The 57671-nt window shown below is 47.0% G+C and carries 55 protein-coding genes (2 of these 55 cut by a window edge); 26 read left to right on the forward strand and 29 right to left on the reverse strand.

From position 1 onward, the window contains the following. Positions 1–877 carry the 3' portion of a glycoside hydrolase family 88 protein gene (locus MHH25_RS01935; RefSeq protein WP_017691075.1) on the forward strand. 260 nt of this gene lie to the left of the window's left edge, so only the last 877 of its 1137 coding nucleotides appear in the window; its start codon lies off the left edge, out of view; its stop codon occupies positions 875–877. Positions 878–1259: 382 nt separating this feature from the next. Here the strand turns inward: MHH25_RS01935 and MHH25_RS01940 are convergent, their stop codons facing one another. Beyond that, a complete protein-coding gene (locus MHH25_RS01940) occupies positions 1260–1865 on the reverse strand; it encodes a class I SAM-dependent methyltransferase (protein ID WP_036616541.1) in 606 nt (201 codons plus the stop codon). Positions 1866–2073: 208 nt separating this feature from the next. On the opposite strand from MHH25_RS01940, the gene MHH25_RS01945 reads away from it, so the two are divergent. Further along, positions 2074–4449: an Ig-like domain-containing protein gene (locus tag MHH25_RS01945; RefSeq protein WP_339285148.1), complete on the forward strand. Its 2376-nt coding sequence runs from the start codon at positions 2074–2076 to the stop codon at positions 4447–4449. 409 nt (positions 4450–4858) lie between these two features. Here the strand turns inward: MHH25_RS01945 and MHH25_RS01950 are convergent, their stop codons facing one another. The 8 genes from MHH25_RS01950 to MHH25_RS01985 all read right to left on the reverse strand — a co-directional run bounded on the left by MHH25_RS01950 (position 4859) and on the right by MHH25_RS01985 (position 12026). Further along, complete coding sequence (locus MHH25_RS01950; RefSeq protein ID WP_076329890.1) at positions 4859–5404, reverse strand: chromate transporter; 546 nt, start codon at positions 5402–5404, stop codon at positions 4859–4861. 2 nt (positions 5405–5406) lie between these two features. Further along, positions 5407–5994: a chromate transporter gene (locus MHH25_RS01955; protein ID WP_017691071.1), complete on the reverse strand. Its 588-nt coding sequence runs from the start codon at positions 5992–5994 to the stop codon at positions 5407–5409. A gap of 12 nt (positions 5995–6006) precedes the next feature. Continuing rightward, complete coding sequence (locus MHH25_RS01960) at positions 6007–6501, reverse strand: Lrp/AsnC family transcriptional regulator (RefSeq protein WP_036616550.1); 495 nt, start codon at positions 6499–6501, stop codon at positions 6007–6009. Between the two features lie 271 nt (positions 6502–6772). Further along, the gene (locus MHH25_RS01965) at positions 6773–7888 is read right to left on the reverse strand and encodes a PAS domain-containing protein (RefSeq protein WP_076319585.1); all 1116 of its coding nucleotides are present in this window, start codon (positions 7886–7888) and stop codon (positions 6773–6775) included. After that, the gene (locus MHH25_RS01970; RefSeq protein ID WP_017691068.1) at positions 7881–8531 is read right to left on the reverse strand and encodes a response regulator transcription factor; all 651 of its coding nucleotides are present in this window, start codon (positions 8529–8531) and stop codon (positions 7881–7883) included. The genes MHH25_RS01965 and MHH25_RS01970 overlap by 8 nt, the downstream gene beginning before the upstream one ends. A gap of 121 nt (positions 8532–8652) precedes the next feature. Further along, complete coding sequence (locus MHH25_RS01975) at positions 8653–9651, reverse strand: ABC transporter substrate-binding protein (RefSeq protein WP_076319584.1); 999 nt, start codon at positions 9649–9651, stop codon at positions 8653–8655. 117 nt (positions 9652–9768) lie between these two features. Further along, positions 9769–11379, reverse strand: coding sequence for an AraC family transcriptional regulator (locus MHH25_RS01980; protein ID WP_076319583.1), 1611 nt, complete (start codon positions 11377–11379; stop codon positions 9769–9771). Between the two features lie 215 nt (positions 11380–11594). Beyond that, the gene (locus MHH25_RS01985) at positions 11595–12026 is read right to left on the reverse strand and encodes a GAF domain-containing protein (RefSeq protein WP_076319582.1); all 432 of its coding nucleotides are present in this window, start codon (positions 12024–12026) and stop codon (positions 11595–11597) included. 376 nt (positions 12027–12402) lie between these two features. Here MHH25_RS01985 and MHH25_RS01990 point away from each other — a divergent pair, with 376 nt between their 5' ends. Next, positions 12403–13179 carry a Crp/Fnr family transcriptional regulator gene (locus MHH25_RS01990; protein ID WP_235193905.1) on the forward strand — a complete coding sequence of 259 codons (777 nt, stop codon included), beginning with the start codon at positions 12403–12405 and terminating at the stop codon, positions 13177–13179. A gap of 84 nt (positions 13180–13263) precedes the next feature. Here MHH25_RS01990 and MHH25_RS01995 read toward each other — a convergent pair whose 3' ends face one another. From MHH25_RS01995 to MHH25_RS02005, 3 genes are all read right to left on the reverse strand, one after another. Continuing rightward, entirely contained in the window at positions 13264–13821 is a 558-nt protein-coding gene (locus MHH25_RS01995; protein ID WP_076319581.1) for a GNAT family protein, read from the reverse strand. 124 nt (positions 13822–13945) lie between these two features. Beyond that, complete coding sequence (locus MHH25_RS02000) at positions 13946–14101, reverse strand: hypothetical protein (protein WP_017691064.1); 156 nt, start codon at positions 14099–14101, stop codon at positions 13946–13948. A gap of 153 nt (positions 14102–14254) precedes the next feature. Next, positions 14255–14548: a hypothetical protein gene (locus tag MHH25_RS02005; protein ID WP_036616564.1), complete on the reverse strand. Its 294-nt coding sequence runs from the start codon at positions 14546–14548 to the stop codon at positions 14255–14257. Positions 14549–14772: 224 nt separating this feature from the next. Between MHH25_RS02005 and MHH25_RS02010 the strand changes: the two genes are divergently transcribed. The 4 genes from MHH25_RS02010 (at position 14773) to MHH25_RS02025 (ending at position 20815) form a co-directional block, all read left to right on the forward strand. Continuing rightward, positions 14773–16287 carry a DUF6359 domain-containing protein gene (locus tag MHH25_RS02010; protein WP_256721330.1) on the forward strand — a complete coding sequence of 505 codons (1515 nt, stop codon included), beginning with the start codon at positions 14773–14775 and terminating at the stop codon, positions 16285–16287. Positions 16288–16493: 206 nt separating this feature from the next. After that, positions 16494–17123, forward strand: coding sequence for a sporulation-specific diadenylate cyclase CdaS (gene cdaS / locus MHH25_RS02015; RefSeq protein ID WP_076319579.1), 630 nt, complete (start codon positions 16494–16496; stop codon positions 17121–17123). A 286-nt stretch (positions 17124–17409) separates the two neighbouring features. Then, positions 17410–18516 carry a Glu/Leu/Phe/Val dehydrogenase gene (locus MHH25_RS02020; RefSeq protein ID WP_340018981.1) on the forward strand — a complete coding sequence of 369 codons (1107 nt, stop codon included), beginning with the start codon at positions 17410–17412 and terminating at the stop codon, positions 18514–18516. A 232-nt stretch (positions 18517–18748) separates the two neighbouring features. Further along, entirely contained in the window at positions 18749–20815 is a 2067-nt protein-coding gene (locus MHH25_RS02025) for a methyl-accepting chemotaxis protein (RefSeq protein ID WP_036616815.1), read from the forward strand. 153 nt (positions 20816–20968) lie between these two features. Here MHH25_RS02025 and MHH25_RS02030 read toward each other — a convergent pair whose 3' ends face one another. Further along, positions 20969–21832 (reverse strand): LysR family transcriptional regulator, encoded by an 864-nt coding sequence (locus MHH25_RS02030; RefSeq protein ID WP_036673084.1) that lies wholly within the window; start codon positions 21830–21832, stop codon positions 20969–20971. 156 nt (positions 21833–21988) lie between these two features. On the opposite strand from MHH25_RS02030, the gene MHH25_RS02035 reads away from it, so the two are divergent. Continuing rightward, positions 21989–23050 (forward strand): alkene reductase, encoded by a 1062-nt coding sequence (locus MHH25_RS02035; RefSeq protein WP_340018984.1) that lies wholly within the window; start codon positions 21989–21991, stop codon positions 23048–23050. 45 nt (positions 23051–23095) lie between these two features. Here MHH25_RS02035 and MHH25_RS02040 read toward each other — a convergent pair whose 3' ends face one another. Continuing rightward, complete coding sequence (locus tag MHH25_RS02040; RefSeq protein WP_340018986.1) at positions 23096–24370, reverse strand: MFS transporter; 1275 nt, start codon at positions 24368–24370, stop codon at positions 23096–23098. 66 nt (positions 24371–24436) lie between these two features. Next, complete coding sequence (locus MHH25_RS02045; RefSeq protein WP_340018988.1) at positions 24437–25684, reverse strand: ATP-grasp domain-containing protein; 1248 nt, start codon at positions 25682–25684, stop codon at positions 24437–24439. A gap of 217 nt (positions 25685–25901) precedes the next feature. On the opposite strand from MHH25_RS02045, the gene MHH25_RS02050 reads away from it, so the two are divergent. Both MHH25_RS02050 and MHH25_RS02055 read left to right on the forward strand, forming a co-directional pair. Continuing rightward, the gene (locus tag MHH25_RS02050) at positions 25902–26465 is read left to right on the forward strand and encodes a hypothetical protein (RefSeq protein ID WP_340018989.1); all 564 of its coding nucleotides are present in this window, start codon (positions 25902–25904) and stop codon (positions 26463–26465) included. Next, positions 26462–26872 (forward strand): DUF2000 family protein, encoded by a 411-nt coding sequence (locus MHH25_RS02055; RefSeq protein WP_076253917.1) that lies wholly within the window; start codon positions 26462–26464, stop codon positions 26870–26872. The genes MHH25_RS02050 and MHH25_RS02055 overlap by 4 nt, the downstream gene beginning before the upstream one ends. A gap of 122 nt (positions 26873–26994) precedes the next feature. On the opposite strand, the gene MHH25_RS02060 is transcribed toward MHH25_RS02055, so the two are convergent. Then, entirely contained in the window at positions 26995–28209 is a 1215-nt protein-coding gene (locus tag MHH25_RS02060) for an MFS transporter (RefSeq protein WP_036616595.1), read from the reverse strand. Between the two features lie 281 nt (positions 28210–28490). Here MHH25_RS02060 and MHH25_RS02065 point away from each other — a divergent pair, with 281 nt between their 5' ends. Then, complete coding sequence (locus tag MHH25_RS02065) at positions 28491–29075, forward strand: TetR/AcrR family transcriptional regulator (protein WP_340018991.1); 585 nt, start codon at positions 28491–28493, stop codon at positions 29073–29075. Between the two features lie 94 nt (positions 29076–29169). On the opposite strand, the gene MHH25_RS02070 is transcribed toward MHH25_RS02065, so the two are convergent. After that, entirely contained in the window at positions 29170–30294 is a 1125-nt protein-coding gene (locus MHH25_RS02070; RefSeq protein WP_340018992.1) for an LLM class flavin-dependent oxidoreductase, read from the reverse strand. Positions 30295–30699: 405 nt separating this feature from the next. Between MHH25_RS02070 and MHH25_RS02075 the strand changes: the two genes are divergently transcribed. From MHH25_RS02075 to MHH25_RS02120, 10 genes are all read left to right on the forward strand, one after another. Continuing rightward, entirely contained in the window at positions 30700–31944 is a 1245-nt protein-coding gene (locus tag MHH25_RS02075) for a transcriptional regulator (RefSeq protein ID WP_340018993.1), read from the forward strand. 215 nt (positions 31945–32159) lie between these two features. After that, positions 32160–32684, forward strand: a complete 525-nt coding sequence (locus MHH25_RS02080; protein WP_340018994.1) for a pyruvate kinase — start codon at positions 32160–32162, stop codon at positions 32682–32684. Between the two features lie 310 nt (positions 32685–32994). After that, positions 32995–33183, forward strand: a complete 189-nt coding sequence (locus MHH25_RS02085; protein ID WP_036616818.1) for an aspartyl-phosphate phosphatase Spo0E family protein — start codon at positions 32995–32997, stop codon at positions 33181–33183. Between the two features lie 242 nt (positions 33184–33425). Beyond that, a complete protein-coding gene (locus MHH25_RS02090; RefSeq protein ID WP_340018995.1) occupies positions 33426–35249 on the forward strand; it encodes a sensor histidine kinase in 1824 nt (607 codons plus the stop codon). Between the two features lie 5 nt (positions 35250–35254). Further along, entirely contained in the window at positions 35255–36022 is a 768-nt protein-coding gene (locus tag MHH25_RS02095) for a response regulator (RefSeq protein ID WP_340018996.1), read from the forward strand. A gap of 103 nt (positions 36023–36125) precedes the next feature. Continuing rightward, entirely contained in the window at positions 36126–37421 is a 1296-nt protein-coding gene (locus MHH25_RS02100; RefSeq protein WP_340018997.1) for a sugar ABC transporter substrate-binding protein, read from the forward strand. A 30-nt stretch (positions 37422–37451) separates the two neighbouring features. After that, positions 37452–38153, forward strand: coding sequence for a hypothetical protein (locus MHH25_RS02105; protein ID WP_340018998.1), 702 nt, complete (start codon positions 37452–37454; stop codon positions 38151–38153). Between the two features lie 354 nt (positions 38154–38507). Further along, positions 38508–39422, forward strand: a complete 915-nt coding sequence (locus MHH25_RS02110) for a sugar ABC transporter permease (RefSeq protein WP_340018999.1) — start codon at positions 38508–38510, stop codon at positions 39420–39422. Further along, positions 39406–40260: a carbohydrate ABC transporter permease gene (locus MHH25_RS02115; protein WP_076329721.1), complete on the forward strand. Its 855-nt coding sequence runs from the start codon at positions 39406–39408 to the stop codon at positions 40258–40260. Before MHH25_RS02110 ends, MHH25_RS02115 begins: the two co-directional genes overlap by 17 nt. A 58-nt stretch (positions 40261–40318) precedes the next feature. Beyond that, the gene (locus MHH25_RS02120) at positions 40319–41656 is read left to right on the forward strand and encodes an FAD-dependent oxidoreductase (RefSeq protein WP_340020435.1); all 1338 of its coding nucleotides are present in this window, start codon (positions 40319–40321) and stop codon (positions 41654–41656) included. 505 nt (positions 41657–42161) lie between these two features. Here the strand turns inward: MHH25_RS02120 and MHH25_RS02125 are convergent. From MHH25_RS02125 to MHH25_RS02140, 4 genes are all read right to left on the reverse strand, one after another. Continuing rightward, positions 42162–42812, reverse strand: a complete 651-nt coding sequence (locus MHH25_RS02125) for an amino acid ABC transporter permease (RefSeq protein WP_340019000.1) — start codon at positions 42810–42812, stop codon at positions 42162–42164. Positions 42813–42923: 111 nt separating this feature from the next. Then, positions 42924–43646, reverse strand: coding sequence for an amino acid ABC transporter permease (locus MHH25_RS02130; RefSeq protein WP_036616642.1), 723 nt, complete (start codon positions 43644–43646; stop codon positions 42924–42926). 101 nt (positions 43647–43747) lie between these two features. Next, positions 43748–44578, reverse strand: coding sequence for a transporter substrate-binding domain-containing protein (locus tag MHH25_RS02135; RefSeq protein ID WP_036616644.1), 831 nt, complete (start codon positions 44576–44578; stop codon positions 43748–43750). Positions 44579–44617: 39 nt separating this feature from the next. Next, positions 44618–45346 (reverse strand): amino acid ABC transporter ATP-binding protein, encoded by a 729-nt coding sequence (locus tag MHH25_RS02140; RefSeq protein WP_051447440.1) that lies wholly within the window; start codon positions 45344–45346, stop codon positions 44618–44620. Positions 45347–45826: 480 nt separating this feature from the next. Between MHH25_RS02140 and MHH25_RS02145 the strand changes: the two genes are divergently transcribed. After that, on the forward strand, positions 45827–47440 hold the full coding sequence (locus tag MHH25_RS02145) for a glycoside hydrolase family 28 protein (RefSeq protein WP_340019001.1): 1614 nt from the start codon (positions 45827–45829) through the stop codon (positions 47438–47440). Between the two features lie 152 nt (positions 47441–47592). Here MHH25_RS02145 and MHH25_RS02150 read toward each other — a convergent pair whose 3' ends face one another. Beyond that, a complete protein-coding gene (locus MHH25_RS02150) occupies positions 47593–48444 on the reverse strand; it encodes an AraC family transcriptional regulator (protein WP_340019002.1) in 852 nt (283 codons plus the stop codon). Between the two features lie 256 nt (positions 48445–48700). Here MHH25_RS02150 and MHH25_RS02155 point away from each other — a divergent pair, with 256 nt between their 5' ends. Further along, positions 48701–49162 (forward strand): cupin domain-containing protein, encoded by a 462-nt coding sequence (locus tag MHH25_RS02155; protein WP_017691032.1) that lies wholly within the window; start codon positions 48701–48703, stop codon positions 49160–49162. Between the two features lie 151 nt (positions 49163–49313). Here the strand turns inward: MHH25_RS02155 and MHH25_RS02160 are convergent, their stop codons facing one another. The 3 genes from MHH25_RS02160 to MHH25_RS02170 form a co-directional block, all read right to left on the reverse strand. Then, on the reverse strand, positions 49314–50165 hold the full coding sequence (locus MHH25_RS02160) for a hypothetical protein (RefSeq protein ID WP_340019003.1): 852 nt from the start codon (positions 50163–50165) through the stop codon (positions 49314–49316). Then, positions 50162–50680 carry a sigma-70 family RNA polymerase sigma factor gene (locus MHH25_RS02165; protein WP_340019004.1) on the reverse strand — a complete coding sequence of 173 codons (519 nt, stop codon included), beginning with the start codon at positions 50678–50680 and terminating at the stop codon, positions 50162–50164. Before MHH25_RS02165 ends, MHH25_RS02160 begins: the two co-directional genes overlap by 4 nt. A gap of 274 nt (positions 50681–50954) precedes the next feature. After that, the gene (locus MHH25_RS02170; protein WP_340019005.1) at positions 50955–51782 is read right to left on the reverse strand and encodes an aldo/keto reductase; all 828 of its coding nucleotides are present in this window, start codon (positions 51780–51782) and stop codon (positions 50955–50957) included. 332 nt (positions 51783–52114) lie between these two features. Here MHH25_RS02170 and MHH25_RS02175 point away from each other — a divergent pair, with 332 nt between their 5' ends. Then, a complete protein-coding gene (locus MHH25_RS02175) occupies positions 52115–53371 on the forward strand; it encodes a DUF445 domain-containing protein (RefSeq protein ID WP_340019006.1) in 1257 nt (418 codons plus the stop codon). Positions 53372–53456: 85 nt separating this feature from the next. Here the strand turns inward: MHH25_RS02175 and MHH25_RS02180 are convergent, their stop codons facing one another. From MHH25_RS02180 to MHH25_RS02195, 4 genes are read right to left on the reverse strand one after another with little or no spacing between them, the layout of a single operon-like run. Continuing rightward, positions 53457–53810: a YxeA family protein gene (locus MHH25_RS02180; RefSeq protein ID WP_036616662.1), complete on the reverse strand. Its 354-nt coding sequence runs from the start codon at positions 53808–53810 to the stop codon at positions 53457–53459. Between the two features lie 29 nt (positions 53811–53839). Next, positions 53840–54571: an ABC transporter permease gene (locus MHH25_RS02185; protein WP_036673135.1), complete on the reverse strand. Its 732-nt coding sequence runs from the start codon at positions 54569–54571 to the stop codon at positions 53840–53842. Positions 54572–54583: 12 nt separating this feature from the next. Continuing rightward, positions 54584–55333, reverse strand: a complete 750-nt coding sequence (locus MHH25_RS02190; RefSeq protein ID WP_340019007.1) for an ABC transporter permease — start codon at positions 55331–55333, stop codon at positions 54584–54586. Then, positions 55333–56250: an ABC transporter ATP-binding protein gene (locus tag MHH25_RS02195; protein WP_036616824.1), complete on the reverse strand. Its 918-nt coding sequence runs from the start codon at positions 56248–56250 to the stop codon at positions 55333–55335. The genes MHH25_RS02190 and MHH25_RS02195 overlap by 1 nt, the downstream gene beginning before the upstream one ends. A gap of 156 nt (positions 56251–56406) precedes the next feature. On the opposite strand from MHH25_RS02195, the gene MHH25_RS02200 reads away from it, so the two are divergent. Together MHH25_RS02200 and MHH25_RS02205 are read left to right on the forward strand one after the other, a co-directional pair. After that, positions 56407–57120 carry a response regulator transcription factor gene (locus MHH25_RS02200; RefSeq protein ID WP_036616668.1) on the forward strand — a complete coding sequence of 238 codons (714 nt, stop codon included), beginning with the start codon at positions 56407–56409 and terminating at the stop codon, positions 57118–57120. After that, a protein-coding gene (locus tag MHH25_RS02205) for a HAMP domain-containing sensor histidine kinase (protein ID WP_340019009.1) crosses the window boundary here: on the forward strand, positions 57120–57671 show its 5' end (the start). Its footprint extends 831 nt past the window's final position; 552 of the gene's 1383 nt are visible here — the first part of the coding sequence; it begins with the start codon at positions 57120–57122; its stop codon lies beyond the right edge, outside the window. The genes MHH25_RS02200 and MHH25_RS02205 overlap by 1 nt, the downstream gene beginning before the upstream one ends.

Genomic DNA, 57671 nt, shown 5'->3' on the forward strand with positions numbered 1-57671 from the left:
TTGTCTGCGTGATCCCGAATCGGTGGATCACGATCTGGGGTTCATCTGGCTGCTTAGTGGCGTAGCCAACTACCGCCAGACGGGTAGCATGGATGGACGGCGGCGCGGAATGCTTGCCGCCAACCTGCTCGCTGCCCGGTTCCACGTGCGCGGTGAGTTCATCCGCGCCTGGAACTTCAGCTCGTCAGCAATGGATACGCGCGGCGTAGCCATCATTGACAGCATGATGAACCTGCCGCTGCTCTACTGGGCATCCGAGCAGAGCGGCGATCCTCGCTTCCGCTGGCTGGCGGAAGCACATGCGGACACCGTGGCGCGCGAATTCATCCGCGCTGATGGGTCCATCTGCCACGTGGTGGAGTTCGATCCACACACGGGGCAGAAGCTGCGAGAGCATGGCGGACAGGGCCATGCTCCAGGTTCCGCCTGGGCGCGGGGGACCGCCTGGGCGTTGCACGGGTTTGCGCTGTCTTTCCGGTATACGGGCGAAGCCCGATATCTGGAGACAGCGGAGCGTGCGGCCGATTTCTTCCTCGCCATGCTTGGCGAAGAGATCGTGCCGGTGTGGGATTTCCGCGCACCTGCGGAGCATCAGGTGGCGTGGGACTCGTCCGCTGCGGCGATTGCCGCGAGCGGGTTGCTTGAGCTGGCGAAGCTGTCGCCGCGCGGGGAAACCTATGCTGCCGCGGGAGAGCGCATCGTCCGCGGGTTGCATGAGCACTATAGCTCAGGCGACTCGGCAGCGGAAGAAGGTCTGATCATGCAGGGAACGGTGCATTACCCGGAAGGGCGAGGGCTGAATGTGCCGATTATATACGGCGATTATTTCTATATGGAAGCGCTGGCGAAGCTGCGTGGACATGCGGGGTTATTTTAAAAGAAGAATTGAGAACTACGGGCAGGAAGAACCGAAAGTGAGAACGGATTAGTAAGGTCGTCGTGTTATGAGCCTTCGAGTTGTTTCATTAGATTCAACTAGTTAATCAGTTATATATTCAGTATTTATTGTCAGTAGCGTCATTAGCAAACCATCATCACCTGTCCGCGTGAGACTGTCTCCAGTATCAGGAACGATATTCCTTCTATTGGAGACAGAGTATACCTAAGCTTCTTTGAATAGACAAATCAAGGTGAGCGGACAGGCAGATGGTGTACATAATCGAAGGAAGACAAAAGAAGTATCTGGCCTATGAATATCTCATTCTTACGGGTCCAGTTGGGGTGCAGAATTAGCTATGCTTTACTGAAAGAATCGATTTTCACTTCGAAGGTGTACGTCTCAGGATGACAAAGTCGGCTGATGATTGATCTGGATAGCGCTGCGGAATAATCTCATGAACTTTGAAATCAGGGTAGTCGAAGAGATATTCGAACAGATTACGGTCCTGGATTGTATCAATCCCCGGGTTGCCGTTTTCTTTCAAACGGGTGTAAAGCACCACCCATGCTGTTGAGGAGTGCAGAATATCATAGAGGGTATTGCGAAAATCTGTTTCATCCGTGATGTGATATAACACATCCAGACAGACCGTCAGATCGGCTTGCAGGAAACCTCGGTTAATCCATAGGCCTGGTGTATACAGCATGAAACTCTTGGACGAATCCTTGGCAAATTGGGAAGCACAACGCTTTACTGAAGAAGCCGCTACATCCACGCCCAGGTAGTCCTCATAATTCATGTATTGCAACTGGTTGCCATCCCCACATCCAAACTCAATGACACGATGAATCCCTTCACGTTGAATCAGTCCGTTCACGACCTCGGCCTTGAATTCAGCCAAAACCCCGTATGAACCCCTCCCAGAAGTTTCACCCGAACGATATGTTTCCTCCCAATACCCGATGTAATCAAAAGGCTGATGCATTATGTTTCCTCCAATCCTGTTAAAAGAAGTTCAAGACTGCCAATATACATAGGTATGCGCAATATTCGCAGGTATGATCGGTTGAAACAGGAATAGAAGATAAATTAATTCCCATAGAATTCCCTGAAAATTTCCTGAAAGTCTAAACATCTGGAAAGAACTTGCCGACATAAAACATAAGGAAAAAAATGATGATAATCGGGGGGAAATGATGTTAAAGCCAAGATTGACCAAGTACATGGTGATGATGCTGGTGTTGATGCTGAGTATTTCCAACGTAGGCTTGGCCGCTGCGGCAGATAAAGAACTGTCCAAAATTGTGGTTTCCAAGAATGAGATGTCGCTCGAAGTTGGTGATTCTGGGTCTGTTACGGTGACAGGGGTATATTCAGACAATACCTCGGCTAATGTAACGATTAGTACAACCTGGAGTAGCGAAGATACTTCGATAGCAACTGTATATAATGGTGCAATCACGGCCAAAAAAGAAGGTAAAGCGACGATTACGGCAACTTACCAGGGTCAGAGTCAGACTGTTCAAGTGAAAGTAACGAAGAAGGTCAAAGCTCTTTCGAAAAACGTGCAAAGTCTGGATTTGCGCACGGGAGATACAAAAGAAGTTATTTTGACAGCAACGTATAGTGACAATGAAACAAATAATGAAGCAGCAAGTACTGCAGAATGGTCTACCAGTGATGAGAAGGTTGCTACCGTGGTGAATGGTAAAGTAACTGGACAAAGCGCGGGTACAGCTGTGATCACAGCCAAAGTTGGCAGCCAAAGCGTGACGGTGGATGTTAACGTTGAAGTGGTTAAACGTGTAGATGTAGATAAACAGCAAGTTAACTTGCTGTTGAACAAAAGTGAAAGTGTGAAAGTGACGGCTACGTATCCAGATGGTACAACCAAAGATGTAACCGATCTGGCGGAGTGGACATCCAGCAATGAGAAGGTCGCAGACGTTCTCAAAGGCGAAATTACAGGATACTCGGCAGGTTCTGCCAAGATCACAGCCAAATACGGTACGAAATCTGTATCCGTTGACGTGGATGTGGATCTGACCAGCAAGCTGAGTGTGGAGAAACAAAGTATTTTCTTCCGTTTGGATGGGGACAAGAATACAGCCAATATCGTATTAACGGCTTCTTATCCAACCAGCAGCGATGTGAATGTAACGGATCAGGCGACATGGACATCCAGCAACGAGAAAGTTGCAACGGTATTCAAGGGGCAGATTACAGCCATTAGCGCAGGTTCAACAACGATCAAAGCAACCTATAGTGGAAAAACTGTAGAAATTGCTGTAGATGTAGATACGGCAAGATATCTGGATATCAAAGATGTAAATGACAAGCTCGCCATGAGTGTTACCGGTGATAACAAGTCTAAGACATTGGTAGCCAATGCCGAATATATTGATGCCAGTACAGAAAATGTAACTTCCAAAGCAACATGGACTTCAAGCAATCCAGATGTCGTATATGTATCAAACGGCGATCTGATTGCATACAAATCCGGTACGGCTACGATCACTGTAGCTTATGGCGGTAAAACGGTTAAATTCACAGTGAATGTAGACGTAGCAGACAAGTATGAGATGGACAAGAAAAAAGCATCGGTAGCCGTTGGTGGAACGACTTCTGCCAAAGTACTGGCGTTGTATGGTGAAACATCCAAAGATGTATCTGAAGATGCAACTTGGAGCAGCAGCAGCGACAAAATCGCTGAGGTAGATAGCAAAGGGGTTATCACAGGTGTTGCTACAGGTAAAGTAACCATTACCGCGAAGATTGAAGGCAAAACACTGACTCTGCCTGTTGAAGTAGGTATGGCTAGTGGACTGGAAGCAGATGTGAACTTCGTTGTTCTGTCTGCCAAAGAAACTCAGACGATCCTTCTAACAGGTACGGATGAGGACGGCAACACGTTGGATGTTACATCCGAAGCAACCTGGAAATCCAGCAATGCACGTGTAGCAGATGTGAAAAAAGGCGTGATCACAGGTAACAGCAGTGGTAAAGCCAACATCACAGCAGAATACGGCTCCAAAAAAGTGACGATCCAAGTTGAAGTGGATGTCATCACACGTATTGAAGCTTCCGAGCCGGTTCTTTCCCTGAAATCAGGCGATACAGCTGATCTGACGGTAACTGCCTTCTTGAGCGACGGTAGCGAGCGTGATGTTACGGACAAAGCTGAATGGAAAACGAACAGCTACAAAGTAGCTCAAGTGACCAAAGGTAAAGTCAAAGCTACAGGTTCAGGTAAAGCCAAAATCACAGCAAAATACGGCAGCAAGTCTGTAACGATTGCTCTAGATGTGGATACACTGAAATATTTGCAGACGGATAAAGTAACGTTGACCATGAAACCTGGTGAAAAGGTAACTGTGGCGGCTACTGCAACGTATGCTGATGGCAGTGAAGCGAATGTATCCAAACCGGCTCTCTGGAAATCTTCCCGTATTGCAACAGCATCGGTGAAAGATGGAATTATTCAGGCGAACGGCAAAGGCAAAGCAACAATTACAGTAACATTTGCAGGTGTGAAAACCAAAGTGACGGTAGTGGTTGAAGCGAAGTAATTGCTTTTCCAAATGTGAGCGTGAAACGCACAAATAAAACGGTGATGCCAGCCAATAGCTGGTATCACCGTTTTTTGGTCTATAAACTAGGCATGTCTTCAAGCGCTAACGAATCTGAAACGTCTTATTCAGGGGTCTGGAGCATTTGCAGAAATCTAAGGAATCTGAGACACGTTATATCGGAAAGTACAGTCTGTTATAGCACTTTTGTCAGGTATTTTTGGTGAATAACGTGTCTGAGATTCCTTACAATTTATAAAGAGGACCTAAAGACCAAAAAAGACGTCCTGAGTTCCTTAGAAAATGAAAATAATCTAGCCATTCGCCAACGTCCAGAACCCTCGCATACACCATCCTATTACAGATGTATAACCAAGTGATTCTGTGACGTTCCCCGTATGTTCTACTACTACATCGTGTGAGACAGTACCAGCGCACCATAGGCAAAAGCGATCACAATCAGAATGGCCGGATGCAGCTTGGTTTTGGTCATGACCCAGAGCGAGATGCCTGCAATGATCAACGTCTGCCAGATGCCGATGGAATTAGTGGACAGCTGTCCAAATTCCCATGTGAGCAGAATCATGAGTACGGCGATAACAGGCTGCACAAGCAGTGTCATGCCTTTGACTTTTGGTGACGTGCGATGTTTGTTCAACAGACGAAGTAATATAATTAGTGCGGTTGCGGAAGGCACGATTGTGGCAAAACTTGCGATAAATGCCCCAAACCAGCCTGCTACGTGGTACCCGACAAATGCAGCAATTTTGGTTGCAATCGGGCCGGGAAGGGCGTTACCAATCGCCAGTACATCACCGAATTGCTCGGTGGTCATCCATTGGTAGTGGTTCACAATCTCTTCCTGCATAAGCGGAATGGAAGCCGGACCGCCCCCATATCCCAAGATGTTTGCTACGAAAAATCCCCAAAATAATTCCCACCAGGTTTGGAGCATCCTTAGGACACCCCCTTATCGGACTCGCCTTTGGACTTGAAGCGCTGAACCAGATCCAGATGGAAGACACCATATCCCAGGAAAACCGCGATCACAATCCCCGGATGGATATCCAACAGCTGCAATAGTACAAAGGCAATTACGCCGAATAGGGCGGCAAAAACTTTACCAAGTCCCTTCCAGGCTTTCATGGCAAATTCATAAGCCATCATGCCCAGCATGACAAAAATGACCGGCCTTACGGCGGCTACCATGCCTGCTACCACTTTCGACTCGCGTAGCGCGTACATGGAACCGAGCAGAGCAATAATGGCAATACTTGTCGGCAAAATATGAGCGAGTACAGACACGATCGCGCCCAGCACACCTTTGGTTTTATAACCGAGATATGCGGCCATTTTGGTCGCGATGGGACCCGGCAAGGCGTTGGCGATAGCCAAAATCTCGCCGAACTCCTCATCACTGACCCATTTGTAACGCGTAACGGCTTCGTAACGGATTAATGGGATCACCGAAGGGCCGCCGCCATATCCGAGAATTCCGGTTCGTACCATTCCGATGACGAGACCGTTGTAATCTTTCCAACCCATGCTGATTTCCTCCTAGAGTCTCATGCCCATCCGGCTTTTATAACGTTTCAACAATAGCTGTGATTCCACTTTGACGATACCCGGCATCTTATAGAGCTTCTCCAGCAAAAACTGCTCCATCTCTTCCATATCCGCAAAAATGCCGTGCATGTGCAGTGTACTCGGGCCTGTCATATGATAAAGGCTGGTGACGGCTGGCTCTTCATCCAGTTTCTCAGCGACTTCATCCAGGAAGGGCGGTTCAACATCGACATTAAAAAAGGCCGAGACCTGAAGCCCAACTTTGCCAGGGTTGATTACAACGGTGAAGCGTTCGATGATTCCTTTTTCGGATAACGCATTAATGCGGGCCTGAACAGCTACACGTGACAACCCGATCTGTGTACCCAGATCCGTATAGGATATTCGGCTGTTGTGGTGAAGCGCGGCGATGATTTTGCGATCCATCTCGTCCAGATTGTACATTTGTGGAATTTCTCCTCCTTTGGAGGAGCGTTTCTCTGACATGTTGACCATCCTTTTCTCTCGCTATATGAAATGAACAATGAAATTTTACTAATCATACAATGTGTATGTGGCATTCATAGTTTAATGACGAATCGTAACTGGAGTCAATCTATTTATCATGATTATTGAATTTAACCGATTTTGAGCCTTCATTTTGTCATTTCGACCAATCGGAAAATAAAAAGACCACTCGCACAGTCCAATAGCGAGCAGCCGTTAAATAATAGATAAGCTGGAGTAAAGCGCAAAGTGTGATACGAAGCATGTCTGGTTATCCCTGTACTGTCTTGGGCAGTAAAAGGGTAACGGTGGTCCCTTCGCCAGGCTCGGAAGACACTCTTAACGTTCCTCCTGCACCACGGGCACGCTCTTCCATACTGAACAATCCAACGCCATTGCCTGCGGTTGCTTCGCTGAATCCAGCACCTTGGTCTTCAATAATAACCATCGTCATGTTCTCAGCGTCTTCTATAGTAACACGTGCCTCGGCAACATCGGCATACTTCGCGACATTGGTTAAGGCTTCCTGAATAATCCGGTAGATAGCTATCTCCCGGTTCATCTCCAGTCGTTTGCGCAAATTACATTCCAGATCAACTTCGATCCCGTAGTGACGGGTGTAATTCTCGATATACGTACGAATCGCCGGAACAACACCCAGGTCATCCAGAACGGATGGTCTCAGCTCCCATGCCATACCGCGTACATCTTCCATGATACCCGTGACCTGTTTACGAAGTGCTTCAACCCCGGGGTGAGGCTGGTCTGCCAGCAGGCGATCCATCTGAATCACCAGAGAGAAGAGACTCTGTCCAATCCCGTCATGCAGTTCACGCGAGATCCGGCGTCGTTCCTCTTCCTGAATGTTCATCACTTGGGACATCATCTTTTGCAATTCTGCTTCGACGGATTTCAGCTTGGTGACCTCGCTGCGTACAGCCAGGTATTGATAGGGCTCCCCGTCGTTATCAAGGAAAGGCACGATGGTGGTGTTGACCCAATAATGACTGCCATCTCTCGCACGATTGAGAATTTCCCCGTTCCATACCTTACCTGAGGATATCGTGTCCCACAGGTTTTTCATAAAGCTTTTGCCATGGTATCCGGAATTAATGATTCGATGATCCTTACCGATCAGTTCCTCGCGCTCATACTGCGAGATTTCACAGAATTTATCATTCACATACTGGATTTTACCCTTGCGGTCTGTCAGGGCTACAATGGAGGATTCATCCAAGGCAAATTTCAGATCACTCAGTTGATGCAGGGAACCCTTCAACCTGCTGCGAAATTCATTATCCGTAATGTGATTATCGATTTCGTTCAGCAGGAGGCGTACGGGCTGGTCTGCGAGTCCACTTAATCTGTTCTTGCGTGCACTACTCAAAGTTCAGCAACCCCTTTTTCATGGCAAACTTCACCAGTTCCGGTCGTGTACGCAGGCCAAGTTTCTCCATCAGATTGCTTTTGTGGGATTCGACCGTTTTGACACTGATGATCAGATGTTCGGCGATTTCCTTGTTGGCGTAACCCTTGGCAATCCAAGACAAAATCTCTTTCTCCCGCTCGGATAACGTGTCATACGGTCCGGCGTTTTCCTGTTTGGCTTTGTCCAGGTATTCACTCATCAGCCGCTTGGTCGCACTTGGGTACAGATAGGCGCTACCCTCTGCTACGGAACGAATTGCAGCAAGTAATTCTTCATGCGGCGCACTTTTGAGGATATACCCGGATGCTCCCGCATGGATGGCGCGGAACAGATATTCTTCATCGTCATGCATGGTTAGTATCAAAATGGAGACATCTGGCATCAATTTCTTTAATTCAGCGGTAGCAGTCAGACCGTCTTTGCCTGGTGGCATGCTGAAATCCATAAGGACCACATCTGGTTTCAACTCTTGAGCCTTGGCAATGGCTTCATCGCCATCTGCGGCATCTCCAACGATATGTATATCATTCTTTCCTTCAAGTAAGGCGATCAGCCCGGAACGCACGACAACATGGTCGTCTACAACTAATAGTTGAATCACATGATTTCCCCCTGTCCGCTTCCTTAGTTCTATCTATATCATAACAAAAAAAGAAGCCATTCAGAGCTTTAATCTCCGAATAGCTTCTCTTACTCAACGTGTGGGATAGAAACATTAAACCTTAATGTTCTGTTTGGCCGAAACGTTCCTGAATCATATTGGCAATTTCCTGGACCTGTGCCTCCACGGCAAGAGGATCATATGGCCAGAACCGTTCCCCATCCAGCTTGAACACTCGATTGTTCTTCACGGCGTCCAACGATGACCAGACGGGTGATGTTTCATCCAGCGAACCACCATTGGATAAATCCAGGAAAATATAATCACCGGCATAATCCGCCAGTTTCTCCTCGGATACAGTTACAGTATCTTTATCCTGATCAATCAGTTCCTTTTGTACAATGTCTGGTGCTTTCAGTCCGAGCTGTTGGTAGATGGCTTGCCCACCGCGGTTGACACCATCTCCGTTGATATACCAATCCTTACCAAAAAGACTGAAGTTGGAGAAAGTCGTACCTTCCTGAACCAACCCTTGAATGGAGTCCTTGGCTGACTTCACTTTTACTTCGAATTGGGACAACCAGTCTGCGGCTTCCTTTTGTTTGTTTAAGATTTCTCCAAAAGCAGTGATTTCCTCATGCACATTGTCGTATGTACCATAAGGGATGATGAGGGTTGGTGCGATTTTGCGATATTGCTCATTCAGCTTCTCATCTCCACCTACAGTGACGATCAGGTCGGGCTCAAGCGAAAGAATTTTTTCGACTGAACCGCCGTCGATACGACCAATGTCTGCTACGCCTTCAACCAGATCAAGCACATAAGGGCTTTCCAGCTCATAATCAGGTGCGCCTACTGGTTTGATACCAAGTGCGAGAAAATCAGCGAGGTAGCCCTGTGTCACAATCCGCTGTGGGTTCGCGGGTATTTCAACGTCTCCATTAACGGTGGGTATGACCTGCGTTTTTGCGGCGCTGTCTGCCGGTTGTTCTTCTGTAGCAACAGGTGAGGAAGGTTTATTTTTTGTGGTTTCTTCCACTTGGCTTGAGCAGCCAATAATTCCAATCACCAGTACCAGGAACATAAGCCCAGTCCACCATTTTGATTTAACCCCTGTCATTCTGCTTCTCCCCAATCAATAATGATTATCTTTCTCAATAAAACCTCCTTAATATCGTAGCTTTTGGATACAAGTATCGTCCATCTCAAAATGTGACCTCTTGAGCATGGACAATGGTTACCTGTTCTTTTCGCCATTCTCCCGAATCAGGATATCTACCATAAGCTGAAGTTGCTTTTCCAGAGCCAGCGCATCATTACACCAGAATTGTTCCAGCTTGAGAGGATATATCCGGCTCTTTCCGTTATTCATAACCTTGTTCCAGTGTGGTCGTTCCATGAGTTTGACTTGTGCATCATGATAGAGACCGCCTTCATGTGAGGAGAGCACGAGAAACATATGGTTTGCTGCATATTCCGTCAATTGATCTTCCTGAATGAACTGATGATTATTAGGTTCCAGAACGTCACGCAGAATACTGGGAGGAGGTGTAAGATTGAGTCCATAATAGACGTTGTATGCCGCTCTGGCGGTTACATTCCAGATACAGATCGTTCCATCTTCCCAGAGTTCATATAACCCAACGGTTTCATCAGGCTGGATTGCAGCCCCAAGTCGTTCAGCTTCACTGCTGACCAGCGCGGTGTAATGCTCTATCCAGTCTTCGGCAGCCTGCTCTCGACCTATGATTCGTCCGATAAGTTGAACGGTCTCCAATCGATTTAACTTGTCCCATGGCAGGACCATAACTGGAGCAATCTGTTCCAGTTGTTCGAGCTTATGGGGCAAATAGTATAGATAATCTGGCGCGATGATCAGATCAGGTGGTTCAGTTCGGAGGATTTCTTCCACACCATATTGATCCAAATCCAGTACATCATGCAACTCGTCTTGGATTAGCGGTGACATAGCCCAGGGTAGGAATGAGGCGGCAATGGGTTGAACGCCTAAGGCTAACAGATCTCCTGTGTACTGTACGGTAGCAATTCGTCTTGCGCGGGGCTGTAGTCGGTATTCACTTGGACTAATCCCAGTAAACTGCTTAAATTTACGACTTAAGTATAAACCGTCGGAGTATCCCACAAGCAGCGCAATTTCATTTAAGGTGGCATGCGTGGACAACAGGTATTGCTTTGTCTTGTCCATACGAACTCGGGTCAAGTGAGCTTGAAAGCTTCGTCCAACCTGTTTTTGAAAGAACCTGGAGAAGTAGCTCGCATTAAACCCGGTTAATCTGGCGAGTTCTTCACGGGTGAGATGACTGTCATAGTGATGATTCATGTAGCGAAGTGCTTCACGAATTATACTGTCTACCATTTCTGTAGAAGGTTTAATCGCCAGCTTGAATAATTCAAGCAATTCACTCAGCAGATAATGCGACCTGGCTTCTTCTGTCTGGACACTTCCTGTCCTTTTTTCGGAAAGATCCTGGATGATTGCCAGCATTCGCAGAACCTGTGGACTTGCTCCGGTCTTCGAACCATGTGAGGGCAAGTTCACTGTTGTTAGCTCATAAACACGTTTGTCAGGACTCTCTTCCGTTAATGCATAATCCTGAAAACCGATATGATACAGGGTGAAGGCAGAAGGTGGGATATGTATCAGCTCCAGGGAGCATTGGGGATGTAGAAAAAGTAACTGTCCTTTATGTAAAACACCGTGCTCATTACCATATCTATAGTCCACCGTCGCTGTGCAGGTAACCAATGAAGGCGTTTTTATGGAAATGGTACTGTTGTGCTGTGTGGATTCCCATGGAATAACACTGGCAGTTGTCAGTACAAACATATCTGTAGCCTCCTCAGCTGTATATACTATCTATGAATATATGAATGTATGGACTCGATTATATCAATCTATGTGAGTGACGTCGATGTATACAGATGAGCGAAGACAGGTGAACAGACTAAGGCTTGCTCCGCTGTAAATAACTATAATAAAAAAAGCCTTGATACTCCCCGAAGGAAATAACAAGACTTCTTCCATATTAAAGACAGATGTTGTTATCCAAACACCTTCGGCTGAAGATGTAGAGCGACTTGCTCCGTCTGCCGGATCATGTCCGATGAGAAGGTGCAAGGCAGTCTGCTGCCAACGAGCAGCACGGCGCCAGGCACGCTTCCTTCCTGGAACACAGGTACCGCTATGGCACATACCAGCCGCTCAGCAAGCATTAACGGGCAACGACCGGGTGTATGCTCCCCGGTGGATTGTGCATCAGATCGAGCTGTGCGTCCAGTCCGAAGGGCTGTGCCCACCAGATCTTGTCCGGGGCGCATTTCCATGCGTTTCACCCGTTCATTACTAGCCCCAGAGGTATACTTCCAGCGTAGCATCGTCCCGTTAAGACAGGCAAGTCCACAGAAGTCGCTGGATGTGTTCAGGCGCAGGCCGTCGATCATCTCCTGAATGCCAGATGGCAGTTCATCATGCATGAGAGGACACTTCCTTTTTCGAAATTATAACGTACGTGACGTGTAATTATTATCATTAACCTTTGAACAGGATCATCTTAAAGTAAGGGTATTACAATGTTAGTTCTATTGTAGACCCTTTCTCTTACGTTGTAATTCAGGGAAAACCCCTATTTCCGTTCTATAATTTACTGAACTTGGGCAGTGGAGGACTCCTGAGTCAGGTGCACCAAGGGATTGAAGAAATGCGAAGGATGAGGCATATCGGTGAAATGTGACTTTTCTCACAGCAAACTCAGGGAGTTTCTCGTTAATGATCAGGTAATCCCCCGATAACCCTCACGCTACTTTCGCGGTATGATGGATACATAAGGAATTACCGAGGGGGACGAAGGTTATGGGTACAGTATTTGTAGAAAGAACAACCCAAAGAGCAGAGCAGAAACAAACGGAGGCGGGCAAAATGACACGAGAAACAGGCGGAATCCTTTCGTTCGTTACATCTGAGCAATGGGGCCTGATTGAAGCAAAAATGCAGCCCAAACGGGTGAAGTCGGGGTATAGTCTCTTTCTCGAAGGCGATGAAGCCGGATATCTGTACTACATTCGTTCGGGACGAGTGAAAATGACCAAGTCGACGGAGGATGGCAAGGAAATTATTTTATCCATTCAGCAAAGCGGCGATCTCATCGGTGAATTCGGCGGCATCGGCGGATTGAATCATAGCTACAGTGCAGAGATGGCGGAAAAAGGGGAACTGGCCATTATCTCGCTTAGCGATCTGGAAAGTATACTCAGCAAACATGGCGACCTTGCCTTGAAATTCTTGCAATGGATGGCACTGTCGCAGCGGATCACCCAGTCGAGATTCCGTGATTTGCTGCTCTATGGCAAGGCGGGTGCGCTCGCTTCGACACTGATCCGTGCCAGCAATTCGTATGGCAGGGTTACACCGGATGGTATTGTGCTGGACATGAAGCTGAACCATACCGATCTTGCCGAGATGATTGGAGCGACCCGGGAGAGCGTAACGCGGATGCTGGGGGCATGGAAGGAACAAGGTACGCTGGATATGATGGACGGCAAACTGATGATTCGTGACCTGGCAGCCCTGCGTTGTATGTGTGGATGTCCTACATTCCCCAGCTGTCCGGTAGAGCTGTGCCGACTGTAAATTAGTTTGTTCAGAGGCTTCACCTCCATTGGCGATTGGGGTCGTTACGGAGTAAAAGAAAAGCTGGCGTCCCATATATGGGAGTCAGCTTTTTGTGTTTCTTTGAAAATGTTCACCTGCATATTCCTTTGCAAGAATCGAATAGATCACAGAGTCATGAAAGGAACCTTTGTAGAACCAGTGCTCCCGCAGCAGACCTTCACGCTGCATGCCAATCTTCTTCATGACATTCTCCGAAGCTGTGTTGTGCGGACGACATTTGGCGTAAATCCGGTGAATTCCGAGTTCGTTGAAACCGAAGCCTAGTAGAGCACTGGCTGCTTCGGCCGCATACCCTTTCCCTTGATAGGTGGGATTAAGGACGTAACCGATCTCTGCATTGGTTTTCTCCATCACGTGAATACCGACTCCGCCAAGGAGAGTTCCATCACTTTTCAAACATATTGCAAGTTCAAAGCCCTCTCTTGGATGTGCCTGCTGTGTGTCCAACACAAACTGCACGTATGCTCGTGTATCTTCTTCCGTATTCGGTCCCCAAGCCGTATGCTGAGTAACTTCTGTCATGGATGTGTAGCTATGTATACTTTTCCAATCGGTCTCCCGAATCTCCCGGATGATCAGTCTGTCAGTCTCCAATTGCATCGTTGTTCACTCCTTCACGTTTGAATAACTTTACTGTACATTGTACAACAAAAATAGCCCATAACAGATTCAACGAATGAATCGGTCATGAGCCATAATGTAGATTTATGATGTATGTGGCATGCTATTGTGGTTGTTTACATTGAACTGCGGGATAAGTATAAGCCAGCTTACGGATAATTTCCTTTTGCCATCTCGTATCACCCAGGTTGGTTGCCAGGTTCAGAAGATCCAAATAATCGTCAAGCTGCAGATCAGCCTTTTGCAGAGTTGTATTCATTCGATGTTCGTTCCCCTTTATCTATAAAATCGTAAAATCATATGCAGTAGAAAGTTACAAAGAGACAAGTTCAAGAATGATAATCATTATCATGTTTATATATTCATTATGCAATGAACGCTGGTAAAATGCAATCCCAAGTCCGCATCGAATTCAACTTTTTTCTGAAAATAGGCTCATCCACATCACATAGGGAATGTATACACCGAGATATGCAGACGGATACAGGAACCAGCCATTCAACAGGAAATGATGAATCTCGGTGGTGAATGTGGTCATGTGAGCATTCGTCGCATACACATCACCAGCGATAACGGTTGCCGCACTATAGAAGCAGAGTAGTGCAAGAATATGAAACAATCGTCTAACCATCCGGGAACGAAGAGCAACATAAGCCATAATCAGCGGAACAATCAACAAGAGTATTAAAAATACCAACTTCATCATCGTTTTACTCCTTCGGTAAATGGAATTCTAATGATAATCAGTATGGGCCAATAGACTCAACTTCTAAACTTTTTCATAAACTTTACAAAAAGAAAGAGGAATTCAGCATATGAACAATTAAATTAAAGGAGGATAACCCATTATCAGGTAATTTGGAGGAGGAGAAAGGGAATATGAAGAAGGCGTTATGGCAGCACTGGATCGGGGCATTCCTGGTCTTTATCATGATGGCAACCGCACTGCTGGGGCCGGGTTCGCAAAGTCCGGTACAAGCTGCAGCACCACTTACGGTATCTCAGGCCATCGCTGCCCAGAGCGGTGGAGGAACAGCAACGGTTGAAGGAATCATTGTTGGACATGCTACCGGGTCGCTTACCGCGAAGTTTACATCTCCGTATGCCAATGATTTTAATGTTCTGATTGCGGATTCAGCGTCAGAGCGGACCAACGCCAGATTATTGGATGTACAGATTCCCTCATCTTTCCGTTCGCAATATGGATTGGCGTCCAACCCCAGTCTTGTAGGCAAAAAGATCATCGTAACCGGAACCTTAGGTGCCTACAACAGCTATGCAGGAGTCAAAAACCCAACGTCCATCACACTTTCCTCCGGAACAACCAATCCTGATCCAGAACCGAACCCAGGCACAACACTGCCGGACGGTACCGGCAAGAAAGTATTGTTCGATAATACCCACGCCCAGACAGCAGGTGCTGCCGACTGGATTATTGACGGGGCATTTTCGGATTTTGCCAATGGTTTGCGAAACGCAGGCTTTGCCGTGGATCAGCTGGAACGCAGCATCCCGTATACATTCGGTGAGCAAGCCATCACCTATAATAAATTGAAAGATTACCACGTCTTTGTCATCGGCGAAGCCAACGTGCCGTTCAAAGCGACTGAGCAGGCTGCGCTGGTGCAGTACGTGCAGAACGGAGGGAGTATTTTCTTCATCTCCGACCACTATAATGCAGACCGCAACAAAAACCGCTGGGATTCTTCCGAAGTATTCAACGGTTATCGCCGCGGTGCCTTCCTGAATCCGGCCAAAGGCATGTCTTCGGCTGAAGCCGAATCACCAGCGATGCAGAGTGTGACGAGTTCAGATTGGCTCGCGACGAACTTTGGTGTTCGTTTCCGCTACAATGCACTCGGCGATGTGAACGCATCGGATATCGTTGCACCTGCACAATCCTTTGGCATTACGGCTGGTGTTAATTCTGTAGCCATGCATGCGGGATCGACCATTGCAATTATAGACCCGAACAAAGCCAAAGGCTTGGTCTATGTACCAAGTGGTGTGTCCAAGTGGGGCAATGCCGTGGATCAGGGCGTATACAATGGTGGTGGACGAGCTGAGGGTGCTTATGCAGCCATTGCAAAGGTTGGTGCAGGCAAAGCCGCATTTATTGGCGACTCTTCACCTGTAGAAGACGCGACTCCTAAATATTTGCGTGAAGAGACCGGTGCTACCAAGAAGACCTATGATGGATTCAAAGAAGTGGACGATGCAACGTTCCTTGTGAATACTGTGAAATGGCTAGCGGTCAAAGAGAGCTACACCAGTCTGGCACAAGTGCCAGGACTGACATTGGATACGGCAACAAGCCTGCTTCCTATCGAAGCTCCGGCCGCATCAACCGAGCCACAACTTGAGCCATGGGCTGCACCTGCGGCAGGGTACAAATGGTATGATCCGACTACATTTAAGACAGGTTCATACGGCAAAGCGCAATAAGTGAAGTAGACATCAACTCAACATGCGAATAGGGTCTGACCGTGGAGTTTGCGGACAGGCTCTTTTTTTTGCTTGTTATATCAGTGACATTCACGAACATGATTAGCTCATACCACCCTGCCATTGCATAAATATCTGCTACGGAGGGGAAGGTATGGGTACTAATGATGCGGCGTGAAGCCCAACCCAACCAGAGGAGGCGGCGAATGATGACTCACCAAGCAGACTGTGACAGTTCCTCGATGAGACAGAGGCTCAAGGCAGATCTGCATCGTGTGGCGGATCGAATGAACATGACGTTATCCCGTTTTGACAATGACAGTGTCTGTCTGTTGGGGCAGTTTGCAGAGATTCGAGCGGAAATCAAGCAGATCGAGGTGCTCGCCTCTTCGTTTTATCTGGATTGTTATCTGTCACCCTTTACCGAGAAGTTTGCCGAATTAACATCGAGCGTACAGCATCTATCTGACCGGAGATATGGGGCGTTGATTGTGATTGAACGGGAGATTCCGTTGGAGTCGATCATTCATTCAGGTGTGGCTGTGGATGCAAGAGTGACGCATGCGTTGCTGGAATCGCTATTTATTCCCGGTGCACCTCTGCATGATGGGGCTGTGTTGATTCGTGGCAATCAAATTGTATCCGCTGGTAATGTGCTGCCGTTGTCGCAAGCGGAAGTGCATGAACGAAAAATAGGCACTCGTCATCGGGCTGCATTGGGTTTAAGTGAATTGACGGATGCGGTTGTGTTGGTTGTCTCCGAGGAGACAGGACAGGCTTCATTCGCTGTGGATGGCGATTTGCATCCAATCAATGTGGTCGAAACGCTCCCTTAAATGTGAATGATCAAGTGGCCTACTTGGGGCGATTAAGTTGATGCAGTTGAGGGAAGTGTACCTTTCTCCTGTAAGGGAGAGAGGTTTTTCTATGGATAGACGATAAAATTATAATCTGAAATTCGACCGCTATGCTCCCGCCATATGAGAAACATCGATCGATGCTTCTCTGACATTGCGATGTGATTTTGCACAAACTGGGTATTCATGGGTACAATAGAGGATGGTCAATGATAGAGAACAATGCGACTGGATCGCAAAAATGGTTGGAGGAGACGGTTAGCACATGAGTTGGTTTGAAGCAATGGAGCATCACGATTATGAGGAACTGGTTCTGTGCCAGGATCGAAATTCAGGGTTAAAAGCAATTATCGCCATACACGACACAACACTCGGCCCTGCGCTGGGAGGCACGCGGATGTGGACTTACGCTTCAGAAGAAGCAGCCATTGAAGATGCCCTGCGCCTTGCCCGTGGTATGACATATAAAAATGCGGTATCTGGCCTGAATCTGGGCGGTGGCAAAACCGTTATCATCGGAGATCCGCGGCGCGACAAAAACGAAGCGATGTTTCGGGCGTTTGGACGATATATTCAAGGGTTGAACGGACGTTATATCACGGCCGAAGATGTGGGAACAACGGAAGAGGACATGAACCTGATCTATCAGGAAACCGATTATGTGACAGGCATCTCCGCGAGTTATGGTTCATCCGGTAACCCATCGCCTGCAACGGCTTGGGGTGTATATCGTGGGATCAAGGCAGCAGCCAAAGAAGCATTTGGTACCGATCTGCTGGAGGGTAAAACGATAGCGGTCCAAGGTGTCGGCAATGTGGCGATGCATCTGTGCAAATATCTGTATGAGGAAGGTGCACATCTGATCGTTACGGATATCCATAAGGACTCGGTGAAACAGGCTGTGGACCGCTTCGGCGCAACAGCAGTTGATCCCGCAGACATCACGAGTGTGGAATGTGATATCTATGCACCATGTGCACTGGGCGGCACGATTAATGACGGTACGCTCAAAACGCTCAAGGCAAAGGTTGTAGCGGGCTGTGCCAATAATCAGCTGTTGGAGACCCGTCATGGGGATCAGCTGTATGATATGGGCATCGTATATGCGCCTGACTATGTTATCAATGCAGGTGGCGTAATTAACATTGCGGATGAGTTGAACGGTTATAACGCGGATCGGGCGTGGAGCAAGATCGGAGAGATCTATTCCACTCTGGAGAAAATATTTGAAAGCTCACGTACCGAGGGCATCGCAACCTATGTTGCCGCAGATCGTTTGGCTGAGCGACGGATTGAACAGATGAAGAATACGCGCAGTACATTCTTGCAGAATGGTCACCACGCATTGAGTTCCCGAAGATTGCGCAAGTAAACTTAATAGAATCATAATCAAATTTAAAAGGGTCTGTTAGATAACGGCAACATCCATTCCCAAGATGGATAGTCGATCTGACAGGCCATTTTTTTATGTTTGCTATCAGAATTTCAAAAAAAAGAAAAACAGTGGCAATATCTCCCTAATTGATCAATTTTACTATGGATTTTTCCGATAATGTATGTACATCGTTCAGATGCAGATGGTTCAGGGAAGTGGGGAGAAGGAAATGGGGAAAAGAAAAGGTGTAGGGCATAAGCTCAAAAATATGTCGCTTAAAATCAAGCTGCCTTTCATGATCAGTGTATTGGTTGTGTTGGTTCTGCTGGGTGCAACAACCACAAGTTATATGATTTCATCTGATGTTGTGGTCAAGAAAAGCAAGGATGAAATGAATGTGATGGCTGACCGCCTTGGGGAAGGGCTTTGGACAGCTATGCAGCTTCAACAACAATTGAGTCATGCGATATCCGTACATAGTACTTTTAAAGAACTCTTAAAGTTGCGTGATACGAACGAAATGCCAAATGATACCTTTTTCACAGATGAGAATCCATATTTCAACAGAGCAAATACGATTCTCACTGACAGTATATCCGATACGGAAGGCTCCAAGCCGGACCTGTTCGTATTTGACAAGGAAGGAACGATGGTGGCGGGGACCATGCCAGAAGTCATTGGTCAGTCACGGGGAGATCGGGAATATTTTAAGGAATCCATACAGGGGAAATCCTTCATCAGTGACGCGGTCGTCTCTAAGACTAGCAAGAAGCTCATTATTGTATTCTCGGAGCCTATCACCGATGAACAGGGGAATTTACTGGGTGTGTTCGCCATGTCGGTGGACAGCAGCTTTTTCCTGGGGCAACTGGGAGACATTAAAATCAATGCCGAAGGCAGAGTTGAAGTGCTGAGCCGTAGCGGCATCATCATGTATGATTCACTGGACCCTTCCATTGTGGGACAAACGCTGGAAGCGGACAAGGAAGCGATGGGAATCATCGAGGCCAGAGCCACTGACAAAGTGAAAATCACTTCGATGGATCGAGATAACATCTATTATCGTATTAATCAGATTCCTGGTGCAGATCTATCTGTGGTCATCATTGACGATTATGACGATATCAAGCGCCCAATAGATGATATCCAACGTCAGATGGTTATCGTGACCTTGATCGGAGTTGTTCTGGCTATTGGTGTGGGATTGCTGATTTCTCGTAGTATTACAAGACCTATCATTCGTCTGATCGGGCTGTTCCAACAGCTTGCTCAAGGAAATCTGACCGTTAAGGCCAATGGCAGATATAACAGTGAATTCAAGGATCTGGCGGACAGCTTTAATGGTATGGTGGAGCAGAACAGGAATCTCATTACCGATATGAATAATTCAATCCATGTCCTTCAAGCCAGCACTCAGGAGTTGGAGGAGACATCCAGACAGACGGCAAGATCCATTGATGAGACATCGGCGACGTCCATGGGGATTGCAAAAGCCATGGAGGCCCAATCGGAAGATACCGAGCAGATTGCAGGCAAATTCAACAGCTTTGGCGATAAAGTGGCTGCCATGAACAGCAGTGCACAGGATGTGAAGGCAAGAGCGGATGAGATCGAAACGGTATTCCACAACGGGAATGAAGTCGTGAATGAACTGATGCGTATCAACGAGGTGAACGAACGGGAAGTGGAGAAAATCTCGGAGATCACCGTCAAACTTCAAACCAGTTCGGGCAGTATTAGTCAGATCACGGAAGCCATCAGCCAGATTGCGAAGCAGACCAATCTGCTTGCATTGAATGCTTCCATTGAAGCATCACGGGCAGGTGAACATGGCAGAGGATTTGCAGTTGTAGCTGAGGAGATCCGCAACCTGGCAGAGCAGAGTTCCCGCCAGTCCAAGGAAATCTCCAGCATTATCGAGCAGAATCTGGCCGATGTCGCCGAGAACAACCAAAGTGTTGCCGAAATTCACACCATCTCATCCAGACAGGATGAACTTGTCTTGCAGACTCGTCAGGCATTTGATGTGATTTTGGAGAAGGTAACGGTCATTAATCAACAGATCGCTACGATGGCAGGACAGATGCAGGAGATGTTACAGAACAAGGATGACGTACTGGAGTCAGCCCATAGTTTGTCGGCTTCAGGAGAGCAGGTATCCGCTTCGGTTGAAGAGGTAACAGCAACCATGATGGAGCAATCTTCAACAGTACAGCAGTTGGCCAACATGGTGGATACGATCGATCAATTGACGCAAAAGCTGGCCGAATCGGCTGCGCGATTCAAGGTGGAGTAAGGGTTAATTGAATAGCTATAGAGGGAAGCAAGGCAAAAGGCACTCTGTATGAGTGCCTTTTGCTTTGTTTTTTATGGTCTCGATCAATGTGCTTTAGTCCATTTAGTGATCAATAAGATCAGCGGTTGAAAGAGGGGTACTAAGTTATCTATATCAAAACGTAATGCACTTCTGATTCAGCAGCTTCATGAATTGATCCAGCGCACTGCTGACATACCGATCCTCACCGCGGACAAAGGTTGTCGTGGTATGGGTAAAACGATCTGCCAGATCAAATACGGAGAAATCATCCGGTTTCTTGTGAATAACATTGCACGGCATAATGGTAAAAGCAATTCCAGACTCCACACAGCTAAGCAGGTTTTCCATCGTACTCACTTCGATGATATTACGTGCGGACAGTCCCTCTTCCTGCAAAAATTCTTCGGTCATTTCACGATAAGGACAGCCCTCGGGGAAAACAACCCATGATACTTGGCACAGACTTTCAGGTGGTGTATCCATCTTCTTGGAGATGATATGAACCGTGTCCTGCATCTCATATTCCACCTTCAGACCCTCTTTCACACAAGCCCCGCTGATAAAAGCACCATCAATCTCATCGTCCTGTATTTTCTTGCGCAGTACTTTGGGTGAAGTGGCGTTGACGAGTGAGATGGACACCTTCGGGTAGGTTATCTGATATTCATTCAGAATCTCCATAAAGCGGCTGGATGCCGCCGTTTCCACAATGCCGATTTTCAGCGTGCCGGAAGGCTCACCGGGATCGGTCATATCCTGCTTCAGATCGTGCAAAAGGTTGTGAATCTGTGTGGCGTACTGGACGAACTGTTCTCCTTTGGAGGTCAGTACAACGCCTTTGGGAAATCGGTTGAACAGCTGGATCTGATATTCCTGCTCCAGTTTTTTGATGCGTGTAGTGACATTGGATTGCGCGTAATTCAGTTCTTTGGCGGCCTGTGAGATTTTGCCTGAACGCGCCACCGCGAGAACAATATCGATATCGGAAAGTTCCATGCTGTATCCTCCTGAACGTGGATTAACACCAATTAATTCGGCAGATGGTGATGTTAGGTATCTCTCTGAGAGATACAACTATATATTTAAATCATTTTACGATATATCGGAGCCGCCGTACAATATCCTTAATGACAAAGAGAGTAGGGATATGACATGGATAACACGAATACACGTTCAACATTATTAAGCCCGGTAACGATTCATCAGTGGCAATTAAGGAACCGAATTGTGATGGCACCGTTGACCCGGGGATTTGCTGATGATCGGGAGGGGACCGTGACGGATGAGATGGTGGCGTATTATGAGCAGCGTGCGCGAGATGGTGTGGGGCTGATTATTACCGAGGGCATTAACCCCAATCTGGCAGGCAAAGGCACTTACGGCATCCCCGGTTTATATACAGAGGAACAGACGACTTCTTGGAAAAGGGTAACGGATGCTGTCCACAAACATGGCGGCACCATTATTGCTCAACTGTGGCATGTCGGCAGGTTGTCCCACTCCGATCTGATCGGAACCGCTCCACTGGCACCTTCCAGCCTTGCGGCAGAGGGAAGAGTTCATAAGCTGCATAAACCGTATCAGGTTCCTCAAGCGATGAGTGCACAGGATATAGCGGATACCATTCAGCATTTTCAGACGGCCGCCCGCAATGCAGTTCTGGCAGGGTTCGACGGGATCGAGCTGCATGCTGCGCATGGGTATCTGATCGACCAGTTTATCAATGAGAAGACCAACCAAAGAACAGATGAATATGGAGGAGACACAGCAGGCAGATTGCGGTTCTTGCGGGATATTATTGTGGCTGTGAAAAAAGAGATCAGTGTAGATCGCATATCGGTACGATTTTCCGAGAAAAAGGATGATGATGCATCCTATGCATGGGCAGATCAAGCTGGAATGATCGATGCATATCTTAATTTGTTCCGTGAGACGGGAATTACAATCTTGCATCCCTCAACAGATCAATATACAAAAGCGTGGGAAGAGGAGCAGTCCTTTCACGAGCGGATTCGAAGTCGGTGGGATGGAATCATTATTGGTGTGGGGAATTTGGATGTTCAGACCGCAGAGCACGCGATTGGTAAGGGAAGCATAGATCTGGTTGCGTTCGGCAGACCGTTTATCGCCAATCCAGATCTGGTACAGAGATTGCATACGGGTCAGCAATTGGTCGAGTATGATGCGAATGCACATTTGCCTGTTTTGGTGTGAAAATAAAGTGAAAAAAGGGCAGAATAGGCTGCCCTGCCCTGAGGTTCAGATACTTTTTGAGTGATCCAGCGGCTTCATTTCGTTTCTTCTTGTTGAGCTTTTTTCGATATACCAGAGAATGATCATAGACAACCCATAGAACAGACTGACAGCCAGAATAATGATCCATACACTTTCCATGTCCATGCTTTTGATGAAAATGCCTGTCAAATATGGACTAAGTGTATAACCCAGGCAACCTACGAATAACAGCAAGCCATTAAACCGCCCCTGATGTGTATCGGGTACACGCGAAGCAATATACAGATTGATATTGGTCTGCACGAGAATCTCTCCAATGGTCCATAGCACCGTGGATAAGGCGACGATGGAAAAATGGGGGAAGGTTCCGAGCAGGTTCAAGGCTCCAAATCCGATTCCATAGAAGAGTGCGCCTGTAGCTATGGAGTTTAGGGCAGTTAATTTGCGTGTAGCGGACAGGATAACGGTGGTAAGAATAATGACGCTAATGGCATTGATGGTCATGACAGAGCCGTAATAGGCTGCCCCGTTCTCGCCAAACGAGTGATTCATCTGGAGCGGGAGGCTAAATGAGTATTGCATATAGATAAAATAGTTAAGAAATGACACAACGATGAAGAAGGCAACGAGTGGATTTTTCAGCAGTAGTCTGAATAACGGCGAAGGCGGTTGGCTCGATCGTTGTTGTCCAGCATGTTCGCTGTTTGTTGATGCCAATTCCTTGCGTGTGCCGATCTTAACCTGGTTGATGATGATAAAGGTAGATATCAGAAACACGGTACCGATACTTATAAAGACAATGTTGACGTGATCTTTGATAAAAAAACCGGCGATCAGTGGTCCGATGGCTATACCCAGATTGGCCCCCAGATACATGAGGGAAAAGGCGGACTTTCGCTCTTTCTCCTCCGTGCACAGTTGAATAATCAGTGCATTATAAGCAGGTCGGGTGATACTGATGAAAAACATGACTGCAATCAGAAGATAACCAACGGTAAGGGTGCCTGACCAAAAAGAGCAGCTTATAATCATGATGGCAGACAACAGTTGCCCAATGACAATAATCGTTTTTTTGCCCATAACATCGCTTAAATAGCCGCCGAGAAGTACACCGGGTCCGCTAATTAGGGCTGCCATGGACACAAAGATCCCTGCACTGACCACATTCATGCCCATCTGTAACGTAAGCACCAAGGTAATCAGGGAGAATACAAAATCTCCCGTGCTGTTAATCGTTCTGGCTAAACAGAGATAATAGATATCGCGGCTCAGACCCGCGTAGGTTTTGAATAAAGACAATAATTCCAGCCCTCCCCAAGATAAACGTCACTCCAGACCAAAAACGGTGAGGATCATCCGTACATCTTATACAGTTTCAGTTTCAGCAACCGTCACTTCAATCTTGAAACGATCGTACATATCCAGCAGGGTTTGACGCAATTCCTCGAACGAATCACCCTCCACGATAGCATAGCCTGATCGGGTCATGGTATCGTTGACGTCCCCGGCGCGCTGCCCCACTTGATAGGATACATTGAACTCAATGATGCCAGGGATATCCGCATAATCCTCTATCCCGGATATGTGTTGAATTACCCCTGCGCGTGAAGGGAAGCAGATCATGCCTGTGAATTTATGGCTCGTCTCCTGTTGCTTAAATTCATATATTCCAACTTCCAGATCAGTGACGGCTTCGAAGAAATCAACGCCATGGGTGTTCTTGATACAAGGAGGCATAACATGCGATCCCCCGATTCTTGCACCAATTTCTCCAAACACCACTTCTCCTTCCGGAGTCAGAAAAAGTTCGGCATGTGTTACGGATTGATTGATACCCAAGGCAGCAATGACCTGTTCATTGAGTTCTTTGATGTGATGGATAAAATCAGCTTCCGTGCCTTCAGGGAACGTAATACTGGCTGGAGGTTTCTGCTTCGTCGCAATATCCAGGCAGTTATACAGGTATTGGGAAACAGATGCAAATACAACTTTGCCCTTGGACACAATGGAATCACAATGAAACTCCGTACCGTGGATGAATTCCTCCAGCAAATCCCTTTGCTGTGCTTGTCTTGTATGGTGTAGATAATGTACCAGTTCATCCATGCTGGATAATTTGAACGTATTGATACTTCCATATCCGCTGAGTGGCTTCACAATAATCGGAAACCCGTGTACAGCAGTGAAACGAATATAGTCCTGTTCATGTAGAGCAATTGCAATTTCGGATGTCCGAATTCCGCGTTGATGCAGCATTTGTTTCATGATCCATTTGTTGCGAACAGCCTCAGCCTGATTGCGCTGCATACCGGGGATCCCGAACTCGGAACGGAGCTGACCACCGATCTCAATCGCATTCTCACCCGGCGTTAACAGAGCAGAGATGGAATGGGATTCTCGGATCTGCATCATATGCTCCCGGATGGCATCTACGGACTCCAGATGATCGACATATCTAATTTCGTCAAAGAAGTCCCTGAGGACCTCATCATGATGCAAATTATGCCGTTCAATAATCAGAATTTTCTTGTGATCCGCCAATTTCTGCAAAGGTTTAACGAAGTTTAATCCAGTTGGAAGCCTGAAATCAGATATGTATACAATGGTTTTCATACGTTCTCGTATATCCCCTTTCAACAAAATACTAAAAATAGTAAAAATTCATTTCATAACATTATAGCTCAATATTTTCCATTTTGAATACACCTTTTGGTTAAAAATATGAACCAAAATACATATTTATGATGCGTTAAAGTGTTAATTGACAATAGGAAAATTTTGGTATACGATCTTTAGCGGATTAGAAATAAAAAGGAGGAAATAGAAATAAATGGAGATCATTAAAGAGAAATATGCCATACTGGGAACGCTGGGAGACGATGAAGGATTCCTGACTTGCAGCATGCATATCGCGAAAAAGCTAGGCAACTCGGAACGTATCAAGCCATACCCTGAATTTGAAGCGGCTGCGGAAGACTTGAGATCAGGGATCATATCCTGCTTGCTGGTCCCCGGGGCGTATCCCAAGCTCAACAGCTTTATCATGGATTCTGAACTAGCGGTGTCTGAGAGCTTTGTGGAGAAAATTCCTGCGCTGGTTCTATCCGGCTTCCATGCGGTATGTCCCGATCAGATCGATATTATCTATCATCATCCAGCAACCACTTACTTGTTATCTGAACTTGATACAACCTATAGAGAGAACAGCACCGTATCGTCCAACCCTGAAGCTTGCAGGAAGGTCATGCACAACACGGAGAAGTCCATTGCGCTCACGAATCAGCTATGCGCTGATCATTACGGGCTTGTGACCTACAAAGTATTGCGCGAGGGAATCAATATGCCATGGGTATGTTTTACACAAAATACACAGAGGGTGAATACAGTCATATGAAAAGAATTGCTATTATACTGGATAAAAATCTGGAACCTGGCGCCGCCGCTAATGTGGCTGCCCTGTTAATGGGACAAGCAGCCCTGAATGAGCCGGGGTTATATGCTGATCAACCTGTGCTGGATCATAGCGGCGTTCAGCATGCGGGCATCCGATATAGCACTGTCATTCTGAAGGCCGGGGAGAATCAACTGATCAATCTGGCCAAACTCTGCTCAGATGACAGCGGGGGACTGAGCCATGTTGTTTTTTCACAGACAGGCCAGTCGCTCAACAATGCCTTTGAACAATATGCAGTTGAGATTGCTTCGATGGAATTGGAAGCTACCAAAGTGGTAGGTGTCATTGTATGGGGCGAGGATGATCAAGTTAGGGCAGCGACCAAAAAATTCAGTGTCATGAAATAAGGGAAAAGGGCAGAAGCGGATCTTTAGAGATCACTCTGCCCTTCTTTATATATGAAAGAATTGTTATAGAGGTTGTTCAAAAGTCCGATTTTGATTAGGAAGGATGCCTGAAGGCATCGCACTTATAGATGTTTGCTGACAACGGCAGCTTTCTTTTCCGTAAAGTAATACACCAAAGCGAGCAGCGGCATAATCAGGCCAATCAGCGTTGTGAGACTCCAACCTCCGTTAGCATAAGACCAGCTTCCAAGAGATGAACCAATCGCACCGCCGACAAAAAAGATCGACATGAATATGCCATTCACACGTCCTCTCGCTTCACTTCCTAAGGAGTAGATAATGCGTTGACCCAGCACCAGATTTCCCGAGACAGCCATATCCAGTGTGATCGCGACGATCACAAGCAGTATCAGTGCTAACGTGGAGTGACTCTGGAACGCATAAGCAAGACCAAACGAAGCAGCAGCGATCACCATGGCAGCACCTGTCAGAATACGTGTTAGTCCGCGATCAGCCAGTCTCCCGGCAATGGGAGCGGCAATAGCACCACCGACACCAGCCAGTGCGAACCAGGCAATCCCTTGCTGTGACATATCAAAATCGTTAGCGAGCCTGAGCGGAACCGTAGTCCAGAACAAGCTGAAAGCACCAAACAGACTGGCCTGATAGAACGCCCGGCGGCGCAGCAGCGGCATCGTTCTGAACAGTGTGCCCAAGGACACAATTAATTGCCCGTATTTCAAGGTGGGTTCAGGCTGGCGAGCAGGAAGAGCACGTGATAGGAGCAGCATTAGAAGTGTTATGACAATGGCGGAGAATACAAAGACCGTCTGCCATCCGAAGAGGCTGGTGATAAAGCTTGCGACAGGACGTGCCAGCATGATGCCCAGCAACAGACCACTCATTACATTGCCAACAACCCGTCCGCGTTGTTCCTCGGAAGTAAGATATGTCGCATAGGGCACCAGAATTTGAGCGACAACAGAACCTATCCCAATGAACAGAGAGGCAGTCAGAAATACAACAGCAGTGGGCGAGAAAGCCGCAGCAATCAGGGCGACAACCAGTACGATGAGGAAAAGCACGACCAGGCGTCGATTCTCGGTAATGTCACTGAGCGGCACGATAAACAGCAAACCAATGACATAACCAATCTGAGTCAACGTTACGATCAATCCGGCAGCGGCAGAAGACAGACCCGTTGTCATGCTGATCGGACCGATAACGGTCTGAGCATAATACAGGTTTGCCACGATCAATCCACAAGCTGATGCCAGCAAAAAAATAATCCAGGTGGGTACAGGTGCCTTCTTCACTTGTTGTCTCATATCCATCATAATCATCCTCCACAGTTCTAAATAGGTATTCCCAATAAACAGGTGATATTTAAAAACATTAATTACTAAACGGTGTGTACACTAATTACAAATATATAATAAACTAAACGTACAGTATTGTAAATAGGCTCTACATATTTTAATGAGAATATAATTGAGGATGAAAAGGTGAGCGTAGGATGGAATTGTGTGTACTCATGGCAGTTTAGTATAATGAACGTATCGTTTTTATGAAAAATACTGATGATTAAATATATTTTATACATCAAGGAGGGTTCAAGATGACTGCCAAAAGAGGACGTCCACGTAACATGGAAACCCAGAATGCCATTCTTACAGCATCGTATGAGTTGTTGTTGGAGCACGGATTCGGGGCAGTTACAATCGAGAAGATTGCTGAACGTGCACAGGTGAGCAAAGCCACTATCTACAAATGGTGGCCGAATAAAGGCGCTGTCATCATGGACGGATATATGTCTGCGGCAACGGCAAGATTGCCAGTGCCGCAGACAGGCTCGGTATTGGAGGATATACGCATACATGCGAGTAATCTGGTTCGTTTTTTGACCAGTCGGGAAGGAAAAGTGATTACACAGATTATAGGGGAAGGGCAGTCGGATGCAGGGCTTGCCGAAGAATACCGTACAAGGTACATCCAACCACGTCGACGTGAAGCTCGGGGAATTCTGGAGAAGGGTGTGGAGCGCGGCGAATTAAAGAGTGGGACGGACATTGGATTATACATTGATCTGATCTATGGACCGGTGTTCTATCGTATGTTAGTGACGGGGGAAGCGATGGATGATGCGTTTGTAGATCTGATGCTCCGTTCATTGTTGGAAGGCATTCAGTCCAAGAAGAAATAGGGATAGCCACGATACAAGTGGGAGGAAGAGGGAAGAGGGCGATTCGTAGGAATCACCCTGGAAGGAGCACATGTATATTGTACGTGGGAGATTGTTAGACCTGGAATATAGGTGAGATGGCTGTGGGCCACGAATCTGTAACATTAGAGGAAAGGAAGGATGAGTGCTGGGTTAACACCGGGGGTTCATTCCATACCGAACTGGGCAGCTCGCGGCGTAATATAGGGGCAACTTCCTTGGCAAAACGCTCCACTTGCTCCAGTTGCTCGCTATGCGTCAGTCCATCTACGCTGATACTCAGCACCTGATGTCCGTAAGCGGCATGATAGTCCAGAATTTTCTCAATGACCTGTTCCGGACTGCCAATTAACGCAGGACCTCGTGCAATGTTATCCTCCAGATCGGTGAAGGGCGACTGGTTATGCTGTGCGGCGGCGGTGGCATGGAACGCTTCATAATATGGCTTATAACGACGAATGGCTTCTTCGCCCGTATCCGCAAGATAGAGGCTGCCGGCACCAGAGCCAATCACTGCTTGCTGCGGATCATGACCATAATAATCGAGGCGTTCCCGATAATGATCAATTAACGCTTTGTATTTGGCTTGCGGGTGAAAAGAATTCGACGTAAAGAGCGGCTCGCCATATTTGGCAGCGAGTTCCGTCGAGACCGTGCTGGACGCGCTACCATGCCAGATTGGGATGGATTGCTGAAGCGGTCTGGGCCACGTGGTCACTCCATCAAGCGGAGGGCGATACGTTCCCTGCCAGGTTACATTCTCTTCAGACCACAGCCGTTTTAGCAGATGGTAGCGTTCATCGAGTGAGTCCCATTGTTCCTCTTCGCTTATGCCGAACAGCGGATAGTGCCGAGGGTCATTGCCTTTCCCGATGATCATCTCCAGCCGTCCACCCGATAATTGATCCAACGTGGCATAATCCTCGGCAACCCGGACTGGATCGAGTATACTAAGCACAGTGACGGTGGTTAGTAACCGAATGCGTGTGGTTGCTGCGGCTATTGCAGTTAATACGACAGGTGGCGAGGAAGATAGAAAAGGCGCACCGTGTCGTTCACCGATTCCATAGGCATCGAAACCCAGTCGTTCAGCCAGCTTTGCCTGCTCTAATATATTGTGGAATTTCTGCTGAGTTGTCAGAGCTTCCCCGGTTACGGCATTAGGCAGATTCATCATGAGACTAAACAAGGCAAATTTCATCTGACCTTCTCCTCGAACTGAATTGATAGTATCTGTGTTGTATAATCCCATTGAAATAGTAGGATATATAAGTTGGATTAAATGTATCATGTTCTAACGGATTCTTCTAATGGATTTTTTCTATAAGCAGGAACAGCGAGGCCTCCTTGCATAAATGTGAAGGGAATTGCCACGATTTTTATTGACCGCTGTAAAATTTAGGATTAAAATTGTGCTTATCATATAAATTCAAAATTATGGATTTTCATTGTGGAGGTGGGATACATGGAACCTACAACTACGATACGCTCATATATTGAGGACTACATCAGGAAACAGGGGTACACCCTGCAGTATTTTGCCGATATATCGGGAGTTAACGCTGGAACGCTTAGCGCAATTATTAAGGGGACTCGGCCCATCGCTATGGCGCAACTGGATCTGATTACCCAAGGCATGAAGCTGGAAGAGGGGTATTTCTACGAGATTTATGGGGCTGAATGTTTCGTGGAATCGGCACCTCATTGGAGGAGACTGGAACCTTTCCTGCAACGCTGTGCTGAATTGGACAAGCTGGAATGTATTCATAAGGTTATCCAGGAAGTGACGGATGATCGCTCGTATATCTCGGAGTTGTTCGAGATGGCGGAAGGCATGCTTGAACGTGGACAGACGAAGGCTGCACGGATGTTGTACGAATGTGTGGCGGAGTGTGAGAAATATCAACACTCGGAACGTCTGGCTCTGTGCCAGTATCGCATCTTCACCCTCTCGCTTGGTCAGAATCAACATGATAACCTGCGGGCCGCTGTGCACTTTGAGCCATATATTAATCGGCTGGATGAGGAGAGGCAGCTGGATGCGATAAAAGACCTGGCGAATACATACTTGGCTCTAAGATACTGGGACAAGTTATTTTCCCTTTCGGATGAGTTGGATCAGAAAACTAAAATTTTACAATTATATACAAAGAAAAAAATTGATAAAAGTGAACGGTTAACCGCATACCCCTTATTTGTATATAGAGCATACTCAAATCTACTTAAATCTGCTGCTTGTGAGGGGCTGGGAAAATATGAAGAAGCACTTTACTATACAGGGGTTTATACAGATGTAGTGAATATTCATAATTCTAATGAAGAAGATCGAATGTATATATCTAAGTTTAAGGTTTGGGCAGAAGCGAACACATATGTCTATAAATTAATGATGGGTGATCTGAGTATTTTGCCAGCATACGTTGATTTTATCGAAATAAACGAATCAGAAGTGCTCCCTGCTATGACAAATATTTTGGAAGTGGCTAATAAATTCAACCAAGATATCAATGAAATACTTCATAAATTCAGTGTCCAAATCTATTCGGAAATTGATAAATTAAAAGGTTACACCGATCAGGTCAGGTCGGATATCTATATCACATTTTTACTTGGACAAAGTGTTTATCACCTTAATCGTGGTCAGTACCTTGAGGGTATGAATCAACTTTTATATTGTTTGAACGAAGCAGTTAAAATTAATAACCAAAAAGAGACTATACATTGTGCAGCGTTATATGAGAGATATAGACACATATCTACTCCAGATCATGCACAACAGTATAAAAAGATAATGATGGAGGTAGAGCGTAATTATGATAAAAAAGAAAATCGTTTATTTCATCTTGCTTAGTTTGTTAGTCGTTAATGTCAGCCAGTTGGGTTTATTTGATCATGGAATTCCTTTTGAAACATCCCTTACGACTACACATGGTGGTGGTAATTTATAGTCTTTAAGGGGAATTATCAGGTTTAAAAATGGTTTATTTCCGAGATTGGAAGTAAGCCTTTTTGTATTGATAACGTAGTTGAAAATTCTATTATACATAACGAAAAGAGGATTTATCATTGCAGATTGATATTCAGAAGCTTTACGACAAATATATAACGTTGGACCTTCCTAATCCATTCACTTTAGAGCAAATTCATGATCGACTAACCAAGAAATACTACGCTGAGAAGGTGGATTTAGAAGAGTTCTCCGACTTATGCAACGACCCATACGCCGGATTTGATCAGGCGGTTGCAGCTTATGTATTTAAGGATGAGAGGGGAACCAAGCAATTAATTAGCTTGAACAAGGATGAAGATATCCATGAGCCACTGGAATTTGCATGGATAATCAGATCCACTGTGCGAGGATTTTCTCTTCTATTAACTCTTGAGATCGATGTATTTTATGGGATGGAAGAGAGTGAGATGACTCTTGGCAATCAATGTTTTGAGGAATATCTGATCCTGCTCTATTTAACAGGTTACATTGAGTTTGAGAATGACTCCTTCATTAATCCATTACGTGCTCGTTATCGAGAGGGCTACAGACTTCGTTATTTTGGTATGCAGAACGGTGATGAAAATTACCTATACAAATAGATTACTTTTCGATAAATTTATTAACTTCTCGTGAGAGAAAGGTGCGAGAGATACTTAGGGTAAAATGGATAATATGTCCATAACGCACTTTAACGGTAAAGGATTCGCGTATTCTCGAATACGATATGTAGACATGTTATAATTTTCTTTGCCCACATCTTGTAGAAAAGAAGAGACGTCAACTCTCTATGCAAATTGCTTGATGTTGAAAGTATCTCTATGTAAATAAATATTTTATTCTGCAAAGGAATAAAATATGAATTTTTTGGCAATGTATCCTAAAATGTTATACAAAGAGGGGGTGCATGCTGTGAGTGAACCGGTACAGATCACAGATAAAATCGAACGGAACAGGCAAGAGTTGAGTCGTTTGGCGGAGAATCATGGCATGCAGGACAACAAAGTCCTCCGACAGTCCATGGTACTGGACGAGCTTATTAATGAATATAATCGATTCAAATATAAAAGCCATCTCAGGAACAGACAACCGATTGCATAATGCAGTCGGTTTTTTGGTCTAATTAGTGTTCTATAGAAATAGCGTAGTCGACTGTAGCGATACAGTCGACTTTTTGGCGTTCACCCTGAAACCTATGCGGATAACTTGAAATTCCGTACCAATTCCAGGATTGGCAGGATAGCGAATGATCATTAAAACTGGATATGATGACCCCAGTTATATCCAGATTGATCTGTGAAGGGGGCTCATACAATGATCGGGAGAGGGAGGGATGAACGGAAATGATGGACAAGGTACGCGTTTTTCTCGGAAAAAACGTAAACCTGCGCACCAAGTTGCTCCTGTTGTTCCTGGCGCTGACGTTACTGCCGCTAAGTTTACAGGGAGTGATGAACTACAAGCATTTCTCGCAGACGATGGATCGCAAGACCGAGCAGTTCACCATTGATATGGTTCGCCAGATTAACGCCAATCTGAATCGGCTGCTGAAGGACTTTGAGCGGTTGTCGCTCTTGCCGCTTTACGATCAGATGGTGCTTGGCATTCTAGGGAAATACAACGCTTCAATGGGGTCGGGAACATGGGCGAGGTCGGAGGATTATCTGAAAATGAAGCTTTACACATCGGGTCAAGCTTATGACCGGCCCGAGATTCGGGGAATTCACCTGATCAGCAACAGCGGCATTTTGTTCTCCAATCTCGATTCACTGGCGGTCAAGCCGGTATGGGACAGCAGGCAGGATGACTGGTTTACAGAACTTAACGACTCCGAAGGGACATGGCGCCTGCTTCCTCCGCATGAACCCGGCTATTACATGGGCGGTCAGCAAGAATCGTATATATCGGTGGGCAGAGTGCTTCGAGATCCGGGAACGCTCCAGCGATTGGGTTACATTTTGATTGACATCCGTCTGGAGGCCTTCGGCGAACTGTTATCCAATCTGAATTATGAGCAAGATGCAAGCCTGATGATTGTAGACAGCAAGCAGCGTCTGCTGTTCGAACGGACCTCAATCGGAGGAATGTCTGCGTACGACCAGTTGCTAATGCAGGGACAGCTTCAAAGCTATGCAGGAAACCAAAAAGTTGTTCTGGATGGGCAGCCCTATCTCTATGTACAACACCATTCCAGCTATTCTGGGCTTTCGGTGATCAGTCTTACACCTATTGCTGTGATTCAAAAGGAGTCGGGTGAGATGCTCACCTTCACAATATGGTTCGCAGTGTTGTGTATGGCGGGTATAGCGATTCTGGCGGTTCTTTTATCCTATCGCATCACCCGGCCACTGATTCGACTGAAGCACCACATGATTCGGGTGGAGCAGGGAGATTTTAGCCAGCGTGTAGCATACTTCAGCAGTGATGAATTCGGGCAGATAAGCCGGGGCTTTAACCGCATGATGGAAGAGATTCATCGACTGTTCAATGAGGTGTTTCTGCTGGGCATTCAAGAGCGGGAGGCAGAGTTGTCAGCGTTGCAAAGCCAGATGAATCCCCATTTTATATACAACACGCTGGAGTCCATTAACATGATGGCCATTCGCCAGAAGCATGCAGAGGTGTCGGACATGGTGACAGCGCTTGGCAAGCTGCTGCGTTATACGATTGATAAGGTGGACCGGATGGTTCCACTTGGGGAAGAACTGGCTTTTGTGCAATCCTATGTACGCATTCAGCAGGTACGTTACGACGGTAAGTTAGAGATTATCTATGACATCGAAGAAGGGATAACCGAGTATTTGATTCCCAAGCTGGTACTGCAACCGCTGGTGGAGAATGCAGTCTACCATGGCATTGAAGGGCAGGAAAATGGAGGAGTAATCTGGGTATCTGCCTTAAAATTCGACCAGGAGCTGCTGATTAGTGTACGAGACAACGGTAAGGGTATGACTCAGGCAAAGATGGACGAGTTAAATGAGTCCATATCAAAACAACCTTCCAATGAGGCATTACGTTGCCATGCCGGGGACAGTCTGGGGCTTAACAATATCGCCCAAAGGCTTCGCATCATGTATGGAGAAGGCGGCAGCCTAAGCATTGATGGAAGTCCCGGGCAGGGACTGGTGGTCACGATATCGATTCAACTTCTACCGAAAGGGGATTGAAGTGCATGTATAAAGTATTGCTTGTAGAGGATGAGACGGTCATCCGTCAGGGACTGAGGGAACTGATCGTACAAGTGTCTTCTCAGTTTCAGGTAACGGGCGAAGCATCGAGCGGTACCGAGGCGCTGGATTTTCTGAGATGTGAGGTGCCGGATGTGTTAATCACGGATATCCGCATGCGTGAAATGGACGGACTAACTTTGGTAAGCAAAGCAAGAGACATGTACCCTGAATTGCTAATGCTCATCATTAGCGGCTACGGCGAGTTTGAATATGCACGCAGAGCGATGGGGTTTGGAGTGTTGAACTACCTGTTGAAACCAATCGATCGTTATGAACTGGCATTATGCATACAAAAGATTCAATTGCTACTGGATCGCAGATACGGTATTTCAACCCTTTCTATCCCTGAGCCATCTGGCAAAACAGAACACGCTGGTGGAGATACACGGAAGATTATCCGAGATGTGAAGGAGCACATCAAGCAACATCCCGATGGAGATCTGCGACTTCAGACGATAGCAGATCTCGTTAACTTGAACCCTACTTATTTAAGCCAGTTGTTCAAGAACGAAATAGGCATCAATTATTCCGAATACATCACGGAGGCACGTATGGAGCGGGCCAAGTGGTTGCTGATCAACACGGGTCTCAAAATCTATGATGTGGCACGGTTATCCGGGCATCAGAGCCCCAAACACTTCATGCTGGTGTTCAAGCAGCAGGTGGGGTGGACCGCAGGAGAATATCGAGACCGATTCAGTATCTCTTGAAAAACCATACCATTTCTGTAGTTGACGTGATTTAAGGGGGAACGATGCTTTCGTTATACTTTGGTTGCACATGTATACCACGACGTCCATAAGGGGGATTTACATGAAAAAAGCAGGACTGATACTGGTGTTTATACTCATGATGATGGCTTCAATCGCGTGCGCAAGCTCCAATTCCGGCAGTGAATCTGGGAGTGCAGACGGAGAGAATGGAAAGGTCGAGCTGAAGTTCATGATGTGGGGCAATCAGGCGCATATGGATGTATACAACAAGTTGATTGATGACTTCACAAAGGAAAATCCAGGCATCAAAGTAACGATGGAATCCGTACCTTTCGCGGAATACCAGCAAAAAATTTCGGTGCTTGCCGCCGGAGGCTCTCTTCCCGATCTCGCCTGGGTATCGGAGCGAATGGTGCCACAATTCAAGTCCAACCACATTCTGGCCGATGTATCTGAGTTTAAAGATGATGCACAGTTTAAGCTGGATGATTATATTCCAAGTACATTGGATTTGTTCCGTGATGGCGATCAACTGCTGGGGCTACCTTTCTCTACACCTCCGGTGGTCATGTTTTACAATAAAGCGCTGTTTGACCAAGCCGGCCTGACTGATCCAAACACACTTGCTACCCAAGGACAATGGACATGGGAACAGTTCGAAGAGTCCGCCAAAGCCATTACCAGCAAGGATGCGACCAACCGAGTCTATGGCGCCAACTTTTTTCGCGACTGGAAGACCTGGGCGGTGCTTTCCTCCTACTCCTGGTCCAATGGAAGCGGTCCATTCGACGAAAGCATGACAACGTTCACCTGGAACGATGCCTATGGCGTACAGACCTTTGAATTACTGGAACGCATGATGTTCACCGATGAATCACACCCGAAGGCGGGCGAACAGGTCAGCTTTGATGCGGGTAATGTGGGCATGTTCTTTGATAATTACAGCTATGTTTCCAAAGCAAGAGAAATTACGGATTTTGAATGGAGCATCGCTCCTATGCCTTCCGGTTCTCAAGGCAGTGTGCCGATGCTGGGGCAGGCCGGATATGCCATGTTCAACGACAGTAAACATCCAGAGGAAACGAAGAAACTGTTGAAGTATTTTGCCAGTGAGCAGGGGATTCAGGCGACAGCCACCTACTTTGTGCCTCCGCGTACCTCTGTTCTGAACTCAGATGCATTCATTCTTCAGCCGAATAACCCGAGCAAAGAGCATATCGTGCAGGCGGTCATTGATGAAATGCCAAAAGCGCGCTTAATTCCCGGTCATATCCGTTGGCAGGATATCGACAATGCGGTATTGCAGGGATTTGACCGACTGTTTGCAAAGACAGCGACAGCTGAGGATAACCTGAAACAAATGCAGGAAGAGATCCAAAGTGTGTTGCAACCCTAAATCATTTGATCGAAACCGGAGGTGAGAACGATGGGCAAATTCAAAGAATTACTTGAACAGAAACCGCTGTCGCTGGTGATCAGCCTGCCTGAGAATGATATTGCTTTGGCACGGGCAGCCATGGAAGAGGGCGCTGATGCACTGAAGGTGCATTATAATGTTGGTCATCGCGCCAGCGGGAATCATTTTGGTCCATTGGACATGTACGCCGAGGTGTTTCGGGCGATCCGCAGTGAGTTTGGTGGTCCGCTTGGGGTCGTACCTTCTGGCAGTATAGATGGAGCACAAAGGGAGGATGTGGAGCGTCTTGGTGGGCTGGGTTTTGATTTCTATTCCATCTATGCACATCACTTGCCATCTTTCATGCTGAGTGACTTGGGGCTTGACCCAACGTTTGCGATCAATGAGGAATATGATGCTTCCCTCGTAACATCGGCAGCTCACTTCGGCTTCACCGCTCTGGAGGCATCCATTGTGCCTGGAAAAGAATATGGTACACCGCTAAGCTTCGCGGATGTACTCAAGTATCGCCGTCTGGTCTTGCAAGCCCAGGTACCGGTATTGGTTCCTTCCCAGCGAAAGCTGGTATCGGAGGATGTTCGGGTGCTGCGTGATACCGGGGTCAAAGCAATTATGCTTGGGGCGGTCGTGACTGGCAATACGGAGGAACAGCTGCGAAGGGCTGTGAACGGGTTCCGCAATGCGGTGGACAGTCTGAACCATCAGGATTAAACCGTTGAAAGTCACGTGAATCACGGGGGACACCCCATGTTAGCATTCATTCGTTCTAACGAATCGAGGACATGTTATTCGCGCCTATTTGTATGGATCTGAAGTTTAAGGAATCAGAGAGACGTTATTTCGTCCATTTGGTCGATTTTTAAAGTTCTGGTGACATTTATAGAGATATAAGATGACTGAGATTCGTTACCCGTGCATTCTTTAAAAAATCTGTCTTATAAGATGCGGTAGATTCGTTAGCGATTTGGAGCGAGGGGATCATTCCTTTTGAGACAGCACCTTATATAGAATCGTCGCAGAGTTCAGCTTCGGAGGAAATTTGTTTAAAAGGGGGAGGCCTGATTTGTGAACCATTCACACAAGCGCAAAAGAGGGGGACCGCTCGCCAGAGAGGCCCAGATCGCAGGTTGGCTGTTTGTATCGCCGATGCTGCTTGGGTTTACCCTGCTGCTGTTATTTCCCATGGGTCTCGCGTTATACATGAGTCTGACCGATTGGCCACTGCTGGGGGATCATCATTTTATTGGATTGGAGAATTACCAGAATATTATGACAGACGCGATGTTCTGGAAAGTGCTTGCCAATACGGTCTATTTCACAGCGGGGCTGGTGCCGCTTAATATTGTGCTCGCCCTGCTGCTTGCGTTGTTGCTGTCCAGAAATCTGCGGGGCATCGGAATTTTCCGAACAGCGATCTTTGTTCCGGTCATGACCTCGTTGATCGTATGGGCCATCGTGTGGAAGCTAATGTATGCGACAGAGTCTGGATTGATTAATCAGCTTCTGTTGATGCTGGGCATCAAAGGTCCGGCCTGGCTTTACAATCCGGATTTGGCAATGCCAGCGATTATCGTGACAAGTGTGCTGAAAAATGTCGGTCTGAATATGGTGCTGTTCATTGCAGCTATTCAGCAGGTACCGCGTTCACTGTACGAAGCAGCAACATTAGACGGGGCGGGCAAGAGGGGAACCTTCTTTCACGTCACGTTGCCCATGATCACGCCAACCGTGTTTTTGACAGTAGTCATGACCGTGATTGGTTCACTCAAAGTATTCGGGCAGATCTATGTGATGACACAGGGCGGGCCGAGCAACAGCACCAAGGTATTGGTTTATTATATTTGGGAAAAAGCATTCAAATTATTTCAGTTTGGTTATGCTTCTGCTCTCGCATATGTACTGTTCTTTATCGTGCTAATTCTGACGCTGCTGCAATGGCAGCTCCGAAAGAGGTGGGTATTCAATGAAGGCGATGCCTAGTCCTTCGGGGCGGAAGATAGGAAGTACTCTGGGGACGTATTTGTTGCTGACCCTGATTTCCCTCATTATGATTGTGCCATTTATCTGGATGATATCGACATCATTCAAGGAACCCCAGAGCATATTCACCTATCCACCGCAGTGGATACCGGATACTTTCCGATTTCAGAACTATATCGATGTCTTTCGATTGATTCCGTTTCACCGTTTTTATTGGAACAGTATCTACATTTCTGCGTTGGTTGTGCTGGGAACAGTATTCTTTGCCTCTCTCGCCGGTTATGCATTCGCCAAAATTCCGTTTAAAGGACGTAATGTGGTATTTCTCATCCTGCTGAGTGCGATGATGATTCCCCATGAGGTGACGGCGATACCGATGTTTCTGTTCATGCGGCAGCTGGGGTGGATTGATACCCATCTTCCGCTGATATTATTGCCGATCTTTGGCGCGGGTGGTGTGTTTGGCATCTTTGTGATGCGGCAGTTCTTCATTACGGTGCCAACCGAGCTGGAGGAAGCGGCGATGATGGACGGTTGCAACCGATTCCGGATATATGCGCGAATTATGCTGCCCATTGCCAAGCCGGGTATGGCTACGCTGACAATCTTTACGTTTGTGACGATCTGGAATGAGTTTTTTGATCCATTGATCTTCATTAACTCGCGTGATCTAATGACGCTGCCGCTTGGATTATCCCTGTTTACAGATGAAGTGGGTACAGCCTGGCAATATCTGATGAGCGCCACCGTCATGGCAACCTTGCCACTGTTAATTGTTTTTTTCCTGGCACAACGGCGCTTCATTGAGGGGGTTGCCATGACGGGACTGAAAGAGTAAGCCGTGTAATACGTGCAATAGAACGAAGGAGGGACAACATTTGCGTGAAGGGATGAGCATGAAAAAGGAAGAAGCAGATGTCGTTATTGTGGGAGGCGGCCCTGCGGGTATAGCGGCAGCTATTGCGGCTGGACGACAGGGGATACGAACAGTGCTGGTGGAACGATACGGGTTCGTTGGCGGGATGTCAACTGCCGCTATGGTTTATCCCTGGATGACTTTCCATACGGAGCGCGGTGAGCAGGTTATTAAAGGTATTGCGCAGGAGATTGTGGATCGTTTGCAGGCACGTGGCGGCTCCCCGGGGCATCTGCGCGATACGGTTGGATTTGTGTATACCGTCACGCCGTACCATCCGGCCATCTTTCAGGTGGTTGCGGCAGAGATGTTGCGGGAGGCAGGTGTCCGGCTGTTATTGCACAGCTTTGTGGACGAGGTGGTCGTTGTAGATGATCGGGTGGAAGCGGTGCGAGTGACCAACAAGTCTGGAAGAATGGAATTCCAGGCGAACGTATTTGTGGATGCAAGCGGTGATGCGGATCTGGCTTATCTTGCGGGTGCTTCTGTGGCAAAGGGAAGAGACGGAGACCACCAGTCACAGCCGATGACCATGAAATTCCGCATGCGTGGTGTGGATCTTGGACGAGTGAAACAATACATGCTGGAGCACCCGGAGGATTTCTATGTGAAAACTCCTTTTGCTGAACTGGACAGCATTCCGTTAACCGGGGTGAGCGGCTTCTACTCCCAGTGGAAAAAAGCAGGTGTGCCGATTAATCGCGACCAGGTATTATTTTTTACCGGACCGGCAGAGGATGAAGTGCTGATTAATTGTACGCGGGTGCAGGGACTTGATGCGACGGATGCCGAGGATCTGACCTCTGCGGAACAGGAAGGGCGGAAGCAGGTGCTGATGATCGCTGAGTTTTTGCAGCGTGATGTGCCTGGATTCAAACGGGCTTCGATCTCGGCAGTAGCAACGCAGATTGGTATCCGTGAATCCAGGCGAATCATAGGTCATTACGCTTTGACCCAGGTGGATGTGGTTGCAGGACAAAAATTTGAAGATGTGATTGCCAGAAGTGGTTATCCGATTGATATTCATGACCCTTCGGGTCAAGGCGTTGTGGCTGCCTTTATAGAGGGAGATGGAGCATATGATATTCCGTATCGCTGTCTGATCTCTCGAAATATCCGCAATCTGCTGGCGGCAGGACGCTGCATCTCCACCACACATGAGGCGCATGCAACGACAAGGTTGACTCCAAGCTGTATGGCTACCGGGGAGGCCGCGGGAACAGCGGCTGCACTCACAGTGAAGATGAAGCTGGACCCGGTGGAACTGCCGATCGCGCTGTTACAGGCGGAATTACGTCGCAACGGAGCAGCGATCTAGCGGATGAGCTGATTGTGGACGAATTGGGCGAATCGGGTGAATCATTAATAGTGGGAGTGGGTGTTTATTTAATTCGCGGTGGTGGCGTAAGTTTTAACGAACCTGAGGCGTCTAATTCCGGGCTATAAGCTGAAATGAAAAATGTAACGAATCTCAGTGAAGCTATTTTACTTAAAACCCTGTAATAGGGAGTAAAGCGGGGTGAATCGGAAGAATAGAGCGTCTACGATTCGTTAGATTAGGAAATGTCCCGAAAAAGGCTAAATAAGCTTCCCTCAGTTCGTTAGTAATGGGTGGGAAGCTGGTGAATTGATGAGCATAACTGTAGCCCCAAAGACTCCAAATCCACTACATAGGTGGGTTTAGAGTCTTTGGGGCGTTCTCATTCTTTTCATCTATTAGGTTCTTTCCTTCATGCCTAATTATATCTAATCAATCACGGGGTCTCGGTTCCTTCATGTTCCATCATGTTTCGTATTCTTTCATGCCTTATTCCTTCCGATTATCAATTCATCCGTGCCTCAAGTCGTCTTGCGACAATGGATAGCGCGTAGTTGATGGCAAAATACAATACGGCTGCGAGCAGCAGGGCCGGGATAATGTAATCAAAACTTTGACCGCCAAGGATCTGCACGTTGTGCATCAGCTCCGGCAGAGAGATGATGATCGCCAGTGAAGTATCCTTCAGGAGTGAGATGAACTGGCTGACCATCGGCGGGGACATGCGGCGTAGCGCCTGTGGCATGATGATGCCACCGAGGGTCTGCATGTAACTCAGGCCCGAGGAGCGGGCAGCTTCCACCTGACCGCGCTCAACGGATTTCAGACCGCTACGGACGATCTCGGCGATCATCGAGCCTTCAAACAGACTCAGTCCAACAACTGTGGACCAGAAGACGGACATTTTAATCCCGAGCTGTGGAAGTACCATGTGGATGAAGAAAATGATGAGCAACAGCGGCAGATTCCGGATCGTATCCACGATCACTGCGACGATCTGTGACAGAACAGGGATACGGGTAAACCGGATTGTACCCAGCACAGTGCCGAGCACAAAGCTGAATATAATGGATAGCCCTGCTACCTGTAGGGTAATCAGGAATCCATGAAGCAGGAAACGAAGGTTGGGCCACGCATAGGCCCCGCTAAAGTCCATATTTTATTAGCCTCCTTCTGTGTGCAGGAATGGAATATCGAAGATCAATAGATGGGGCATGGACAAGCCGATACATTTCCCTAAAAATCTGCGCAGGTACAAGTCAATCTGTTACATGGTGACCTGACCTGCCGGTTTGTTCTTTTTCGGTTTGCCTTTGGTGCTGCGCGCTTCTGCATCGCTCTGTCCAAACCTGCGCTCCATATAATGCACCAGGAAGCTAAGTGGCAGTGTCAGCACCAGATAGAACAGCGCAACAATGGTGTACACACTTAGCGGTTGGAACGTATCCGAGTTAACTAGGTCGGCAAAATACATAAGATCCATACCGGCGACAACGGCAAGAATGGATGAGTTTTTGACCAAATTGATGAACTGGTTGCCGATGGACGGCAGTACAATCTTGATGGCCTGGGGCAGAATGATCAGGTTCATGGCCTGTACATAGGACAAGCCGGAAGACCTTGCTGCTTCCAGTTGTCCACGCGGCACGGTCTGAATGCCCGCTCGGATTGCTTCGGCAATGAAAGCGGCGGTGTAGATGGTCAGACCCAGAGTACCGGAGACAAATCCATCCAGCGAGATGCCTAGTGCAGGCAGTCCAAGATAGAAGAAAAACACAACCAGCAACAATGGGATGTTTCGGATAAATTCCACAAAAGCCGTGCCGATCCAGTTCAGCGGTTTCACAGGGGATATCCGAAAGATAGCCAGGATCGCGCCAAGGATAAAGCTGCCAATGAGAGCCATAATGCTCACTTGAATCGTATTCAGGAACCCTTCCAGAAAACGATCCGAGTGTCGCATCAGTACGCTGAAATCCAATGTGCCCATATAGGCGAAGCCTCCGTTCTCCAGATGTAGAAACGGCGATTACGTCTGCTCATGCTTCGCATCCAGCAGACGAATTCGCCGCTTAACTATCTTAATTCGGGTTACTCGGGCTTGGAGCCGAGCCATTTCTCATGTAATGTGTCATATTCCCCGCTGTCTTTCAAGCTTTTGAGCAGCGTGTTGACTTCCTCCACGAAGGCAGTGTCACCTTTGCGAATGGCCATACCATAAGGTTCGCTTGTGAAATTGCCACCAACCAATTGGAAGCTGTTATCCGTCTGTTGCATACCGATGAGGATGATGTTATCTGTGGTCAGCGCTTCGCCTTTACCTGCTTTGAGAGCAGTGAATGCATCCTGATAGTTATCGAATTCAAGCACCTCAGCATCCGGGGCTTTCTCGCGAATGTTCTGAGCGGATGTGGAGCCTTTCACCGCGAGTACTTTCACCCCGCTGAGGCTTTCCAGGCCGGTAATCGCACTGTCGTTTTTCACCAGCAGGGATTGGCCTGCTTCGAAATAAACATCACTGAAATCCACCTGTTCCTTACGCTCATCCGTAATTGTCATTGTGGCAATGATGATGTCGATGTCTCCATTCTGCAGCATGGGAATACGTGTCTTGGAAGTGACCTCTTTCAGTTCGACCTTGGTCTCATCTCCAAGGATCTGTTTGGCGAGTGCTTTGGCGATATCAATATCGAATCCTTCAACGTTGCCACTCGCGGGATCTTTCAAGCCAAACAGCTTCGTATCGTATTTCACACCGGCGATGAGCTTGCCACGTTCCTTAATCCGCTCAATCGTGCCTTTCGCCTCGGCATCGCCACCACCGCTCGCTGAAGGTGTATCTGTACCTGTACTACAACCTGACAATACAAGGGAGAGAATGAGGACAAGCATAAATGATGGCCATTTCAATAATTTCTTCATGAATAAAGACCCCTTTCAAAATGGAATAGTGGATTATTCTCAATGATGAATCAGACGGCTCAGGAATTGCTGTGCTCGTTCTTCTCTGGGGTTGTCAAAAAATTCAGCAGCTTGGGCCTCTTCTACAATTCGGCCTTCGTCCATGAAGATGACCCGGTCCGCAACTTCACGGGCGAATCCCATCTCATGGGTAACGACGACCATGGTCATGCCATTATGGGCAAGGGAACGCATAACATCGAGGACTTCCCCGATCATCTCGGGATCGAGAGCAGAGGTAGGTTCGTCAAAAAGCATGATTTTGGGCTCCATGGCGAGTCCTCTGGCGATGGCTACCCGTTGCTGCTGTCCACCGGACAACTGGGAGGGATAACTGTCTGCTTTGTCGGCAATGCCCACCCGGGTCAGATACTTCATTGCTGTTGCGGCTGCCTGTTCTTTGGGTTGTTTGCGCACCTTCATGGGTGCAAGGGTAATGTTATCGATGACTTTTTTGTGAGGATAAAGATTGAAGTGTTGAAATACCATGCCGATGTCACGGCGGAAGAGGTTAATGTCCACCTTTTTCTGATGTAGAGGAATCCCACTGACGACAAGTTCACCTTCGGTAATGGTCTCCAGGCGGTTAATACAGCGGAGTAACGTGCTTTTGCCGGAGCCGGAAGGTCCGATAATGACGACGACTTCTCCTTCTTCAATGTGAAGATGGATATCCTTGAGGACATGAAAATGACCGAAATGTTTCTGGACACCCCTAAATTCAATCAAGAGTACACCCCATCCTTTCTGCAACGTCTGTGTGTAAAAGGAATAATAAGGAATAAATTGAAACTAGTTATTTAATCATACATAGTCATCCTGCTTATGGCAATTGGTTTGTGATAAAACATGACATAAGTAATGGGTTCCCTAGGGCTATAGCCAGAAAGTATGTTATATATCTGTCATGTTATTAAACTCCTTGTGACGAATCCTGACAGAAAAATGAATCTATTTTCCTAGTCGGTTTCCAACCTTTGGAATAGTTGTATAGAGTATACTGAAAGTGATGTTTGATTTATGACTCTGATTAACAAAACAAATAGCATCAAGTTCCACGTGTACATGGCAAAAAAGCTCAACCCTACACGTCATGCCATTGATATGATGGAGCGAGAGAGCGTCCGTTTGAACGTAAGTAAGGAAAGTAAAAGCGATGTATTGATCCCATAACAATTCCATTACATGTAGAGAGGATGATTCTGCACGATGAATACATATCACTCCCCAATGTCGACAGGAGCAAGTGCCCAGTCCGATGTTCGAGCTTATGAAGCCAATTTGCCTGTCATTCCTGTACAGGATTTTCAGCTTAAAGACTATGGAGCTGTTGGAGACGGCGTAACAGATAATACGGAGATGTTCCGACTTGCCATCGCTTCATGTGCTGAAGCAGGAGGTGGGAGAATCGTAATTCCTGCCGGGGTATGGCTCACAGGCCCGATTGTAATGCGCAGCCGGATCGAACTACATGTGGAAGAAGGGGCACTGGTTACGTTTAGCCGAGATTTTGATCAATACCCATTAATTGCATCAAGCTTCGAAGGCTGGCAGGTGGTACGTTGCCAATCCCCGATCGATGGTGATCAACTGGAGGATATTGCGATTACTGGTGAGGGGATATGGGATGGGGGCGGGGAGGCATGGCGTCCGGTGAAACGCTCCAAAATGACCACTTCACAATGGAACCAATTGGTCGCTTCCGGTGGTGTTGTAGAGCAATCCGGCGGAGATGAAGAAATCTGGTGGCCTACCACAGCTGCACTTGAGGGTGGCACCATCGCGAATCGATTGCATCAGGAGCAGGTACGTGATGTCGCTGCCTATGAAGAAGTCAGAGACTTTTTACGTCCCAACATGGTCAGTTTACGGAGATGCAAACGGGTACTGCTGGACGGTCCAACGTTTCAGAACTCGCCTGCATGGAATCTGCACCCCTGGGCTTCTGAGCATGTCACCATTCGTAACGTGAGTGTGCGGAATCCGTGGTTTTCTCAGAATGGAGATGGGCTGGACGTTGAATCCTGCCGTCATGTGGTGGTCGAGAAGAGTGTATTCGATGTCGGTGATGATGCGATCTGTCTGAAATCAGGCAAGGATGCCGAAGGCCGTGAACTGGGTCTTCCATCGGAGTACATCACCATTCGGGATTGCACGGTGTATCACGGTCATGGCGGGTTTGTAATTGGCAGTGAAATGTCCGGTGGTGTGCGGCATGTGCGTGTGTCGGATTGTACGTTTATCGGCACGGACATTGGACTTCGCTTCAAAAGCGCACGTGGGCGCGGCGGAGTGGTTGAGGACATTCAGATTGAGCGCATATATATGAAAGATATCATTATGGAAGCGATCTCGTTTTCCTTTTTCTATGCAAATCAGGAAGGGTCTGCCCGGGGCAGTGATCTATCTCAGGAGATTAGCGAAGAGACGCCAGTGTTCCGAGATATTCGAATATCGGATGTGGTCTGTGCCGGTGCCGACACTGCGTTGCTTGTGAGTGGATTGCCGGAACAGCCTTTGGATGGGGTGATCATCCAGCGTTACAACGTGCAAGCTCGCAGTGGTATCCAATGTGCTCATGCAAAACATCTGCATATCGCTGAATTGCAGGCGCAGATCACTGAAGGTCCGCTGGTTCATTTGCACCAGTGCAAAGGGGCAGAATTAGAGAGCATTCAGGGCAAAGGTGCAGATGGCCGACTTCTGATGGTGACCGGACACGAGTCCGCAGGCATTGTATGTCGTGAAGGCGATGCTGACACAGACGGTCGTCAGATCTCTGTGGGTCCCGAGGTGCGAAGTGGCGTGATCATTCGTAGATAAAATGTATGTAGTAGGGATTATACAAGTTGGTCCAATTCAGCCGTAGTGGCGTAGCCATAGATCCAGTAATCGTGATGCCTTTTGATATGAGGAGTACGTAATCTCTGGAGCAAGGCTACCCACTCGGCTTTTATATGAAGTTATCTGATGATCTACCGGTGTTCCTTGCGATAGCGCAGCGGTGTTGTACCGGTAACCTGTTTGAATGTTTTGTTAAAATGAGCCGTATGCTCAAATCCTACCTTCTCAGCGATCATCTGGACACGCTCTTGTGTGGACAGCAATCTTCGTTGTGCCTCCCGGACACGAACAACACGCAAATATTCGCTAAATCGAAACCCGGTAAACCGGCTGAACATTCGGCTCAGATAGGATGGACTGATATAAAAACGATTGGCTGCACCCTCCAGCGTAAGTGGTTCGGTATAGTTTTTATTCACATAAGTGACGATTTCACTGATTTTGTCCTGCATCGGATGCAAGGGACTGGGGCATGACTGCCGGATGTCCTCCTCTACCCGATGAATACGGATCAAAAGTTGGGCAAGCAGACTTCTTACGGCGATCTCATAGTGAGGGCGTCGCTCTTTGCATTCTTGCAGCATCTGCCACAATATACGTTCCATCTCGGGCTGTTCCGCTTCAGGCAGGCGAAGGAGTCTTGAACAATTAAAAGGCAGCAGACCACATATGCCAAGTTCCATCCCCGTTGCAAAAGCAGGAGAAAAACCGATTAATATCCGTTCGAAGCCGGGAATATTTCCTTTGGAGGTGGTATGTACATCGTGTGGATTAATCAGAATAAAATCACCCTTGTGGGCGGACAGAATCTGACCATTCATGGAATACACTCGTTCACCTTCAAGTAAGTAATACAGTTCGTAGAATGGATGAGCGTGAGGTTGTGGCATACCATTCCCATCATGTCTGCGCATATGTTCAATGGTAAATGAATGTTCACCGATTCGGTATTTGGGTCCAATCCGGTCCTCTATGAGACTCATGGTACAGCTCCCCTCTGCTTCACGGATTAACAACGATATCCATATCATAACGGAACATCCATCTTTTTGTAAACGCTATCATTGGAAATGAAATATTTCTTTAATCCTATCGTTAAATACCGAGAGACAGATCCGGCATGGCACTTATGTGCTGTCAAGGTGACAAAACTTGAATGATGTTTTAGAGTAGGGGGAGAGAGGCGAAACTCTGGTTAAGGAGTGTCTCCAATATGATTTGGAAGGAAGGAAACAGGTTATGACGACACATGAATTATCGCCATTGGTTGCTGCGCTCAATATGCAGCCTCACGTTGAAGGCGGTTGGTATAAGGAAGAATGGAAGGCATCTTATCAGATTCCTCAGTCCGTTCTGCCGGATACATACTCCGGCCCACGATTCTCGGCAAGTTCCACATATTTCCTGCTACATGCACATGAAATCTCCGAGTGGCATACGGTTCTGTCCGATGAACTTTGGCTGTGGCACAGCGGCAGTCCAGTTGAACTGAAGCTGGGCGGCAATGGGGAGAACCCGGAGAACGAGGAAGTTCTTGTTCTGGGGATGGATATTGCTGCGGGGCAATCACCACAGGTGCTCGTTCCTGCCGGCGTATGGCAGACAGCGCGTCCGCTGGGCGATGAGCCTGTACTGGTAACTTGCGTAGTAGCGCCAGGTTTCCACTTTGATGATTTCAAGCTGGTATCCAAAAGCGAATAGGTTTTGATATGTGAAAATCCCGATCCGAGATGCTCAGGGCATCCGAATCGGGATTTTTTTGGATTGAGCGTATAAAGTATGCTGAGCTCTATGCCTAGTTCAGGGATAGATCATTCCCTTTTGAATAAGCATCACTTTTGGCAATGACTAATCACTTCGGATTCTCGTTACTCATCCAGCTGTCCACATAAAACTCCTCATGATAATCCGGTTGCTGAGCGAGTTCTTTGAGCTTCTGTTCAGCTTCTTCAGCGGTAAGATATTCTCCAATAACTGCTGTAAACTCACCAGTGGACGTTTTGAGGAAAGAGATGTCCTCATCCGGATAGGATTCTTTAATTATACCCATCGATTCTCCAAAAGGCATTGATTCTGTGCGGAGAGAGTATACCTTCCGAGGTGTGACCGGTTTGCCGTCGGAAGTGAGTTTCACTTCCAGGTATCCAGGGTTCTTGAATTCCGTTACGGCATACTGTACCCCTTCTTTTAAAACAACTACGAATCCGACGGAAGAGTCGTCTAAAATCATGGAACCATAAACATCTTTCACTAAAGGCTGGGTCATGAAGTCGGCTTTGACTTTCTCTATATCCATGTAACGTGCACCGCTAAAAGTGAAGAGGATACGATTAGGTGCTTCTTTGTGTACTACATTATAATGGGGTGCATCATTAGTCTGATCTTGCTCGTCGGTGCTAAAATTGATTTTAAGCGTATTTTCGGTTGCTTCCGATCCCACAGTTACACCATCTGTAACTTTGCCGCCATCGCCGAATTGCAATACCTGAACAATAGAGCCGACCACAGGTATCTTGGACATGGCGTTTGCTACGGAAGGGATGTTCACCACGAAGAGAAAAGCAGCACATGCCGCTATGACTGAGGCATAACGAATCATTCGAGATGAATTCTTGCGAGCAGTGGCTCTTTTCTGTGCATGATGAATAACGTCAGTAAGTTGAGCAGGGATTTCAATATTTTCGTAACGATCTTTACCTGTCATAGATCTCCAACCTCTCCTTCATTTAAATCCATTTTTAATTTGTTGATAATCCGATAGAATTTTGACTTAACGGTATTCTCCGACAGGGAGAGCACTTCAGCGATCTCCCGGAAACGCATATTACCAAAGAACTTTAATATAATATAGGCTCTATCTTCGGGCACGAGTCGATCCAGTGCGTCATATAGATCCATTTTTTCTTCCAGCGACGCCCCTCGCTCTGGAGCCACAAACTCCTGCACATGATCCTCCATATAGGTCACTCGCTGGTTACGTCGAATATGATCTATCGCTGTGTTAATCACAATTCGTGACATCCAGGAATCAAAATAAGTCATGGACTCCATCTTTCCATAAGCGATGTACCCTTTATAGACCGCTTCGGATACGATATCCAGCGCTTCTTGTTCATTTTTAACATAGCAGTATGCCAGTCGATATAATTTATTTTGAATCTCTGTTATTTTTTCGCTGAACTGTTCTTCTTTTGTCTTTCTATGGTTCAGTCTAATCACTCCTGATCCCCCCTGATCAACCTAAATATTCAAGTCACCGCTCGTTCCAGGCCTGGATTCTATATAAGTGCTTGAGTTCGCTTGACACTCGTTAGACTGATGAGGAGAAGAAATAGTTCTAAACGTTCAAAAAACTTTTATTCTTTCGGCCCTGAAGAGGATAACGAGCCTCGCCTCCATTCTTAACAACGAATAGTTTGCCTATAACATCACATACCAAAACACCCGCTCTTCTAAGATCGAAGGCGGGTGTAATCGAATTAATTTGCTTATATTAGAAGTTAAAGTTGTCTGGATCAGAACCAAAGCGTTTATTCTCGTTCAGACTGTTAATCTGCTCTACTTCTTCCGAAGTTAACTCAAAATCATAGAGATCAGCATTCGCGTGAATACGCTCAGGCGTAACGGATTTTGGTATCGTCACGATGCCGTTCTGCAGATCCCAGCGCAGAATTACTTGTGCGGGGGACTTGCTGTATTTGGCTGCGATATCCTTCAGCAACGGATGATCCATCAGATGACCTTGTCCGAGCGGAGACCAGGCTTCGATCTGAATCTGATGTTTGTTGCAGTACTCACGAAGCTCTGACTGAATCAATAGTGGGTGAAGCTCCACCTGATTAACTGCTGGTTTGATCGTGGCATCGATCATCAAGTCTTCCAGATGGTGAATCTGGAAGTTGCTCACACCGATCGCCCGGATGCGTCCTTCTTTATGAAGTTTCTCCAGCGCTCGCCATGTATCTTTGTACTTGCCCTTAACCGGCCAGTGGATGAGATAGAGATCCAGATACTCCAGTTCGAGTCGTTCCATGCTGGCTTCGAAGGCAGCCAGCGTGGATTCATATCCCTGATCACTATTCCATACTTTAGTGGTAATGAACAGATCCTCACGAGCTACTCCAGATTCACGAATACCCTGAGCGACACCTGTTTCGTTGTTATACGCTTTGGCTGTGTCGATGCTGCGATAACCAGCTTGAATGGCTGTTTTGACAGCATGAACGACTTCGTCTCCGTCTTTAACTTTGAATACCCCAAAACCCAGCCATGGCATCTTGACTCCGTTATAGAGCGTGGTTGTGTCCTGCACGTGTTTCATGGTCCGAAATTCCTCCTCTTATTGATTCATTGTTCCACTATGTAATTACCCTGCTGTTCAGCAGCCAATCGATATCGAAGGGCCGTCTTGATTGATTATACTAAAATCTGCCTGATCTTGGAAAAGGGAGCGATCCATTTTACGAAGTAAACGCCGCTATTATCCTTTTTCTTCAACCAGAGGTTTGGTTTTGACGCTTGTGGGTGATAAGATGAAGTATACGAAACATGGAAGTCGAGACTTTGCTATGGAGAATTTACATAAGAAACGAAGAAGTGCGGAATCGGGTACAGATCGGACCGTACGATTAACGATAAAGGAGCAAGAATACAATGGCTAAACCTAAACAAACCAAAAAAGCAGCTGCCTGGTCTCTCGTGGTAATGGGAGCAGGATTTGCTGCATCCTTGCCGTTCCAGGGCGTACCAGTTGGCAAGTTGCTGGTAGGATCATTTGAAGCGGGACTCGTGGGTGGACTTGCGGACTGGTTCGCAGTTACTGCACTATTCCGTCACCCGCTCGGCATTCCAATTCCACACACGGCATTGCTGCCGAAAAATCGCGATAAAATGACGGAAGGTCTGGTCTCCGCAGTAGAGAATAACTTGCTCAACAAAGACAGCATTACCGAGAAAATTGCAGATTTCAAAGCAGCAGAGACGGTGCTCGATACGTTGACACGTGAGCTTCACAGTGACGGAATCAAGATCATGATTGATACACTCTGCAAACGAATTCTGGCTGGTCTGCCGTTAGAGCAGATTGCTCCGCTCGTAGCACGTGAGATCAAGTCACAAGCGGGAGCCTTTGATCTGGGTCCGATTCTGGAACGGGCTGCCCACCAGATGACAGAGCGGGGTTACGACGCCAAAGCGCTGGACTACGGACTGAAGCAAGCCGAGGAGTGGCTGGTTAAACCCGAGACGATCATGTTTTTGGGTGAAAGCGGCATGAAAGCCATTAGTGGCATTCAGATGAACGGATTGATGCAGTTTGCGATGAATGCGTTCTTGGGTTATATGAACGAGGAGCGTCTGGGTGGCATTTTACAAGGATATCTCTTCGATCGGGTAGAGGATATGAAACGTGAAGGTAGCGCTCTAAGGTACAAGGTGCTTGATATGGTACGTACCCAGACGGTGCGTTTGGCAATGAGCGAGGCTATGCAAGATGGAATCAACAGCTGGAAGAACAATATGTTGGAGGGCTGGAACGCAGAGGGAACGGTGCTGAACAAACTCACCGACCTGAGAGACAAGGCGCTCGCTGCGATGGAAGATGGACAGTATGTAGATACGTATGCACTGCCTGCCATTGAGCGGGTATTGGTTGATCTGCGGGCAGATGACGAGTTGATGACAGGCATGAATGCCAAGATCGTAAATGGCGTCACAACACTGCTGGAGAAAAATCATTCCAAAATCGGTAAACTCGTACGCGAAAATGTGGACAAAATGGACAATGCCACTTTGGTTTCGATGATTGAGGATAAGGTTGGACAGGACCTGCAATGGATTCGGATCAACGGAGCCGTTACCGGATTTGTTATCGGGATTGCGCTGACTGCGCTGCAGATGGCATTGGCATAACCTAAAAGAGCCACCCTTGAAGTAATGGGGCAAGGCTCTTTTTGTTATGCAAATATCAATGGAGATATAGATACGCATCTTTTTTCTATTTAGAGGTTAACTGCTTGGCTTGCCCCGGCAGATCGTCCGCTGTGACCTCTTCCCAGTGTGTAACACCACGCAGCGTGGATACATATAGTTTCAGATAGGCCCCATTTTTGAGTAGCTTACTGGTGGAGAAGCTTAGTGTTTTTGATTTTCCTTCGTCTGTATAGCCGATCAGTTCATAAGCATATCTGCCATTGTCATCCTTGTTGACTGTAGTCTGATTCACAGTGGTATAGTAGGTTGTTTTGCCGGCAGGGTTATCGGGAGTCAATTTAGCAGGGTCCATGAAGAAGAGCCACAGGCAAGTCAGAATAACGAGTACCAATGCGAGAATAGTGAATGCTTTTTTCATGTTCTTGTCCTCCTTTAATCTCGGTAAATTTAGGACGATGCGATGTCTTTATATTTCAGGCGGCGGATCGACCAGGTAGCAAACAGAAGGATAAAGAGACTGTTCATGAAAAGAAAGACGATATTCTCCGAGGATGTCAGTCCCTTTTGACTCAGAACGCCCATGCCTATAGTTAACAAGGAGTAGGGGAATAACATGCCGATTTTCAGCACATACATGCCTAGTCCCAGAAAGACTGCACAAAGGCTGATGCCAATTGGCGTCGCAAAGCTTCTTATCCGGATCGACAACCCTAGTTGCAGTGCAGCAATAGAGATAGAGGCAAACCATCCTCGCAGGCTCCATACGACGGTCTCCATCGGGAACGGACCCGGAATGACGAACAGTTTGCCTGCTGCCCAGTACATGAGCATGAAGAAGGCTTGAGCCGAGAAGATCAATATGCCAACAATGACCAACTTGGCAACAAATAGGCTGGTGACTGACACTGGAGAAGCCAGAATCATATTCCAGTTGCGATTGCTGTGTTCCAGGCGGCATACAAAGGCACAACAGATAGCGATCAGGATGGGCAGGAAGAATTCTCCGTAAAACAAACTGACCTGTGTCCACAGGCTGTACCACCCGTTTTGTAAAGCCGCTTGATTAAAATAAAAGTTAAAGCATCCGATAAGCAGACTGATAATAGGCAGAATGGCCAGTACCAGGCTGATCCGGGAATGCCGAAGTTTAAGCCATTCTGCGGAAATGCTCCTCAGCATGTGTTCCCCTCCTCAAATCTCTTGTCTTGAAGCATGAATATTCCCTGCAAAATAGAAGATGGCAGCCATCAACAAGGCGGCTAAGAAAAGACCGACAGGCAGCATACCCGATACATAGGTACCCGAAGATGCGCTGTAAATATAAGTGACTGGATTCAGATCCATGTAGTAAGACCAGATGAAAAGGTGACGTACACCTGCTGGAAACAACCCCGATGTTGTTCCGATGAATCCGCCCAGCATACCCAGACATAACGCAAAAGCCTGATTGCGTACTGTAAGAGACAACCATTGCTGAAGAGCGGTGATGGCGAGTGTAGTTAGCATTGTGCCTATAGCGAACTGCCCAAGCAGGGAAAGTGGCGGCGGACCGGAAATATTTTTGGATAAACCGAAACCGACAATGAACACAGCTTGCGCAAGGATACCATAAAGGATCAGGCTGTTGGCACATATGTATTTGGCTGTGTAGACATGATTACGTCCGGTGTTGGTCGTCATTAGCATCTTCCAGGTGTTCCCCTTATGCTCCATATCACAGATGCGGGATACAACGATAGCCGATATAATGGGCAGAAACAGACCGTTCATGGAAGCGATGCTGAAGATCAAGGCTTCCCAGCTCGCATTGGCTGCACTTCGGGAGATGGAGATACTCATGGACATGGAGGCCCAGATCATCTCAGCGGCCAGAAAAAGAGATAGCATGACCCAGATCTTTTTGCGGCGGATTTTAAAATACTCTAAGGATAGAGCTTTCATTACAGGCTCCGCTCCTTTCCGGTCAGATCCAGGAATATACCTTCCAGACTTTTCTTGTATTCCTCGATACGAATCACAGGAATATCGTGTTGTACCAGCACCTTATTCATCTGCGAGACTTCTTCGTCACGAAGGTAGTCGAACACCAGTTGTTTGCCCTGGACTGTAGGCATGTAGCCTTGAGTCAAAAGGATTTTTTCCGCCCTTGCCGTATCCGTCGTCTGAAAACGTATGGTAGCCTTGTTATTGGCCTGAAGACTCTGCATGCTTCCCTGAAACAGAAGTTTGCCATCACTGATAATGCCGACTGAGGTAGCAATCTGTTCGATCTCTGATAACAGGTGGCTGGATAGCAGGACTGTTATGCCGTATTGACCTGGAAGGGACTTGATCAATTCCCTAATCTCACCGATCCCCGACGGATCAAGTCCGTTCGTAGGTTCATCCAGAATAAGCAGGCTTGGGAAGGCAAGCAGGGCCATGGCAATACCGAGTCTTTGCTTCATCCCCAGCGAATACTGATCGGCCTGTTTATGTTTTTGATTTTCAAGTCGAACAATTTTGAGAGCTTCATCAATATTTTTGTTCGGTACGTTCCGTAGTCGCTGCATGACTTTCATATTCTCAAGTCCAGTCAAGTGGCCGTAATAAGATGGAGATTCGATCAGTGAACCTGTCTGATTCAGAATGGAAGGGCGATGTTTATTCAGATCTTTGCCAAACACCTTTACAGTGCCTTCGGTAGGTTTGATCAAACCCAAAAGCATTTTTAATGTGGTTGTTTTGCCTGCTCCGTTCGGACCCAGGAAGCCAAAAATCTGTCCCGTCTCAACTGCCAGATTGACCTGATGTACGCGGTTAGTACCGCCATAAGATTTAGACAGGTTATGCGTTTCCACGATGGGGGAACTGTTTATCATTGATCTCAACTCCATTTCACTAATGTCTCTGTTGCTCTAAATATAGATCAGGCTTCTTGCTCGTAGCTGAAGATAACCTTACAATTACCTTAAATGGAAATGGAAAATATCGGATGATTGCCTTTATGATGTATAATAAAAAGGGTGATATCAATGGAATTATTGAAGAATAAGAAAATATTGATCGTAGATGATGAGCCCGAAATACGGGAAATGATTGAACGTTTTTTACGGAAAGAAGGTTTTTTCCGGATCTATACGGCTGGTAACTTCGTGAATGCCTTGGCGGTATGCAGACTTGAAAAGCCGGATGCAGCTATTCTGGATGTGATGCTTCCGGATGGAGATGGGTTCTCTCTGCTCTCTTCGATCCGGTCATTCTCGGACATGCCTGTTCTGTTCTTGTCTGCACGTGGTGAAGATGAGGATCGACTGCTCGGTCTGGGGCTTGGAGCAGATGATTATATGGTCAAGCCCTTTCTGCCAAGAGAGTTGATTCTCAGGCTGATGGCTATTCTGAAGCGGGTATATGCCTCCAATACGGTGGAGAGATTGCCTGTATTTCGTTTGGGTGGACAAACCATTGATCTGGAGAGCGCTGTTGTACAGAGGACAGACAGGGAGCTTCCATTGACAGCTAAGGAGCATGCCATACTGATCAAGTTGTATGAGAATCAGGGCCGAATTGTAACCAGTGATGCCCTGTGTCAAGCCGTCTGGGGAGACGAGAGTTATGGGTATGAGAATACCCTGATGGTGCATGTTCGGCGAATCCGGGAGAAGATTGAGGAAGATCCATCCAAACCGATATTTCTGCTGACGGTACGGGGACTTGGTTATAAATTGATGGTTCAGGAGTCTAGGTAATGGATGGCGTTGTTCGAATTCTAAGAAGGTTCGTCGGATCAACCATTCTGGTATCTGTGGTGCTATTACTATTCAATCTGATTCTGCTAGGTTCGCTGATCTTCAAGGAAATTCATGAAGGGCCTTCCCCTGGTGCGGTTGTGAAGCAGATGGCTAGTGGCCTGAGCAAGGGAGAGCAGGGGGAATATGCGCTGGACAGCGATGGAATGCAATTGCTGGATACATATCAGGCTTGGGCTATGCTGCTTGATCCCCAGGGCAAGGTACAGTGGAGCGAACAGCTTCCGGCTGAAATCCCGCGCTCTTATAACGTGACGGATGTTGCGAAGTTCTCCCGATATTATCTTATGGAATACCCAGTGTATGTGTGGGAGCGTAAAGACGGATTATTGGTCGTAGGCTACCCCAAGAATACGTACGGAAAATACCAGTTCGACTTTTTGGCAGAGTGGCTTAAGTCATTACCTGTTCGGATCATCCTATTATTGGTGTGTAATGTGGCTCTTGCTCTTCTGGTCTCCGTATTAATTGGAACACGGGTAATCCGTAGT

It is taken from the genome of Paenibacillus sp. FSL H3-0457 (assembly GCF_037981725.1).
GTDB classification, from domain to species: Bacteria; Bacillota; Bacilli; order Paenibacillales; family Paenibacillaceae; genus Paenibacillus; species Paenibacillus amylolyticus.

Excerpts from the sequence above, each read along its gene's own strand:
- MHH25_RS01940 (WP_036616541.1), bottom strand. The coding sequence starts at position 1,865 with ATGCATCAGCCTTTTGATTACATCGGGTATTGGGAGGAAACATATCGT.
- MHH25_RS01945 (WP_339285148.1), top strand. The coding sequence starts at position 2,074 with ATGATGTTAAAGCCAAGATTGACCAAGTACATGGTGATGATGCTGGTG.
- MHH25_RS01950 (WP_076329890.1), bottom strand. The coding sequence starts at position 5,404 with ATGCTCCAAACCTGGTGGGAATTATTTTGGGGATTTTTCGTAGCAAAC.
- MHH25_RS01955 (WP_017691071.1), bottom strand. The coding sequence starts at position 5,994 with ATGGGTTGGAAAGATTACAACGGTCTCGTCATCGGAATGGTACGAACC.
- MHH25_RS01960 (WP_036616550.1), bottom strand. The coding sequence starts at position 6,501 with ATGTCAGAGAAACGCTCCTCCAAAGGAGGAGAAATTCCACAAATGTAC.
- MHH25_RS01975 (WP_076319584.1), bottom strand. The coding sequence starts at position 9,651 with ATGACAGGGGTTAAATCAAAATGGTGGACTGGGCTTATGTTCCTGGTA.
- MHH25_RS01980 (WP_076319583.1), bottom strand. The coding sequence starts at position 11,379 with ATGTTTGTACTGACAACTGCCAGTGTTATTCCATGGGAATCCACACAG.
- MHH25_RS01985 (WP_076319582.1), bottom strand. The coding sequence starts at position 12,026 with ATGCATGATGAACTGCCATCTGGCATTCAGGAGATGATCGACGGCCTG.
- MHH25_RS01990 (WP_235193905.1), top strand. The coding sequence starts at position 12,403 with ATGGGTACAGTATTTGTAGAAAGAACAACCCAAAGAGCAGAGCAGAAA.
- MHH25_RS01995 (WP_076319581.1), bottom strand. The coding sequence starts at position 13,821 with ATGCAATTGGAGACTGACAGACTGATCATCCGGGAGATTCGGGAGACC.
- MHH25_RS02000 (WP_017691064.1), bottom strand. The coding sequence starts at position 14,101 with ATGAATACAACTCTGCAAAAGGCTGATCTGCAGCTTGACGATTATTTG.
- MHH25_RS02005 (WP_036616564.1), bottom strand. The coding sequence starts at position 14,548 with ATGATGAAGTTGGTATTTTTAATACTCTTGTTGATTGTTCCGCTGATT.
- MHH25_RS02010 (WP_256721330.1), top strand. The coding sequence starts at position 14,773 with ATGATGGCAACCGCACTGCTGGGGCCGGGTTCGCAAAGTCCGGTACAA.
- cdaS (WP_076319579.1), top strand. The coding sequence starts at position 16,494 with ATGATGACTCACCAAGCAGACTGTGACAGTTCCTCGATGAGACAGAGG.
- MHH25_RS02020 (WP_340018981.1), top strand. The coding sequence starts at position 17,410 with ATGAGTTGGTTTGAAGCAATGGAGCATCACGATTATGAGGAACTGGTT.
- MHH25_RS02025 (WP_036616815.1), top strand. The coding sequence starts at position 18,749 with ATGGGGAAAAGAAAAGGTGTAGGGCATAAGCTCAAAAATATGTCGCTT.
- MHH25_RS02030 (WP_036673084.1), bottom strand. The coding sequence starts at position 21,832 with ATGGAACTTTCCGATATCGATATTGTTCTCGCGGTGGCGCGTTCAGGC.
- MHH25_RS02035 (WP_340018984.1), top strand. The coding sequence starts at position 21,989 with ATGGATAACACGAATACACGTTCAACATTATTAAGCCCGGTAACGATT.
- MHH25_RS02045 (WP_340018988.1), bottom strand. The coding sequence starts at position 25,684 with ATGAAAACCATTGTATACATATCTGATTTCAGGCTTCCAACTGGATTA.
- MHH25_RS02050 (WP_340018989.1), top strand. The coding sequence starts at position 25,902 with ATGGAGATCATTAAAGAGAAATATGCCATACTGGGAACGCTGGGAGAC.
- MHH25_RS02055 (WP_076253917.1), top strand. The coding sequence starts at position 26,462 with ATGAAAAGAATTGCTATTATACTGGATAAAAATCTGGAACCTGGCGCC.
- MHH25_RS02060 (WP_036616595.1), bottom strand. The coding sequence starts at position 28,209 with ATGATGGATATGAGACAACAAGTGAAGAAGGCACCTGTACCCACCTGG.
- MHH25_RS02065 (WP_340018991.1), top strand. The coding sequence starts at position 28,491 with ATGACTGCCAAAAGAGGACGTCCACGTAACATGGAAACCCAGAATGCC.
- MHH25_RS02070 (WP_340018992.1), bottom strand. The coding sequence starts at position 30,294 with ATGAAATTTGCCTTGTTTAGTCTCATGATGAATCTGCCTAATGCCGTA.
- MHH25_RS02075 (WP_340018993.1), top strand. The coding sequence starts at position 30,700 with ATGGCGCAACTGGATCTGATTACCCAAGGCATGAAGCTGGAAGAGGGG.
- MHH25_RS02090 (WP_340018995.1), top strand. The coding sequence starts at position 33,426 with ATGATGGACAAGGTACGCGTTTTTCTCGGAAAAAACGTAAACCTGCGC.
- MHH25_RS02095 (WP_340018996.1), top strand. The coding sequence starts at position 35,255 with ATGTATAAAGTATTGCTTGTAGAGGATGAGACGGTCATCCGTCAGGGA.
- MHH25_RS02100 (WP_340018997.1), top strand. The coding sequence starts at position 36,126 with ATGAAAAAAGCAGGACTGATACTGGTGTTTATACTCATGATGATGGCT.
- MHH25_RS02105 (WP_340018998.1), top strand. The coding sequence starts at position 37,452 with ATGGGCAAATTCAAAGAATTACTTGAACAGAAACCGCTGTCGCTGGTG.
- MHH25_RS02115 (WP_076329721.1), top strand. The coding sequence starts at position 39,406 with ATGAAGGCGATGCCTAGTCCTTCGGGGCGGAAGATAGGAAGTACTCTG.
- MHH25_RS02120 (WP_340020435.1), top strand. The coding sequence starts at position 40,319 with ATGAAAAAGGAAGAAGCAGATGTCGTTATTGTGGGAGGCGGCCCTGCG.
- MHH25_RS02125 (WP_340019000.1), bottom strand. The coding sequence starts at position 42,812 with ATGGACTTTAGCGGGGCCTATGCGTGGCCCAACCTTCGTTTCCTGCTT.
- MHH25_RS02130 (WP_036616642.1), bottom strand. The coding sequence starts at position 43,646 with ATGGGCACATTGGATTTCAGCGTACTGATGCGACACTCGGATCGTTTT.
- MHH25_RS02135 (WP_036616644.1), bottom strand. The coding sequence starts at position 44,578 with ATGAAGAAATTATTGAAATGGCCATCATTTATGCTTGTCCTCATTCTC.
- MHH25_RS02145 (WP_340019001.1), top strand. The coding sequence starts at position 45,827 with ATGAATACATATCACTCCCCAATGTCGACAGGAGCAAGTGCCCAGTCC.
- MHH25_RS02150 (WP_340019002.1), bottom strand. The coding sequence starts at position 48,444 with ATGAGTCTCATAGAGGACCGGATTGGACCCAAATACCGAATCGGTGAA.
- MHH25_RS02155 (WP_017691032.1), top strand. The coding sequence starts at position 48,701 with ATGACGACACATGAATTATCGCCATTGGTTGCTGCGCTCAATATGCAG.
- MHH25_RS02160 (WP_340019003.1), bottom strand. The coding sequence starts at position 50,165 with ATGACAGGTAAAGATCGTTACGAAAATATTGAAATCCCTGCTCAACTT.
- MHH25_RS02170 (WP_340019005.1), bottom strand. The coding sequence starts at position 51,782 with ATGAAACACGTGCAGGACACAACCACGCTCTATAACGGAGTCAAGATG.
- MHH25_RS02175 (WP_340019006.1), top strand. The coding sequence starts at position 52,115 with ATGGCTAAACCTAAACAAACCAAAAAAGCAGCTGCCTGGTCTCTCGTG.
- MHH25_RS02180 (WP_036616662.1), bottom strand. The coding sequence starts at position 53,810 with ATGAAAAAAGCATTCACTATTCTCGCATTGGTACTCGTTATTCTGACT.
- MHH25_RS02185 (WP_036673135.1), bottom strand. The coding sequence starts at position 54,571 with ATGCTGAGGAGCATTTCCGCAGAATGGCTTAAACTTCGGCATTCCCGG.
- MHH25_RS02190 (WP_340019007.1), bottom strand. The coding sequence starts at position 55,333 with ATGAAAGCTCTATCCTTAGAGTATTTTAAAATCCGCCGCAAAAAGATC.
- MHH25_RS02200 (WP_036616668.1), top strand. The coding sequence starts at position 56,407 with ATGGAATTATTGAAGAATAAGAAAATATTGATCGTAGATGATGAGCCC.